Here is a 49,932-nt window from a genome sequence, read left to right as displayed (position 1 = left end):
GCCGCTCGCGGATCTCCTGGCGAGCGAACTTCATGTGCCGGGACTCCTCGACGACGTGGATCCGCGAGGTGCCGCGCACGATCTCCAGCACGTTCTCGCCGCGCATCCAGTCGCGCTGCATCACGTCGAGGACCTCCTCGGCGACGAGGATGCCGCCGTAGGCGAGCTCGGCGCGGGCCAGCGCCTTGAAGCCGCGCCCGGCCTCCGCCCACGCCCGGAGCGGCTTGTACTGCGGCACGCCCATCTTCTCGCAGGCCCGCGCGAACATGATGGAGTGCCGGCACTCGTCGGCGATCTCGGTGAGCGCGAAGCGGAACTCGGAGTTGGCCGGGTCCTTCAGGTACTGATCGCGCAGCACCATCTGCTGCAGGATCATCTCGAACCAGATGCCCGTCATCATGATCGAGCCGACCTCGTGCCGGGTGAGCGTGACCCGTTGCTGCTCGGTCATCTCGTCCCACAGCCGGGTGCCGTAGAGGGTGCTCCACTCCGGGTTGAGCCCGTAGTGGTCCTCGGGGAGCGGCGCGTCCCAGTCGATCTCGACGGACGGGTCGTAGGAGAGGGTCGCGGCCGAGTCGAGCAGTCGCTTCGAGACGTCGTCGTCCGCGGACGTGTGCGCTCTGCCGTGGACGTGCGCTGCGGTGGTGAGCTGTGCCATCGATGCCTCCGGGTGACGCTCGGCGCGGGCCCCGCTGCCCTTGTTGACAGAAATTACAACAAGAGTGGGATCGGAGGAAGACCCCCGGCGAAGGCTTCCGAGCCACGGGTTCCGGCACGCGTCTTCGGAAAGTGAACGCAACGGCTCGTCAACAAGCTTCACGCGCACAAGTCTTGACGCCGAGGCCGGGGCGGCGGGAACATGCCAACGGCCGCCGGGAGAACGCTCTCCGGCCGCTCCGCCCGCCCCCCACCCGGAGGAGCCGCATGCAGTCCGACCCCGCCCGTTCCCGCCGCCCCACCCTGATCAGGCGCGTCCTCGCGACGCTCGCGACGATCGCCACCGTCGTGGCCGTGCTGATCACCGCGCCCGTCGGCGCCGCCCGCGCCGACACCGTCCCCGGCCCGCCCTCCGGCTGGCAGACCGCCTTCAGCGACAACTTCGCCGGCGCCTCGGGATCCGCCCCCTCGGGCAACTGGATGTACGACACCGGCCCGGGCTCCAACTTCGGCACCGGCGAGATCGAGACGATGACCAACTCGGCCGCCAACGTCCACCTGGACGGCAACGGCCACCTCGACATCACCGCCCTGAGGGACGGCAACGGCAACTGGACCTCCGGCCGGATCCAGACCACCAGCGCCAACGTCGGCGCGCCCGCCGGCGGCAAGCTGGAGGTCACCGCCGAGATCCAGCAGCCCAACCCCGGCTCCGGGCTCGGCTACTGGCCCGCCTTCTGGATGCTCGGCCCCGGCCAGTGGCCCGAGAACGGCGAGATCGACATCATGGAGGACGTCAACGCCCGCTCCCAGGTGGCCGGGACGATCCACTGCGGCACCTACCCCGGCGGCCCGTGCAACGAGGGCAACGGCATCGGCAGTGGTCTCACCGCCTGCAACGGCTGCCAGAGCGGCTACCACACGTACTCGATGATCCTCGACCGCACCAACACCGCCGCCGAGAACATCACCTTCTACCTCGACGGCAACCAGTACTTCCAGGTGACCGAGGCCCAGGTCGGCACCAGCACCTGGCAGGCGGCCTTCGACCACAACCTATCGATCATCTTCGACCTCGCCATGGGCGGCGGCTTCCCCAACGGCGTCTGCGGCTGCACCACGCCGACGTCGGCCACCAGCTCCGGCGCGACGATGAGCGTCGGCTACGTCGCCGCGTACACCACGACCGGAAGCGGCGGCGGCGGTGGCGGCACGGGCGGCGGTGGCCCGGTCACCGGCTACCAGGGGCTCTGCCTCGACGACCGGTCCGCCAGCACCGCCAACTTCAACCCGATCCAGGTCTACACCTGCAACGGCACCCCCGCCCAGCAGTGGACCTTCGTCCAGGCCGGCACCACCCTGCACGTGCTGGGCAAGTGCCTCGACATCAACGGCGGCGGCAGCGCCGACGGGACGACGGTCGACCTGTACGACTGCAACAACACCGGAGCCCAGGTGTGGATCCCGCAGTCCAACGGCGAGCTGTACAACCCCCAGTCCAACAAGTGCCTGGACGACACGGGCTACGGCGGCTCCGGCACCCAGGTCCAGATCTGGGACTGCGCCGACACCGCCAACCAGCAGTGGAGCATCCCGTGAGCCGGATGCGCCGCTAGCGACGGCCGAGGCGCTCAGGGCCCGATCATCAGGCCCTGAGCGCCACGTCCGGTCGTGAGGACCTCACGCCCGTCCGGGGCGTTCCGCGGCCCGACGGGCGGCGCGGCGCCACAGGCGCCGCTGTCCCCGGAGGGCGAGGACGCCCACGATCACGAGCGTCACGACATTGAGCAGCAGTTGGAGAAACGAGCCCCACGCCTCGTGCCATGAGCCGTAGGCGATCGACACGGCGACGTCCGAGGCGGCGGGAATCGTGGTCACCGAGATGAACACGCCCAGCAGGGCGCTGGCGCGCGCCTCGGTCAGGGAGACGATCCCGACGATGCCCGCGAGGACCGCGACGACGAACGAGAAGAAGTTCGGTGTGTCGATGAGGTTGGAGACCGGTCGCAGACCGAGTTCGAAGGCCCTGGACTGGAAGCCGCCCGCGCGGGACAGCAGGGAGAAGGCCAGGCTCGCGACGATGGCCAGGGAGAATCCGAGCGTCAGCGCGCGCAGACCGTCCAGGACGCGCAGCCGGTTGTGCCGGTCCAGGGCGAGGGCGACGCTGGTGATCGCGCTGTACTCGGGGCCGACGACCATGGCCGCCACGATCAGGATCTGCGAGTTCGACATGATGCCGACGGCGCCGATGAGCCCGGCGATGACCAGGAAGAGGTAGAAGCTGGGCTGGTAGGTGCCCTCGTTCCGGATGTGCGCCTCGACCGAGACCCACAGGGGCGAGTGCAGGAACGCACCCGGCTCCTCGGCTTCGATCCGCTCCATGCGCTGAGAGAACGTCATGTCGACTTCGTCGATCGCGATCGAACCGGCGTCCTCGACGCCGAGCTCCCGCAGCGCGCCCAGCACGCTGTTCGCTCCGCCCTTCATGATGTCGCATTCGAGAGCGTCGCCTGCCGGATCGCGTGCGGCGGCGGGCGCGACCACGACGTTGAAGACATGCCGGTCGGCGCTGAGCAACTCGACCACCGGCTCGGTCAGCGTGGGAGGCACCACGATGCGGACGTGAATCAGTTCCACCGGAGTCTCCTGCGGCCTGATGGCGGGTGCAGCCGCGCGTCTCTCCTGGTCATGTCGTCCCCTCCACAGGCACGGGCATCGCCGTCACGCCCGTGCCGAGAACCACCTCGGTGTCCCCTTCCTCGCGGGCCGGGGCACGGGACCGGGTGACGGGGGCCAGGGCCCCGTCGGCTCGGATGCGGAAGAGGAGGTCGTAGTCCGCCGACGGGACGGTTCCCGCCGGGTGGGCGGCGATCGTGGCACCACCTCGGTGGCGCTGCTCGATCTCCGTCCGGGTGAGCTGGGGTGCGAACAGCGTCTCGCTGTCGGCCTGGGGGCCGCGGACGCGCTGCTCGACCGCCGGCGCGAGGCGGTACACCCGGCCTCCCTGGGAGCCGAGCAGGGTCGAGACCAGGGCGTTGAAGTCGTCCTCGCGGCTGAGCAGCAGGATCGTGGTGATTCCCTCGATGCCGCCCCCGTCGCCGATTCCGGTGGCCATGAGCCCGCCGGGGAGCAGTTCCAGCCCGGTCTGCCGAAGCCGCTGCCGCTGCTCCTCCAGACCGGCCCACATCAGCACGTCGACGCCCGCCGCCCGGAGGACCGTCGCCAGGTCGACCACCCAGTCCTCGCCGCCCACCAGCAGGGGCCGCGAAGCTGCGGGCCGGCGCACCCGCAGCCAGGAGGCCACCGGCTCCGCCGTGAACGCGTACAGCGTGACGGTGGCGACGATGACCAGGTAGGTGACGGGGAGGATGTCCGCGGCCTTGGGAACGCCCTGCGAGGCCAGGGACGCGGAGAACGTCGACGCGGTGCCCGCCGCCACGATCCCGCGGGGAGCCATCCAGCCGACGAAGCTTCGCTCGCCCCGGCCGAGGTCCGTCCGCAGTGTCGCGACGAGCGCGACGACAGGACGCACCAGCAGCACCAGGGCCGCGATCAGGCCGAGGGCCGGCCACCCCAGGTGCCGCAGGCTCGCGGGCGTGATGGTCGCGCTGATGGAGATGAAGAGGATGCCCAGAATCTGCTGCACCAGGGTTTCGAAGAACGGATTGCGGGCCTGGATCCTCAGGGAGGACAGGTTGGTCACCGCGAGCCCGATGACCACCGCGGCGATGAGGCCGGAATCGTCGCGAACCGCGTCGCAGGCGGCGGCGATCCCCACCACCACCGCGAGTTGGGCGGAGGTGGCCAGCCTCTCGCTCAGGCGCATCCGGGCCAGCAGGAGCCACATGGCCACCGTGCCCACGGCGCCGCCGGCCAGGCCGACGCCCAGGCTGCCGAAGAACCGGAGCACCTGGGCGCCGGGATGGCCGACCGTGCTCGCGCTGACCGCGTGGAAGGTGATCGCGCCGAGGATGCCGCCGACCGGGTCGATCAGGGACCCTTCCCACGCCAGGATGTGCTGGAGCCTCTCCTTCGGCCGCACGAAACCGAGCAGCGGGCCGACCACGGTCGGACCGGACACCACCAGGATCACCCCGAGCATGGCCGCCGTGGTCGCCGGCATGTCGAACAGAAGCATGCTGAATCCCATGGCGGCCCCACCGGTGATGGGCACACCCAGCGCGATCAGACGCAGGACGACGCGGCGGGTATGGCCGTGCAACCGGCCCAGGTCCAAGGCCCTGCCCGCGTCGTAGAGGATCACGGCCACCGCGAGCGAGACCAGCGGTGAGAAGGCGGGGCCCAGCAGGCGCTGCGGATTGACCACGTCGGTCAGCGCTCCTGCGGCGAACCCGACGGGCAGGAGCGCGACCAGCGCCGGGAACCGGAAGCGCTCGGCGAGGATCTGACAGCCCACCGCGAGGACCAGCGTCAGCCCGACGCCCGCGAGGATCTGGTCGGTCGTCACGATGCTGTCGATGCCTTTCGTCCCACGTCCGGTCCTGCCGGGCAGCCCGCGTAGCCCGTCGCCTTACGGTGTGGCGCCGATGGGGACGGCCATGGCTGCCGCCTCGGTGGCGTCGACGGGCACGGCGGGCTCGGGACGACGCCAGTCGAGCACGGCCAGGACGGCACCGGCGGCGACCAGGTAGATGAGCAGGTTGGTCAGTGCCTGGCTGGTTCCGTGTCCGCTGAAGTAGATCGTGTGGTGCAGCAGGATGTATCCGTTGCGGGGCGGCAGGTAGGGGCCGAGGTCGCGCCAGAACGCGGGCAGGTACGGCACTCCACTGGCACCGCCGGAGGACGGGTTGCCGAGCAGGATCATCACGACGACCGTCACCAGTGTGCCGATCGGCCCGAGCAGTTTCTGCAGGACCGCGGCGACGAAGGCGACCACGGCGATGATCAGCGAACAGATGGGCCAGACGATCCAGAACTTGTGACTGGGGAACCCGCGCAGCCAGTAGCAGACGACCACGTCGACGAGCAGGCCGCCCACGACGGCGAAGCCGAGGAGCTGCGCCGCCCGCCAGCGGCCGGCGGCTCTGCCGGTCGCGGTCATCAGCAGGGTCGAGGACATGTACCCGCCGATGAGCAGGGGGACCAGCATGAGCGCCTGGACCAGGCCGAACGGGTCCTTGGCCGCGAGCGGGACCGGCGCGTACGGCTGGACGGCGAGCTTCTGTCCGGTGGCCTTGGCGGCGTCCTCGAAGCGGACCGCGAGGTCGAGCGGCGCCAGGTCGCTCATGGACGGCACCACGATCAGGGTGGTCGAGCCGCCGGAGGACACCAGCGCGCCGAAGAGATGGGCCTGGTCGATCGCGGACTTGACCGCGGCTTCGTTGGGATACGAGGTGACCTGGAGGGAGATGCTCTTCTGAGCCGCGGTCAGGACGGGGGAGGACCCGACGACGCCGAACGGGAGGTTCGAGGCCTTGGGAGCGTGCTCGGCGTCCATGTAGGTGGTCGCGAACAGGCACTGCATGACGGCGCAGACGCCGAGCGCCGTGACCATGGCGATCACCGCCCGCCTGCGTGCGGGCGGGACACCGCCCGCACGCCCCGGGCCGTCCGCCGGGGCCGTGGCCCTGGCCGGGCGGATGCGCCCGTACCAGCCGATGACGGCCACCCCGGCGGCGACGTACAGGAGCAGCACGACCAGCGGGGTGGAGATGTCGTTGCCGCCGAAGTAGAGCACGTGGTTGATCAGGGTGATCGCGTTCTGCGGCGGGAGGACCACGCCGATGTTGCGCCAGTACACGGGGAGCAGGTAGGTGCCCAGACCGCCGGCGGGCGGACCGCCGACGACGATGAACAGCACCGCCACCAGCAGGGTGCCCATCCTGCCCACCACCGCCTGGACGGCGGCGGACGCCAGGGCCACGGCGGAGGTGACCAGCCAGAAGCACGGCAGCAACGGCCAGAAGCGGCTGTTGGGGTAGGCCCCGAGGCCCGGACCGGCGATCAGGTCGGTCAGCAGCGCGCCCACCAGGGCGTACCCGATCAGGATGGCGGCGCGCCAAGGGGCGGCCGCGACGCCGTGAGCCGCCTTGAAGACCAGCACGGCCGCGAGGTATCCGCCGATCAGCAGCGGCAGCAGCAGGAGCGAGGGCACCGCGCCGACCGGGTCGTCGGCGGTGAGCGGCGCGATCGACTGCACCGTGACCGGGCGGCCCAGCTTGTGGGCCGCGTCCAGGAACGCCGGTTCCAGCTCGGTCTGGGCGAAGAAGCTCTTCGACGGAACAACGACCAGCGTGTCGGACGAGCCGCCGGTGAGGTACGCCCCGTAGATCTCGCCCCGGTTCGCCGCGCTGGTCACCGCCGACTGGTTCGGATACGAGGTCAGGCTCAGCCCCGCCTTCGACGCCACCGCGGCGACGACGGGCGACGGGGCCCCGGACACACCGAACGGCATGTCCCGCGGGACGAGCAATTGCTGGGCGCTCACCAGGCACAGCGCGAAAAGGGCCTGCGCGACGAGCACCAGGCCCAGCGCGATGAGGACCTTCATCACCGTGCGACGTTCGCTCGCCGCCGGAGAAGCGGAGGTCGATCGACTCGCCATCTCGTCTCTCCCTGTCGCGCCGCCGGAGCTCTCACTCTCGTGCGGCGGCTCTCCCGGTCGGGCGAAGGCTCCGGCTGAGCCTCCATCAGGTCCGTGTGCGTCCGTAACCATCTCGGCACGGACCCGCTCGACCGGCAACCAGAGGGACCCTCACGAGTGGGCAGGGCCCGGATCGCCCGGGCGACAGGGCTCCAGGGGTTTCGGATGCGGGCGGCACGTCACCGCACCTGCGTCGCGCGCACGAGAACGACGAGGGCGGACGCTCAGAGGGCGGTCATGACGTGCTTGATGCGGGTGTAGTCCTCGAAGCCGTAGGCGGAGAGGTCCTTGCCGTAGCCGGACTGCTTGAATCCGCCGTGCGGCATCTCGGCGAGGAGCGGCGCGTGGGTGTTGATCCAGACGCAGCCGAAGTCCAGGCGCCGGGACATGCGCATGGCGCGGGCATGGTCCTTGGTCCAGACGGAGGAGGCCAGGGCGAACCTCACGTCGTTGGCGTACTCGACGGCCTGGTCCTCGTCGGAGAACCTCTGCACGGTGATGACCGGGCCGAAGACCTCGTTCTGGATGATCTCGTCGTGCTGACGGAGGCCGGTCACGACGGTGGCCGCGTAGAAGTAGCCCGCCTCGCCGACCCGGTGGCCGCCGGTCTCCACCGTGGCGTGAGCGGGCAGCCGCTCGATGTAGCCGGACACCTGGGCTAGCTGGTCGGCGTTGTTCAGCGGGCCGTAGCAGACGTCCGCCTCGTCGACGCCGCCGGTCCTGGCGCCGGCGGCGGCCTTGGTCAGGGCCTCGACGAAGGGGGCGTGGATCGACTCGTGCACCAGGACACGGGTCGCGGCCGTACAGTCCTGGCCCGCGTTGAAGAAGCCCGCCGTCGAGATCACCCGGGCGGCCTCGGCGATGTCGGCGTCCTCGAAGACCAGGACCGGCGCCTTGCCGCCGAGTTCCAGATGGACGCGCTTGACGTCCCCGGCCGCCGACTGGGCGACCTGGATCCCGGCCCGTACAGAGCCGGTGATGGCGGCCATCGCCGGGGTCGGGTGTTCGACCATCAGGCGGCCGGTCTCGCGGTCGCCGCAGATCACGTTGAGGACGCCGGCCGGCAGTCCCATGTCCGCGAGGACGCCGCCGACGATGTCGGCGAGGAGCACCGTGGAGGCCGGAGTGGTGTCCGAGGGCTTGAGGACGACCGTGTTCCCTGCGGCCAGGGCGGGGGCGAACTTCCACACCGCCGTCATCATGGGGTAGTTCCACGGTGCGACCTGGGCGCAGACGCCGATCGGCTCCCGGCGGATGATGGAGGTCATCCCGTCCGCGTACTCGCCCGCGGACCTGCCCTCCAGCAGGCGGGCGGCGCCGGCGAAGAAGCGGACCTGGTCGGCCATGGGGCCGATCTCCTCCGAGAGGGTCAGCCCGCGCGGCTTGCCGGTGTCACGGCACTCCGCGTCCACGAGTTCGTCCGCTCGGGCCTCGATCGCGTCGGCGATCCTGAGCAGCAGCTTCTGCCGGGTGCTGGGGGTGGCGTCGCGCCAGTGCGGGAAGGCGTCGGCGGCGGCTGCCATGGCGGCGTCCACATCCGCCGCGCCGGACAGCGGAGAGGTCGCGTACACCTGACCGGTGGTGGGGTCGACGATGTCCAGGGTGCGTCCGTCGACGGCGTCGACGAACGCACCGTTGACGTGGTTGTGCAGTGTGCGAAGGTCGCGCAAGGCGTTCTCCTCGGTTCTGGGGCAGGCGTTCAGTTCGGCCCGATGTGGGTGGGCTCGAACATCCGCAGGAAGGCGGGGAGGACGACCACGTTCGGGCCCGGTGCGGCCAGCGCCGCCGCGAGGTCGTGGGCCAGGTCGGCGACCGTGGTCAGGGTGGCGGGAACGCCGAACGACTCGGCGAGCTTGACGAAGTCCGGCCGGGCCAGTTCGGTCGCGGTGGCCTCGCCGAAGGTGTCGTTCATGTACTCGCGCAGGATGCCGTAGCCGCCGTCGTCGACGATCAGCCAGGTGACGTCGAGGTCGAGTTGGCGGGCGGTGGCGAGTTCGGCGATGGAGTACATCGCGCCGCCGTCGCCGGAGACCGCCAGGACGGGGCTGTCCGGGCGGGCCGCGGCGGCGCCGAGGGCCGCCGGGTAGCCGTAGCCCAGGCCGCCGGCGCCCTGGCCCGAGTGCATGGTGTTGGGCTCGCGCGCGTCGAAGGCCGACCAGGCCCAGTAGCCGAGGATGGTCATGTCGAAGAAGACCGGGGCCCCCTCGGGCAGCGCCCCGCGTACAGAAGCGAGGACGCCCTGCTCCAGATCGAGACCCTGGGCGTCGAGCCGGGCCCGGACGCGCTTCAGCAGGTCGGCCGCGGTGGCCTCGGCGGCGCCGTCGGGCGTCCTGGCCGGTACGGCGTCGGCGAGGGCGGTCAGAGCGAGGCGGGCGTCGGCGTGGATGCCCAGCGCCGGGTGGTTGGACTCCAGCTTCCCCAGGTCCGCTTCGATCTGGATGATCCGGCCACGTGGCGCGAGGGTGTGGTAGTTGCTGGTCAGCTCGCCCAGACCGGAGCCGACCACCAGGAGGACGTCGGCGTCCTCGAGGAGCTCGGTGGTGTACCGGTCCTCCAGCCAGGACTGAAGGGAGAGCGGGTGCTCCCACGGGAAGGCGCCCTTGCCGCCGAAGGTGCACGCGACGGGTGCGCGCACCTGCTCGGCGAGGCGCAGCAGTTCGTCGGTCGCACCGGAGCGGACGACGCCGCCGCCGGCCAGGACCACCGGTCGCCGGGCCTCGGCCACCAGGGCTGCGGCCTCGGCGATCAGCTCGGAGCGCGGGGTGAGCGGGCGCGGCTCGGCGTGCAGGTCGCGTACCGGCGGAACGGTGGTCGGCGCGAGGAGCACGTCCTGGGGGATCTCCACCCATACCGGGCCGCTGGGCGCGGCGAGCGCGGACTCCCAGGCGGCGGCCAGAGCCGAGGGGATCTGTGAGGCGGTGCGCGCGGTGTGGACCGACTTGACGACGTCCCGGAAACTGGCCTGCTGGTCGACGAGTTCGTGCAGATAGCCGCGGCGGCGGCCGCCGAGGCCCGCCGAGGGGATCTGGCTGGACACCGCGAGCACGGGCACGGAGGCGGCGGCGGCCTCCTGGAGGGCGGCGAGGGAGGTCAGCGCGCCCGGACCGGTGGACAGGAAGAGCGGGGCGACGGTACGCGCGGTGCGGGCGTATCCGTCGGCGGCGAAGCCGGCGTTGTTCTCCACGCGCAGACCGACATACCGCAGTTCGGAGCGGCGCAGGGCGTCGAAGAGACCGAGGGCGTGCTGGCCCGGGAGGCCGAAGACGCACCGCGCGCCGAGCGCGGTGAGGGATTCGACGACCAGGTCACCGCCGTTGCGGACGTGGTTCACTGGGCGGTCTCCTGCCGGGACGCGGCGATCTGGCGTGCCATCAGCGTCGTGAGCTCGTAGGCCGTGTGGGAGGCGGCGACTGCGGTGATCTCGGCGTGGTCGTACGCCGGGGCGACCTCGACGACGTCCGCGGAGACCAGGTGGCAGCCGGCCAGGCCGCGCAGGATCTCCAGCAGTTCACGGGAGGTGAGGCCGCCGGCCTCGGGTGTGCCGGTGCCGGGGGCGTGGGCGGGGTCCAGCACGTCGATGTCGACGGAGACGTAGAGGGGCCGGTCGCCGATCCGTTCACGCAGTTGCTGGGCGACCTCGTCGACGCCGCGCCGCATGACGTCCGCCGAGGTGACGATGCCGAAGCCGAGCTTCTCGTCGTCGGTGAGGTCCTGCTTTCCGTACAGCGGGCCGCGGGTGCCCACGTGGGACAGCGCCTCGGTGTCGAGGATGCCCTCCTCGACGGCGCGGCGGAACGGGGTGCCGTGCGTGTACTCGGCGCCGAAGTAGGTGTCCCAGGTGTCCAGGTGGGCGTCGAAGTGCAGCAGCGCGACGGGTCCGTGCTTCTTGGCGACCGAGCGCAGCAGCGGCAGGGCGATGGTGTGGTCGCCGCCGAGCGTCATCAGCCTGGCTCCGGTGGCCAGGAGTGCGTCGGCGGCTGCCTCGACCGTCTCCACCGCCTCGTTGATGTTGAAGGGGTTGGCGGCGACGTCCCCCGCGTCGGCGACCTGGACCAGCGCGAACGGTGCGGCGTCCTGGCCCGGGTTGTAGGGACGCAGCAGGCGGCTGGCCTCGCGGACGGCGTTGCCGCCGAAGCGGGCCCCGGGACGGTAGGAGACGCCGCTGTCGAAGGGGACGCCGACCACGGCGACGTCGGCCTGCGCGACCTCGTCGAGGCGGGGGAGGCGGGCGAAGGTGGCGGGACCGGCGTAGCGGGGGACGCGGGAGGAGTCGACGGGTCCGCGTGGTTCGGTGGAGCTCATGGAGGGTGTGTTCCTTGTCAGTCGGTGTAGTCGGGGGCGACGCGGTCCAGCAGCCGCAGCAGCGCCGCCCAGGCCAGGTCGTAGGCGTGATCGTCCTGCAGGTCGGACCCGTGTTCCTCACCGGAGAGCTGACGCGCGGTCAGGTCGCAGATCGCGGCGTCGGGGACGGTGAGCTTCGCGCCGCCCGCTGCCGCGGCGGTCTGGATCTCGCAGGCCTTGTCCAGGTAGTACATGCGCAGGAACGCCTGGGCGGGGGTTTCGCCGACGGTCAGCAGACCGTGGTGGCGGAGGATCATCGCGGGGTGAGGGCCGAGGTCGGCGACCAGACGGCCCTGTTCGGCGAGGTTGAGCGCGACGCCTTCGTAGTCGTGGTAGCCGAGTCGGCCGTGGAACTCCATGGAGATCTGGTTCAGGGGCAGCAGCCCGTCCTGCTGGGCGGCGACGGCGCAGCCGGCCCTGGTATGGGTGTGCAGGACGCAGTGGGCGTCCGCGCGCGCCGCGTGGATCGCGCTGTGGATCACGAACCCGGCCGGGTTCACGGGGTGCGGCGTCTCCTCGACCGCCTGCCCTGCCAGGTCGATCTTCACGAGGTTGGAGGCGGTGACCTCCTCGAAGAGGAGGCCGTAGGGGTTGATCAGGAAGTGCTGCCCGGGGCCGGGAAGACGGACGGAGATGTGCGTGAAGATCAGATCCGTCATCCGGAAGTGGGCCACCAGGCGGTAGACCGCCGCGAGTTCGCGCCGCAGACGCAGTTCCTCGGCGGCTCGGTGCCCGGCTTGGAGCGTGGTGCTCGGGGACATCGTGCTGCTCCTCGGTCGGGGGCGGCTCAGAGCGCGGCCGGGGCGATCGCGGACTCGCCGGGTGTCGCCTGCGTCTGCTCGGGGCTGCGCCCCGCCAGGCGGTCGCGCCACTGCTCCAGCACCCGGGCGTCCGTGGGCCGGGTGGCCAGGCTGGCGGCGGTGTAGGCCACCAGGCTGACGGCCAGGCCGTAGTAGATCGGCTCGTTGGCGAGGACGCCCTTGGCGACCATGAACCCGATGACGGTGGCGCCGCCCGCGACCATCGAGGCGCGCGCTCCGGCCAGGTTGCCGCGCTTCCACACCAGGCCGCCCAGGATCGGCACGAGCAGGCCGCCGACGAGCAGGTTGTAGGCCACGGTGAGGGCGGAGACGACATCGCTGAGCAGACAGGCGATCACGATGGCCGCGACGCCGAGGACGACGATCGCCACCCGGTTGCCGCGCACCTCGTCGCCCTCCCGGCCGCCGCCGTCCTCGGTGCGGCCGCTGCGCAGGACCCGCAGGCGGCCGAGGATGTCGTTGTTCGCGACGGTGGCCGACGCGATCAGGGCCCCGCTGGCGGTGGACATCATCGCCGACAGCGCAGCGGCCAGGACCAGGCCCTTGATCCCGGTGGGCAGGACGTGCTTGACGATCGTCGCGAACGCGCTGTCCGCGCCCGGCAGGGTCGGGTAGAGCGTCTTGGCGGCCATGCCGATGACGGCTCCGGCCACGGCGTAGACCAGGCAGTAGACGCCGGCGACGGTCCCGCCGTAGGCGGCGACCTTGTCGCTGCGCGCGGTGAAGACCCGCTGCCAGATGTCCTGGCCGATGAGCATGCCGAAGGTGTAGATCAGCACGTAGGTGAAGATGGTCTGGCCGCCGATCGAGGTCGGCGAGAGGTAGCCGTGCGGCAGCCTGTCCGCCATCGCGCCGAAGCCGCCGGCCTTGACCACGGCGATGGGCAGCAGCAGGAGCAGCACGCCGATGCTCTTGACCACGAACTGCACCATGTCGGTCAGGGTGATCGACCACATCCCGCCGAGCGCCGAGTAGCCGACGACGATCGCGCCGCCGATGCACACCGCGGCCCAGCGCGGCACGTCGAACAGGACGTCGAAGACGCTGGCGTAGGCGATGGTGGAGGTGACGGCCAGCATGAGCGTGTAGATCCACATCACCACGCCGGAGATCAGGGCCGCCCCGTCGCCGTAGCGCAGCGAGAGCATCTCCGCGACGGTGTAGACCCGCAGCCGCGCGATCCGCGCGGAGAAGAAGATGCTGAGGGCCAGCAGACCGAGGCCGATGGCGAAGACCATCGCGGCTCCCGACAGGCCGTACGTGTAGCCAAGTCGGACACCGCCGATGGTCGAGGCGCCGCCGAGGACGACCGCGGCCATGGTGCCGGTGTACATCAGGGGGCCGAGCCGTCGGCCGGCGACGAGGAAGTCGCTCTTGGAGCGGGCGCGTCGCTTGCCCCACCAGCCCACGCCGATGATGCCGGACAGGTAGACGATCATCACAAGGTAGTCGACGGCCATGGAGGCACTCCCAAGGGGCAGGGGGAAGCTCCCGAGCCCCTGGAACAGGGGCTCGGAGCAGCTGTGGGGGAGGGGCGGTGCGTCACGCTGAGAGGAGCGCCGGGCCCGGCGTACCGCCTTGGAGCAAGAAGTTAGTTCGCCGGGAACCCCCCACGGAAGCGCAGGATTCGTCCATTATGCTGTGCCGGAATGGATGAATCCGCACCCTCGCCCGCGACGCACCCGGTCGGCCACGCACCCGCACCCGGTGCCCCCGCCGTTCCGCTCAGCGTCCTGCTGGCCGACCCCTCCCTGGGCCTTCGCCACATCGCCGGCCCCACGGAGGACCGCCTCGTGGGGACCGTCGGCACCACCGAGGTCGAGGAGCCGGCCCCCTACCTGCTGAGCGGGCACATGCTGCTGACCGCAGGCGTCCGGCTCCCGCAGACCCCCGAAGGCGTCGACTCCTACGTCCGCAGCGTCGTCGGAGCCGGTGCGGCGGCCATCGGCTTCGGTATCGCCCCCGTCTACGACGAGGTGCCCCCCGAACTGGTCGCGGCCTGCGACCGGCACGGTCTGCCGCTGCTGCGGGTCCCGCGTGAGACGCCCTTCGTCGCCGTCGGCCGCGCGGCCTACTCGGCCATGGCTGAGGCACGCAACCGTGACCTGCGACAGATCTCCGACGCCCAGTCCGCGCTCGCCGCCGCGGCCGGACGCCCGGACGCGCTGCGGGCCGTCCTCCACCAGCTCTCGGTCCACCTCGACGCCTGGACGGCGCTGGCGGACGCCACCGGCCGTGAGCTCTTCGCCGACGGACCCCGGCCCGCAGCCGCCACCGTCCAGCGGCTACGCGAACTGACGACGCATCTGGTCGCGCAGCCGCAGGCAGCAGACGCGAGCGGCGCGGACCGGCCCCGCCCGCCGTCCTCAGCCGCGGAACACCACACCGGGTTCCACCTGACCGTGCACACCCTTCCGGGGACCGACCGCAGTACCGCGCCCCTGGTCCTGGCGGTGGCGGCCACCAAGCCACCGACGGCCGTGCACCGTTCGGTGACCGGGGTGGCCATCGTGCTGCTGTCCCTGCTCACGAGCCCCCGGCACGCGCTGGGAGGCGACGCGCGCAGCGCAGGCGCGCTGGTGCGACTGATGCTCGGCGAGGCGCCGCGCGCGGTCGCGTCGGCACTCCTGCCTCCCGACGCGCCCCCCGGCAGCAGCTGGGTGGTCGTCCACGGCCGTTACACGGAGTCAACTCCCAGCGCCATGGGTCGACCCGAGAGCGATCCCGTGCAGCTGGCCGCCCTGGGAACCACGCTCGGCACCGCCTACCTCCAACTGGACGGCGCGTCACTGCGCGCCCTCGTCCCCGAGCACGGCGACTCCCGCCCGACCGAGGCCACCACCCTCGGGAGGCTCGGCTGGACCTTCGGCTTCAGCGCGCCGGCGTCGGCGACGGACCTGGCGGTCGCCGACAACCAGGCCGCCCGCGCACTGCGCCGCGCGCTGGCTGTCGGCCTGCCGGTCGTGCGCCACCGGGTCCAGGACCAGAGCGTCCACGGCCTGGTCGCCCCTGCCGACGCGGAAGCGCTGGCCAGGGCCCGATTCGCCCCCCTTGCCCAGGCGAGGACGCCGGGAGCCGACGTGCTGCTGGAGACGCTGCGCACCTGGCTCAGCCTGCACGGCAGTTGGGACCGCACTGCCGCGGCCCTGCAACTGCACCGCAACACGGCCCGCCAACGCATCGGCCGGGTCGCCGAGTTGCTCGATGTCGACCTGCAGGACCAGGACGTGCGGATGGAGCTGTGGTTCGCGCTGCGGTGGCTGCCCGGAGAGCGCACCTAGGCACGTCCTCAATTCCATCGGCGGCGGCTGAGCACGAACACGGTGATCAGGACGCAGGCCACGTTCAGTCCCACGCTCAGGATCAGGAAGGCCGCCCATCCCTTCTCGAAGGTTCCGGTGAGGACGTTGAAGTTCTCGCCCCAGAATCCCGCGAGGAACGAGATGGGCAGGAAGATGGTGGCGACGGCGGCGAGCCGGCGGCTCACCGTGGCCAGGTGATTGCCCGCCAGCGACGCCTGGAGGCCGAGCAGCGTGATGCACCGCTCCTCGATCGCCGTGAGGTCGGCCACGACCCGCTGGAGCTCGTCGCTGAAGTCCTCGACGTACAGCTGGGTGTCCCGGTCGGCGCCGGGGAGCGACATCACCAGCGGCATCCGAGCCGCCAGCTCCCGGCCGGGCCGCAGCGTGTGGCGCATCGACGCGGCCTGGTGCCGGATGGCGGTGATCTCGCTCAGGTCGTCGTCGTCCGCCTCGCGGAGCACCCGCTGCTCCAGCGCGTCCAGCCGTTCGTCCATCCCCAGGACGAACGCCGGAAACGGGGCGTGCAGCGCGCTCAACAGGCGGTGCAGCGCCCGGATGGGCTCGGCCTGCAGCAGCGGCTGGAGGGACGGCCCCCGGCGCAGCGCCTCCAGGGCCGGGCTCGGGGCTCGGTGCAGCGTGATGAGGAAGCCGGTGGTGTAGTAGCAGTGCACCTCCACCGGCTCGCGCATCCGCTCGTCGAGCCCAAAACCGGCGATCATGGCCACGTTGCCGTAGATCTGCAGTTTCCCCTGCTGGCCGAACTGTTTGGAGTCCTCCACGGCCAGCGGATGCAGGTGCAGGCGGGCAGCGAGGCGGTCGATGACCTCGTCGGTCGGGTTCTCGATGTCGAGCCAGAAGGCCCGGCCCGCCTCGACGATCTGCTCGACCAGAGGCAGCGAGGGCTCCTCGACGATCTCGACGCCTTGATCGATCCAGCTCCGCACGCAGGAAGACTACGTCGCCGTCCTCGCGACCAGCGGGATTGGAGCGCAGGAGGCGGTGTTGACCCTTCGGGCGGCGCACGCGTGCAGCCGGCGCGCGCGTGGCGCCGCGTCCCCGGTCGGCGGTGTGGCGCGACCGGGGACGCGGCGTCGGGGTTCAGGCGGCGGGGTCGTGCCAGGCGTCGCCTTCGGGGAGGAGGGCGTCCGATTCCTTGGGGCCCCAGGTGCCGCGGGCGTAGGGGTGGACCGGGGCGGCGTCGCCGAGGATCGGGTCGACGACGCGCCAGGCGGCCTCGACGGTGTCCTCGCGGGCGAACAGCCAGCGGTCCCCGTCGAGGGCGGCGCCGATCAGGCGGTCGTAGGGACGCATGTCGGAGCCGGGGGTCTCGCTGAAGGAGAGCTCCTCGTGCTTGGCCTCCCAGCTGCCGCCGGGAGCCTTGCCGGCCAGGGTGAGGCCGACCTGGGTCTCGGGCCAGATCCGGAACCGCAGGCTGTTGGTGGCGGGGGTGGGCCGCAGGCCGAAGACGTCGTGCGGGGCGGGGCGGAAGTGGATCGTCACCTCGGTGGCGGTGACGGGCATGCACTTGCCGGCGCGGATGAGGATCGGCACGTCGGCCCAGCGCCAGGAGTCGGAGGCGAGCCGTACGGTGGCGAAGGTCTCGGTGGTCGAGCCCGGGGCGACGCCGTCGACGTCGAGGTAGCCCTCGTACTGGCCGCGCACGATGTGCTCGGGGTCCAGCGGGCGCAGCGAGGCGACGATGTTGGCCTTGGCGTCGCGCCAGGACTCCAGCCCCTGCCCGGCGGGCGGTTCGGCGAGGACGGTGGCCAGCACCTGGAGCATGTGGTTCTGCACGACGTCGCGGACGGCGCCGGTGCGGTCGTAGAAGCGGCCGCGGTCGGAGACGTCGAACGCCTCGGCCATGGTGATCTGGATGCTGCGGACGTGTGTGCGGTTCAGCAGCGGCTCGATGACGGAGTTGGCGAACCGGGCGAACAGCACGTTCTCCACGGGGTCGAGGCCGAGCCAGTGGTCGACCCGGTAGATGGCGTCCTCGGGGAAGTACTCGTGCATGGTGTCGTTGAGCTTGCGGGCACTGAGCAGGTCGGTGCCGAACGGCTTCTCGACCATGACGCGGGCGCCCTGCGCGCGGCCGGCGCCGGCGATGCCCTTGGCGATCCGCCCGAACAGGGGCGGCGGCACCTCCAGGTAGTACAGGGCCTGCCGGCCGTCGCCCATCGCCTCGGCCATGGCGGTGTAGGTGGCGTCGTCGTCGAGGTCGCCGTCGACATAGCGCAGCAGCCCCAGCATCTTGGTCGCGGCGGGCGTCCCGGGGTCCATGCCGTTCAGCTTCAGCGACGCCTCGGCGTAGTCGCGGAACTGCGGAAGGCCCCAGCCGCTCTTGGCCACGCCGACGATCGGCTTGTCGAGCACGCCGCGTTCCACGAGGCCGACCAGGGCGGGGAAGGTCTCCAGTTTGGCGAGGTCGCCGGTGGCGCCGAAGATGACCAGCGCGTCCATCTGGTTGGTTGCCATGTGCTGACCCTCCTGCTCAGCGGATGCGTTCGGCGATGTGGTCGCCGACGCGCAGGGCGTTGGCGATGGCCGTCAGCGACGGGTTCACCGCGCCGATGCTCGGGAAGAAGCTGGTGTCCACGACGTAGAGGTTGTCCACGTCGTGGGCCTTGCAGTGGACGTCCAGGGCGGAGGAGGCCGGGTCGGTTCCGAAGCGCACCGTTCCGGCCTGGTGGGCGGTGGCCCCGATGGGCATCCCCTTGTGCAGGTAGAGGCTGTGCGACAGCAGGTGGTGCTCGTGCATGCCCAGGCGCCCGAGCATGCCCTGAAGCTGGTGGCGCAGCCGGTTCAGCCCGGCGATGTTGTTCTTCTCGTCCAGGGCGAGGTGGATCTGGTCGTCCTTGTCGAGCGTCACCCGGTTGGTGTTCACGGGCAGGTCCTCGCCGCACAGCCAGAAGTCGACGGCGTGGTGGGCCAGTACCTCGAACGGCATGTCCGGGGAGACCGCGCCGGCCCAGCGCGGGGCCTCGCCGTGGATCTGGTCGGCGTCGGACTTGCCGAGCATCTGGATGCCGCCCATGGGGAACTCCCAGTCGTCCCCGGCCAGGTACCAGTCGTGCAGGGCCAGGGTCTTCTGGAAGGCGGTCGGGTTGGGCTCCTTCGAGACCGCCATCAGCGCCATGTTGTTGTGCCGCATGTAGTGGCGGCCCACGACGTCGGAGCTGTTCGCGAGCCCCGCGGGGTGCCGGTCGTTGGCGGAGCGCAGCAGCAGCACCGCGGAGTTCACCGCGCCGCAGGCCACGACGACGATGTCGCCGCTGAACGTGCGCGTGCCGCCCTCGTCGAGTTCCGCGACCACGCCGGTGACCGTGCGCCCGGAGGGGTCGGTCTCCAGACGGCGTACGTCGGCGCCGGTGACCAGGGTGACGTTGTCGTGCCGCAGGGCGGGGTCGACGCAGATCACCTGGGCGTCGGACTTCGCGCCGACCAGGCAGGGGAAGCCGTCCACGCGGTCGCAGCGGATGCAGACGCTGTCGTGCCGCGCCCTGCCGTCGGCGTCCTGGGTCAGGTTCACGCCGATGGGCAGGTGGAACGGGTGCAGGCCCTGCTTCTCCAGGTCGTCGCTGAGCTGCTGGATCCGCGGCTCGTGCTCGACCGGGGGGTAGGCGTACTGGGCGCTGGCCGGGCCCTCGGTGGGGTCCTCGCCGTGGCGGCCGTGGACGAGGTAGAGGTGCTCGGCCTGGGTGTAGTAGGGCTCCAGGTCCTCGTACCGGATCGGCCAGGCGGGGGACAGCCCGTCGTGGTGGCGCAGTTCGCCGAAGTCCTCGGGGCGCAGCCGGAACAGCGCCGCGCCGTAGAACTTGGTGTTCCCGCCGACGTAGTAGTTGACCTCGGGCGGGAAGCTGTTGCCGTCCTTGTCGTACCAGTACTCCGGGGCCCGGTACTTTCCCTTGACGAACACGGCGGTCGAGTCCCAGTTGTCCCGCTCGCGGGGCAGGTAGCCGCCGCGTTCGAGGATCAGGATCCGTTTGCCGGTCCCGGCGAGCCGGTGGGCGAGCGTGCCGCCGCCCGCGCCGGTCCCGATCACGATGACGTCGTAGTGTTCGCTGTCAGCCATGGGCACTCCGTTTCAGGGCCGGCGCCGGTCGGGCTGGAGTTCCGCTGAAGCTCCCGGGCCGCTGCGCGTCCTCCCGGGCGTCCTCCCGGGCGTCCTCCCGGCCGGTCCAGGGCATACTGCGCGTCCGGATGCCCGATTTCTGAGGGACCCGGGGAGACCTGTCCGGATTGTCTCCTTCGACGTTAGAGCGAGGAGCGCGCGAGGGCGAGCGGACACGGGCGCCCGGGTCAGGTCCCGCTCTCAGTCGGCCCCGCGCGGCAGCACGGTGTCGACCGCGGCCATGACCTCGTCCACGGTGCCGGCGGCGCTGACGGTGGCACCCCACTCGTCCGGCTCCAAGGGCTCCAGGATCTCGAACTGGGATTCGAGCAGCCCGGGCGGCATGAAGTGTCCGGTCCGCCGGGCGATCCTGCGGGCGGCGAGTTCCGGGGTGAGCGCGAGGTAGAGGAACCAGACCCGCCCGGCGCTGCGGAGCCGGGCGCGATAGGAGCGTTTGAGCGCGGAGCAGGAGACGACCCCGCCGCGGCCGCTCCGCTCGTTCCTGCGGATCCATGCCGCCAGGGCGTCCAGCCACGGTTCCCGGTCCAGGTCGGTCAGGGCCGTGCCGGAGCTCATCTTCTCGAGGTTCTCGGGGCTGTGCAGTCGGTCGCCCTCCAGGAACGGGACGCCCAGCCGGGAGGCGAGCCTGGCCGCGACGGTGCTCTTCCCGGACGAGGACACCCCCATGACCACCAGGATCGGCGGGGCTGGGGCTTCCATGGATCCTCCTGGCGGTCGGGACGGTCCAGGACCCGGACGCGTGGATGAAGGCGCCTCGGCCGATCGGCTGATCCCTGGCATGTTGCGGATTCCCCTCACGCCGCGGCGTGATTCACTCGCGATGGATAAGTAGTCCTTTATACGGACATCGAGCCCGATGCGTCGCGGCGCTTGGCGTGGGCCCTTGGGCGAGGGGAGAACGGTGAGTCAACTCGACTTGGCGCGGCTGCAGTTTGCCATGACGTCGATCTACCACTTCCTGTTCGTCCCGGTCACCATCGGCCTCGGCTTCCTCACCGCGCTGCTCCAGACCGCCTGGCACCGTACCGGCCTGGCCGACTACCTCAGGCTCACGAAGTTCTTCGGCACCCTGCTGCTGATCAATGTCGCGGTCGGCGTCGTGACCGGTCTGGTCCAGGAGTTCCAGTTCGGGATGGACTGGTCCGTCTACTCCCGCACCGTGGGAGACGTCTTCGGCGCGCCGCTCGCGATGGAGGGGCTGGCCGCGTTCTTCCTGGAGTCGACCTTCCTCGGGCTGTGGGTGTTCGGGTGGGACCGGCTGCCGAAGCGTGTCCACCTCGCCACCATCTGGGCCGTCGCCCTGGGCGGGGCGCTGTCGGCGGCGTTCATCATGGCGGCCAACTCCTGGATGCAGCATCCGGTCGGATACACCGTCAATCCCAGCACGGGGCGTCCGCAGCTCAACGACGTGTGGAAGCTGTTCACCAACCCCGTCTTCCTGCGGGGCTACCTGCACGTGCTGCTGGCCTCGGTGGTCACCGGGGCGGTCGTGATGCTGGCGGTCTCGGCCTGGCAGCTGCGCAAGGGGCGATCGCCGCTGGTGTTCCACGCCTCGGCGCGCCTGTCCCTGGTGGTGCTCGTGCCCGCGATCCTGGTGGCGATGCTGGTCGGCAGCGAACTGGGCGTCACCGAGGGCAAGTACCAGCCGATGAAGATCGCGGGCGCCGAGGCCCAGTGGACCACCTGCCAGCCGTGCTCGTTCTCCATCTTCCAGGTCGGCGGCGGGAAGAACGACGAGACCCCGACGAAGATCATCCAGGTGCCGCACCTGCTCTCGCTGCTGGCCACCAACCACTGGAACGGCAAGGTGCTCGGGCTGAACACGGTGCAGAGCCAGTACGAGTCCCAGTTCGGCCCGGGGAGCTACGTCCCGAACATCTTCATCCAGTACTGGTCGATGCGGGTGATGGCCTACCTCGCCACGATCGTGCTGCTGGTGGGTCTGTGGGGGCTGTGGCTGCTCCTGCGCAAGAAGCTGTCGACGGCACGCGTGTTCCTGGGGGTCGCCACCTGGGTCGTGATCCTGCCGTTCCTGATGAACACCGCCGGATGGCTGCTCACCGAGAGCGGCCGCCAGCCCTGGATCGTCCAGGGCATCCAGCTCACCCGCAACGGCGTGTCGCCGTCGATCACCACCACCACGGTGGCGATCAGCATCCTCGTCTTCTTCCTGCTCTACCTGGCGCTCGCCGTCGTGGAGATCGTCCTGATGACCCGCTACGCCCGCCGGGATCCCGCCGTACCGCCGAGCAGCGAGGTACCGCAGCCGGTCCCCGCCTACTGACACCCGCCTACTGACACCTGCCTACTGACCACCGCCGGACCCACCGACACCGCACCAACGAGGTCGCACGATGGCGCTCGCCACCTTCTGGTTCATCCTCACGGCCGTGCTGTGGACCGGCTTCTTCGTCCTGGAGGGCTTCGACCTCGGCGTGGGCCTGCTGCACACCGTGGTGGCCAGGGACGATGCCGGCAGACGCGCCGCGATCGGCACGATCGGGCCGCTGTGGGACGGCAACGAGGTGTGGCTGATCGTCGCCGCCGCGGCGATGTTCGCCGCCTTCCCCGGCTGGTACGCCACCCTGTTCTCCGGCTACTACCTCGTGCTGGTCCTCGTGCTGGTCGGCCTCATCCTGCGCGGGGTCTCCTTCGAGTTCCGCGACAAGGCCGAGCGCTCCAGTTGGCGGACGGTTTGGGACACCACGCTCACCGTCGGCAGTCTGCTGGTCCCCTTCTTCCTCGGCGTCATGCTGGGCGGCATGCTGCACGGCATCCCGATCGGGCAGGACCAGGAGTTCTCCGGCAACTTCGGCGACCTGTTCTCCGGGTACGCCGTCTTCACCGGCCTCACGTTGGTGCTGCTCTGCCTCCTGCACGGCGCGGTCTTCCTCACCCTGCGGACCACCGGCACCGTCCGCGGCCGGGCCCGGCTGCTGGCCCGGCGCATCGCCCCGTTCACCGCCCTGGCGGTGCTCGCGTTCCTCCCGTGGACCCACTCCACCGCGGGCAAGGGCGTCCTGCCCAGCATCATGCAGCTGATCGCGGTCCTGCTCGTGATCTCCGCCGCCTGGCTGGTGACGTCCGGTCACGAGGGCTGGGCCTTCACGGCCACCACCCTGACCATCGCCACCTGCGTGCTGTCGGTCTTCGTCGACCTCTACCCCCACCTCATCGTGTCCAGCACGAACCAGGCGTACGACATCACCGTCAGCAACGCCGCCTCGGGGAACTACGCGCTCAAGGTCATGTCCGTGGTCGCCATCGTCCTGCTCCCGGTCGTGCTGGTCTACCAGGGCTGGACCTACCACGTCTTCTGGCGCCGCGTCTCACCCGGGCAGCCCGACACCGGCGCGGCCCAGCCCGCGGAGTGACCTGACGCATCAGCGCACGCGCCGGACCGCTCGTCCGTCCGCGCAGCTCCTCGACCTGGTGCCCGGCCGGGGGCTCAGCGCCCGAGCTCCCGGTCCAGCGCCTCGTCGAGGGAGCAGGCCGCCATGATCAGCGAGAGGTGGGTGAACGCCTGCGGGAAGTTGCCCAACTGCTCCCCGGCGGGACCGATCTCCTCCGCGAACAGGCCGACGTGGTTGGCGTAGGTGAGCATCTTCTCGAAGGCGTACCGCGCCTGACGCAGCCGCCCGGCGCGGGCGAGAGCGTCGACGTACAGGAAGGAGCAGAGGCTGAAGGTGCCCTCCGAGCCGCGCAGGCCGTCCGGTGACGCGGCCGGGTCGTAGCGGTAGACGAGGCTGTCCGAGACGAGCTTGCGGTCCATCGCGTCGAGGGTCGACAACCAGCGCGGGTCCTGCGGCCCCAGCATGCCGACCCGGGGGATCAGCAGCAGCGACGCGTCCAGGACGTCCCCGTCGTAGTGCTGGACGAGAGCCTGCTCCTTCTCGCTCCAGCCGCGCGTCATGATCTGCTCCAGCACCGCGTCCCGCGCCTCGCGCCAGCGGTCCACGTCACCGGGACGGCTGAACTGCTCGGCCAGCCGCAGCCCCTGGTCGAAGGCGGTCCAGGTCATGACGCGGCTGTAGGTGAAGTCCTTGCGTCCGCCCCGGGTCTCCCAGATGCCCTCGTCGGGTCGGTCCCAGTTGTCACACAGCCAGTCGAGGGTGCGCGCGGCGCCCTTCCAGCCGTCGTAGCCCGGCTGGACCCCGGCCTCCCTGGCCTGCGCCAGGGCGTAGAACGCCTCTCCGTAGATGTCGAGTTGGAGCTGGTCCATGGCCGCGTTCCCGGCTCGCACCGGAGCGGAGCCCCGGTAGCCCTCGAGGTGTTCGAGGTTCTCCTCGGACAACTGCGGGTCGCCGTCGATGCGGTACATGATCTGAAGCCGCTCGCCCGGGTGGTCCAGCCGCTCGTGCAGGCGCGCGACGAGCCAGGACGTGAACGCCCGGGCCTCGTCGGTGAACCCGATGTCGAGCAGGGCGCGCACCGACAGTGACGCGTCGCGGACCCAGGTGAACCGGTAGTCCCAGTTGCGCTCGCCGCCGACCTGCTCCGGCAGCCCCATCGTGGGCGCCGCGACCAGGGCGCCCGTCGGGGCGTACGTCAGCAGCTTGAGGGTGATCGCGGAGCGGCGCACCATGTCGGGCCAGCGCCCCTTGTACGTGGACTTGCGCACCCAGCCCTGCCAGAAGTCCACCGTCCGCCACAGCTCCTCGGTGAGCCCGTCGACCGTGGGCGCCGGCGGAGCCTCGGCATCGCCGTCGCCGGCGCAGAACGTGAGCACCGCGCCGGAGGTCTCGCCGGCCTGGAGCGTGACGGTGCCGTGGACGTCGTTCTCCTTGCGGTGGAGCGGGAACATGGCGCGCAGATGCAGGGTCGCCCCGGGTGCGCGGAAGACGGCGTCCTGGCCGTCGACGCTCACCTCGTGCTCGGCGCGCCCGTAGTCGAAGCGCGGGCAGCAGTCCAGGGTGAACCGGACCGTGCCGCGCACCGCGCGGATCGCGCGGACCACGGTGTGCCGGTCGGACACCTCGGCGCCGGTGTGCGGGGGCATCCAGTCGATCACCTCGCCGACCCCGTCCTCCGACATGAACCGGGTGACCAGGACGGCGGAGTCCGGGTAGTAGAGCTGCCGGTCGGTGGGGTGGTGCTCGACGGGCGCCAGACGGAAGTACCCGCCGCGGTCGTGGTCGAGAAGGGCGGCGAAGACGCTCGGGGAGTCGAAACGCGGGGCCGCGAACCAGTCCAGCACGCCTTGCGACGAGATCAGGGCGGCGGTCTGCAGGTTCCCGACGAGCCCGTGGTCGGCGATGGGCGGGTAGCGATCCATGAGTGCTCCGAATGCTGCAGGATTCCCTTGGCGGGAACCGGTCCGATGTGCGCGGGATCAGCGCTGCTTGCGACCCCCGGGGTTCCCGGTCCGGTCCGGCCCGGCCACGATGTTGGCCAGCGGCATGCCGGCCACGAAGGCGGCGAGCTGCTGCTGGACGAGCGCCCGGGCCCGTGGCAGGAAGGCCGAACTGCTGCCGCCCGCATGAGGGCTGATCAGGGTGTTGGGGGCCGACCAGAGGGCGTGGTCCGGGGGCAGAGGCTCGGGGTCGGTCACGTCCAGGGCCGCGCACAGACGGCCGCTGTGCAGTTCCGTCAGCAGGGCCCGGGTGTCCACGATCGGTCCGCGGGCCACGTTGACCAGAAGGGCCGCGTCCCGCATGCGCGCCAGGAAGGCGGCGTCGACCATGCCGCGGGAGTCCGCGGTCAGCGGCAGCGTCAGCACCACCACGTCCGCCTCGGGCAGCAGCGCCGGCAGTCGTTCCAGGGCGTGGACGGGTCCGCGTGCCGTGTCGCGGGCGGAGCGGGCCACGCGCAGGACCCGGCACTCGAACGGGGCCAGCCGTTCGTCCACGGCCGCTCCGATCGACCCGTAGCCGACCAGCAGCACGGTCCGTCCGGCCAGCGCCGGTCGGAAGCCCTCGCACCACAGTCGGGCCCGCTGGTCGCGCACGAAGCCCGGGATGCCGCGGAGGGCGGCGAGCACGAGTGCGACGGCGAGTTCCGCCGTGCTGGCGTCGTGCACCCCGCGCGCATTGCACAGGGTGACCCCCTCCGGCAGCTCGGCCAGCAGATCGTCGACTCCCGCGCTCAGCGACTGGACCACGCGCAGGCGGGGGAGCCGCGACAGCATCGGGAGGGCCGCGGCGTGGAAGCCGTACGGGAACACGAAGAACTCGACGGCCCGCAGTGCCGCCGCGTCAGGAGGGTCGTCGCGGCCGTCCCAGTAGAGGGCGTCCCACGTCGCCGGCAGGCCGCCGACCTCCGCCGGAGCGAAGGGCATCAGCACGCGTGGGAGCTGATGCGCCGGGGCTTCGCCGGGGTCTACCGATGCCACGGGGTGATCCCCCAGCGCATGGTGTGCCGCTCGCCGGGGGCCAGGCTCACGAGCCCTTCGCCGCTGTTGAAGGCGCCCGGGGGGCAGGACATGGGCTCCACGGCGACGGCGCGGCGTCGCTCGGGCGCGGGGAGGGTGTCGCCGGTGTAGATCTGGAGGTACTCGGTGCCCTCGCCGAGCCAGAGGTCGGTTCCGTGGTCGCCGGACGGATGCGCGAGGCGCACCACCGCCCGTCCTCGCCCGTCCCGCCGGAGTGCGCCGAACGGGGTGTCGAGCCGCTGTTCGCGGACGGCGCGCGGCTCGCGGAAGTCGTACGGCGTCCCGGAGACGTCCGCCTCCCCTACGGGCAGTCCGTTCTCGTCGGTGCTGAACCAGGTTCCGGCGGGAACGGTGAGCAGGGCCTCGTCGACGGTCGGCGTGCCGACGGTCAGGTAGGGGTGCTGGCCGACGCCGTACGGCGCCGCGGTCCCGCCGCGGTTCCACGCGGTCACCGTGACCTCCAGCCCGTCGTCGTCCAGCCGGTAGTCGGCGCGCGCGTCGAGGTGGAAGGGGTACCCGGGCTGGGGCCACAGCGTCGCCTCGAGCGCGGCGTGCCGGTCGTCCGACTCCACCGCCCGCCAGGAGACCCAGCGCAGCAGTCCGTGGATGGCGTTGCCGTGCTCCGGTTCGGACAGCGGCAGCTGGAGGTCCTGCCCGTTCCACCGGTACCGGCCGCCGCGGACCCGGTTCGGCCAGGGCACGAGGAGCTGGCCCCGCCCGCCGGTGATAGGCCCCTCGGCGTCGAACCCGTCGAGCAGCTGACGGCCGGCGACGGCGTACGAGCGCAGGGCCGCACCGAGCTCCACGACGACCACGACGTGGTCACGGTGACGCAGGGTGAACTGACGGCCGGTCTGGTGCTGGTCCACATGTCGAGCGTGGGGTCGCTGTCGGCTCGCCGCAACCGCGACGCCGTGCAGGTCGACGGCCCGCCGCGGCCGTCTCAGCCGATCGGCCGACACGGCTTGCGCGAGCGCGTGGCTGCGGCGCGTAATCGGACCATGAGTGTCGACCTCGGCGTCCCGGCGTGACGACCAGCGACGCCCCGACCCAGCCCGCGGTCGATCCCGGGAGCCTGCTCAGGTCGAAGAAGTATCTGGCGCTTCTGGTCCTGGGCGCGGTGATCGGCGTTCCCATCGCCACGGCGTCGTACTTCTTCCTCAAAGGGGTGGACGCCACCCAGACCCTCGTCTTCTCCACGCTCCCCAAGGACCTGGGTTTCGACCGGACACCCCTGTGGTGGCCGCTGCCCCCGCTGGTGCTGAGCGGATTTCTCGTCGCCCTGTGCATCAGGTTCCTGCCCGGTACCTCCGGCCACAAGCCGGCCGAGGGCTTCAAGACGGGTAAGCCGGTGCGACCCGTCGACCTGTACGGCATTGTGCTCGCCGCCTTCGCCACGCTGTCACTGGGCGCGGTACTCGGACCGGAGGCGCCCCTGATCGCGATCGGCGCCGGCCTCGGTGCGCTCGCCATGCACTTGCTGCGCCGCGACGCCCCGGCCCAGGCGGTCGCCGTCATCGGCGCGGCCGGCAGCTTCGCCGCCATCGCCACCCTGCTCGGCTCCCCGCTCTCCGGAGCGTTCCTGCTGATGGAGACCGCCGGGATCGGCGGTTCCCTGCTCGGCGTCATCCTCGTGCCCGGCCTGCTCGCCGCCGGGGTCGGCACGCTGATCTTCGTCGGCCTGGACCGGTGGACCGGTTACGGCACTTTCACTCTGGCCGTCCCTCACATCCCGGCGTTCACCAGCCCGGACGTGGTGGAGTTCCTCTGGGCGCTGGTCATCGGCGTGGCGGCGGCCGTCCTCGGCGTCGGAGTCACCAGGCTTGGCCAATGGCTTCAGCCGATCGTCGAACCGCGCCTGCTCTGGGCGACGTCGATCGTCGGGCTCGCGGTAGGCGGGTGCGCCATCGCGTTCGAGGGCGCGACCGGCAAGGGGACCGACGAGGTCCTGTTCTCGGGCCAGGCCGCATTGCCGGTGCTGGTGCAGAACGCCGCGTCGTGGACGGCGGGCCCGCTGGTCCTGCTCGTGCTGTTCAAGTCGGTCGCCTACGGCGCGTCACTCAGCTGCTTCCGCGGCGGTCCGGTCTTTCCCAGCCTGTTCATCGGCGCGGCCGGCGGCATCGCGATGTCCCACCTGCCCGGCCTGCCGATGATCGCCGGCGCCGGGATGGGCATGGGCGCCCTGTGCGTGGCCATGCTGAACCTCCCGCTGACCTCCGTCCTGATCCCGAGCATCCTGCTCGCGTCCGACGCCCTGGCGCTGATGCCACTGGTGATCGTCGCGGTGGTCGTGTCCTATGTCGTGCGCGCCCGGCTCATGCCCTCCGCACCGCCGCGACCGTCAGGAACCGAGGCGAGCACGGCCGAAGGAGGCTGAGACGACGGTCTCCGAGGGTGCGACCGCGCGGACGGTGAGTTCGACCAGGTCGTCGACGAAGCGCGCGTCGGGCAGTCGGCGCTCCGCCAGCAGGCGGTAGATGAGCGGCGCCGCCACGAGCGTGGCGGCGGACCGGATGTCGACGTCGGACCTGACCTCGCCGCGGGCGAGCGCGCGCTCGAGTATGACCCGGGTCTCGCTTGTCACGCGTTCGGCGTACGCCGCGTACGCCTCCCGCTCGGTGCTGTCCCTGGTGGCTGCGCCGATCAACTCGGCCAGCAGCCGGTCCGTCCCGGGCAGCCGGTAGGACTCCAGGCGCGCGGTGAACACCTCACGCAGTTCGGCTCGCAGATCGCCCTGGTCCGCAACCACGAGCGGTCCGACGCGGGTCTCGGCGGCTGCGACGATGAGCGCCTGTTTGGACGGCCAGCGGCGGTAGAGCGCGGGCTTGCTCACCCCGGCGCGAGCCGCCACCGCGTCCATCGTGACGGCGGCGACGCCCTGCTCCGTGATCAACTCGACGACGGCCTGGAGGGCGGCGCTCGTGACACGGGCCTCCCGCGGACGCCCCGGCCCCCGCTCGACCCCCGACGACTCTGTGCCGACCATGGTCCGAGCATACGGGGCGCCCTGTACGCCGCCGCGAGGCCGGGCTCGTCCCGGGATCCCAGCCCGCGCCGGGCTGCCAGGAACAGGTTCCTCACGGCCACGCTTCTCGCCCTGCGTCGCTCAAGGGGCTGGTCGACAATTGGTGTAGCGACCGAAACCCGCCGGTGTTCTTGCGCCGTGGAACTTCCGGCCGTCACGTCCAAGGAGGTCGACCATGTGCCGTTGGCTCGCCTACTGGGGCTCGCCTGTCCGGCTGACGGATGTGCTCTACACACCGGTCCACTCACTCATCGACCAGAGCCTGCACTCCAAGCTCGGGGCCGAGACGACCAACGGCGACGGCTTCGGAATCGGCTGGTACGACGACACCGAGACGCCAGGGGTGTTCCACGGCACCGAGCCGGCCTGGAACGACACCAACCTGCGCGAGTTGTCGGCGCACACCACCTCACCGCTGTTCTTCGCGCACATCCGCGCCGCCATCGGGTCGTCCGTCCAGCAGACCAACTGCCACCCGTTCCGGTACAAGCGGTGGCTGTGGATGCACAACGGATTCATCGACGGCTTCGCCGACATCAAACGCGATCTCGCCTTCGCGGTCGACCCCTCGCTCTACCTGGACATCGGCGGCACGACGGACAGCGAGCTGATGTTCTTCCTGGCGCTCACCTTCGGGCTCGAGGAGGACCCTCCGGGCGCCGTCGCGCGCACGATCGGGTTCGTCGAGGCGCGCGGACGCGAGCACGGGCACCAGTTCCCCTTCCAGGGGACCATCGCGACCAGCGACGGCGACTCCCTGTGGGCGTTCCGGTACTCGAGCGCGGGCCAGAGCCGATCGCTCTACTTCAACCGGAGCGTCCCGCAGCTCAGGGAGATGTATCCCGATCTGGCCATGCTCCGCGGGGTGGCCGACCACGCGCGCCTGGTGGTCTCCGAACCCCTCGGAGACCTGCCCGGCGCCTGGCTCGAGGTGCCGGAAGCCACCTACGGCGTCGTCAGCAAGGAGCGGGAGGAAATGCTTCCCTTCGTTCCCCAGGCCGCCTGACCGGCGGACGTCTGACCGGCGAAACCCCGGCCTACTCCGGCGGCCGCAGGTACACCACCTCGAAGGCGGAGCCGTAGCGGACCCCGAGCCGGGACCCCGTCATGCGGCCGAAGCCCTCCAGGAACTCCTCCGGGTCGGCCATGGCCCCGTCCCCGAGCCCGGCCAGGTACGCCTTGTGCTCGGCCAACGACGCCACGCCGAGCGCGAAGGTCTCGGTGACGTCCACGCCGTGGCCGGACTCGGGGGAGCCCGCCGCGAGGAGCATCCGCACACCGTTCCACGGCTCCAGCCCCTCGCCCAGCAGCTCCCGGAACACCCAGCGGTTCCCGGCGTCGCGGGCGGCGTCGAGCGCCGCCCGCCCGGCGGCGATGTGGTCGGCCTGGTTGGGGAAGACGCCGCCGTAGGTGTCGCGGTAGTTGGTGGTGATCACGACGTCCGGGCGGTGGCGGCGCACCAGCCGGGCGATGTCGCGCCGCAGCGGCAGGCCGTACTCCAGCACGCCGTCCGGGTGGTGCAGGAACTCCACGGTGTCCACGCCGACCACGGCCGCCGACGCGATCTGCTCCGCCTCGCGCAGCGGCCCGCACTGCTCGGGGTCCAGCCCGTCGATGCCGGCCTCGCCGCTGGTGACCATCGCGTACACCACGCGCTTGCCCCGCCTTGTCCAGCGGGCCACGGCCGCCGCCGCGCCGTACTCCATGTCGTCGGGGTGCGCCACGACGGCGAGCGCGGTCTGCCAGTCCTCGTCCACCGGGGCCAGCGGCGGGGGTGCCTGTTCGCTCATGACTGCCTCCACGGATCACAGGGCGCTCCTCCCGACGCTACCGAGAGCGCGCCGATCCCGCCGCGCGAACGGTCACCCCGCGCGCCCGTGCTCACCAGCGCGGCTGGACCAGCCGGTAGGACGGGTCGACCCGCCGCATGTAGCCGGTGTCGTCGCGGTCGCGCAGGCCGCAGTCGAGGTACTGCCGGTGCAGGCGGGCCAGGGCGTCGCGGTCGAGTTCGACGCCGAGACCGGGGGCGCGGGGGACGGCGACGGAGCCGCCCTCGAAGGCGAGGGCGCCGGGGCGGACGACGTCCTCGTCCTCGCGCTTCCAGGGCCAGTGGGTGTCGCAGGCGTAGCCGAGGTTCGGGGTGGTGGCCGCGAGGTGGACCATGGCGGCGAGGCTCACGCCCAGGTGGGAGTTGGAGTGCATGGACAGGCCCAGCCCGAAGGTCTCGCAGATCCCGGCGAGCAGCCGGGAGCGCTGAAGTCCGCCCCAGTAGTGGTGGTCGGAGAGGACCACAGCGACCGATCCCGCGCGCACGGCGGCCGGCACCTCGTCGAAGCCGACCACGCACATGTTGGTCGCCAGCGGCATGGGGACGCGCGAGGCGACCTCCGCCATGCCGGGGATGCCGGGGGTCGGGTCCTCCAGGTACTCGAGCACGCCCGCGAGCTCCTTGCCGACCTCGACCGAGGTCTCGACGCTCCAGGCGGCGTTGGGGTCCAGACGCAGCGGCAGCTCCGGGAACTCCTCGCGCAGCGCGCGGATCGCCGCGATCTCCTGCTCGGGCGGGAACACGCCGCCCTTGAGCTTGACGGCGGTGAAGCCGTAGCGGTCGACCATCGTGCGGGCCTGGGCGACGATGCCGGCCGGGTCCAGTGCCTCGCCCCAGGCGTCGGGCGCGCCGCCGGGGTGGGCGGCCCACTTGTAGAAGAGGTAGGCGCTGAAGGGGACGCGCGGGCGGACCGCCCCGCCGAGCAGGTCGCTGACGGGGCGTCCGAGCAGCTTGCCCTGGATGTCGAGGCAGGCGACCTCGACGGGGGAGAAGACGCGGTCGACGGTGCCGGTGGTGGTGATCCGGCCGGTGAGCCCGTGTCCGTCGCTGCCGGTCGCCCCGGCGAGCGCCTGCGCGGCGCGTGCGTGGATCAGGTTGAGGGCGAAGACGTCCTGGCCGATGACCGCCTCGGCCACCTGCCGCAGCCGGAGCAGGTGCCCCTCGTCGGCGTAGGTCTCGCCGAGGCCGGTGACGCCGGAGTCGGTGGTGACCTCCACGATCGCGCGCAGCGCGTAGGGCTCGTGCACGCCCACGGCGTTGAGCAACGGCGGGTCCTGGAACGCGACGGGAGTGACGGTGACGGCGGCGATCCGGCTCATGCAGGCTGCTCCTGGTTCCTGTATGTGAACGCGGGACATCTATGCGAACACCCTCGGGAACCGTATGACCGTCTCCGCGAACGCGTCAATCCCGGCCGCCGTGACGGCGGCCGGGACGGGCGTGCGACGGAGGGGAGAGGTCAGGACTTGGTGGCCTGGATCCGGACCATGTTGCCGGAGGGGTCGCGGAACGCGCAGTCGCGCGGGCCCCACGGCTGGTCGATCGGCTCCTGGAGCACCTCCGCGCCCGAGGCCCGCACCCGCTCGAAGGTCGCGTCGACGTCGTCCGTGCTGAAGATGGTCGACGGCAGGACGCCCTTGGTGAGCAGCTCCTGGAGCACGTCGCCGTCGGCCTGCGACCGGCCGGCGTGCGGCTCGGAGAGCACGACGGCCACCTCCGGCTGGTCGGGGCTGCCGAGGGTGACCCAGCGGAAGCCGCCGGAGGCGACGTCGTTCTTGAGGTCCAGCCCGAGCGCGTCACGGTAGAACGCGACCGACTCGTCGACGTCGTTGACGGTGATGTGGCAGTACTGGAGAGCGATGGTCATGCCGCTCACGTTAGGCGGCGGTGTCGCCGCCTGCTTCTCGAATCCTGCTCGATGCCGGACGCGCCGAGCCGGAGGCCGGCTCGCGGGTGGGACGGGTGCGCACCTTGGCCTCGCAGGCGGGCATGGCGACCACCGCGCTGTGGTCGCGGTCGCGGTAGGCGCTCGGCGTCTCGCCGACGATCTCGGTGAACTTCGAGCTGAACGAACCCAGCGAGGTACAGCCCACCGCCATGCACGCGTCCGTCACGCTCATGCCCCCGCGCAGCAGCGTCATCGCCCGCTCGATGCGGCGGGTCATGAGATAGCTGTACGGGGTCTCGCCGTACGCCGCGCGGAAGCGCCGCGAGAAGTGCGCGGGCGACATCAGCGCGCGGGCGGCCATCGTCGGCACGTCGAGTGGTCGGGCGTACTCGCGGTCGATCAGATCCCGGGCCCGGCGCAGGTGAGCGAGGTTGGCGAGCTCCTCCGGCGTCATGCCTTCGAAGCTACCACCGCCCACCGACAAGGCGGCCGGACCGACAACCACCCGGCCCGGCGCGGGTCAGTTCGCCGGATTGCCGGTGGCGCCCGGACCGAACGGCGTCACCTCGAAGGTGCCCAGGCAGACCGTCACCTGACCGGGGAAGACCAGCGACGCGCGGCTGCCCGGCGGGTAGATCCGCAGGGACGTCGAGGCCGGCTGGCACTCCGAGGGGTTGTTCGTCTGGCGGTTCACCGTGTGGATGGTGTCGCTCGCCGACGCGCCCGGGGCCAGCACCACCGGCGCGTACGCCAGGTGGTCGTAGGTCGCCGGCACGCCGATCTGACGGCCCGAGGCGTCCAGCAGCGACAGCCCGGGGAAGCCCGTCACATGGCACGGCGTGGAGCTGCGGTTGGTGACGACCAGGTAGGTGTAGATCTGGCCCGCGCCCGCGTTGCCCCCGCCCAGGTGCGGGGCCAGTTGGGCGGCGGTGCACAGCGGGGTGCCGCCGGTCCCGCCGGTCCCCGCCGTCGGGGTGCCGCCGGCGCTCGCGGGAGCGCTCGCGCTCGCCGAGCCGCCCGTGCCGCCGGTCGGGGTGCTCGTCGTGGGAGCCGCCGAAGGCGTCGGGGACGGGGAGTGGGCGCTGCCCGGTCCGGTCGAGGGCGGCACGGTCACCGGGTTGGACACGCCGTGTCCGGCGCTCGCGGGCGGGGTGACGACCTCGCCGGGGCCTTGCGGGGAGAACGCCCCGGTCAGGTAGACCGCCACCGCGAGCACGCCGACGCCCGCCGTGGCGCTCAGCGTCGCACGCCGGCGTCTGCGCCGGGCCGCGCGCCGCCGCAGCTCGCCGAAGGCGCCCTCCGGGATGGGCAGCGACTCGAAGGGACCGCGCGCCAGCTCCGCGAGCGGATCGGTTCCGGCGTCCGGCCCGCCCGGGTCGTCCGCGTGGCGGTCCGCGTCGCCGTCCGGGCCGAAGCGGTCAGCGGATCGGGTCATGGAAGCCCCCAAGGGTCGCACGGAGCAGTTCGCGGGCGGTGCGCAGGTCGGACTTGACGGTGCCTTCGGGACGGCCGAGGCGCGCCGCGACCTCACGCACCGGCAGGTCCGCGAAGTAGTACAGCAGCACCGGGTCGCGCAGGCGCTCGGGGAGCGACTGGACCAGCAGCCGCACCGAAGGCTCGTCCCCCTCGACGGTCTGGCGCACCGACTCCTCCTGCCCCGCCCGGCGCAGCGCGCGCCGTTCGCGCTCCATTCTGCGCCAGTGGTCGCGCACCAGGTTGGCGGAGGTGACGTAGAGGAACCCGGTCGGTTCGTCGACCGTGGTCCAGCGCGCCCACAGCCGGGTGAAGGCCTCGGAGGCGATCTCGTGGGCGGTGCCGTCGTCGTCGACCAGACGACGGCACCAGCCCGCCAGGCGCGGGTAGAGGCTGCGGAACAGTTCGGCCGCGTCCTCCTCCGACGCCTTGCGGCGTTCTCTTCGCTCCCTGCGCCCCGCGCGTTCCGTGCCGTGCGCGCGCTCGGTCCCGTGCGCGTGTTCCGTGTGCTCCGTGCGATCCGCGGTGACCGCCCCCCTCATGACCTCGGGCCCGGTTTCCGCGGCCCACTCCCGGCTGCGCACCCCGACGTTCAGGACGCGGTCCCGGTGAGAGAGGCGTAGACGATCACGTTGTCCGGATAGCCGCCGCCGCTCAGATGCGGGCCGCCGCACGTGATGAGACGCAGCGCGGGGTGGTCGACGTTCCCGTAGACGGCCGAGGTCGGGAAGGCGGACTTGCCGACGGTCTGCACCCGGTCGACGGTGAACACCGCCGTCGAGCCGTCCTGCCGCTTCACCTCGATCCGGTCGCCCGGCCGCATCCGCGACAGGTGCAGGAAGACCCCGTCGCCGAACTGCCCGACGGTGACGTGCCCGAGGATCACCGACGGGCCGGTCTGGCCCGGCGTCGGCGTCCCGTCGTACCAGGCGGCGGGCGCGTTCGCCTCGATCGGCGGCACGCCGACCGTGCCGTCGGGGTTCAGCCCGACGGACATCACGGACGCGTGCACGCCGATCGACGCGATGGTCAGCCCCACCGGAAGCGACCGGCCCAGCGGCGCGACCGGAACGCCGGACGGCGCGGAGGCCGACGCCGACCCGCCCGCCGACACCGGGGCCGCCGGCGGGGAGCTGTCGGCGTGCGCGGCGCAGCCCGCGAGCAGCAGCCCGCAGGCCGCGAGCGCGACACCGGTCCGTGCGGTCCGCCCCGGCCGCCCCGACCGCCCCGAGCGTGCCGACCGTGCCGCCTCCGGGCGACGCGGCATCAGCCCCGCGCCCGGGAGCGCCGGGCACGGGCGACCGCGACGCCCGTGCCGCCGACCACCAGCAGCGCGCCGCCGCCGACCGCCAGCGCGCCCCCGGATCCGTCGGAGGAGGTCGGCGCCTCACCGGTCGCGGGAGCGCCGCTCGGCACCGCGCTGACCTGCGAGGTCGGCGCGGCCGAGGGGATCGCCGAGGAGCCGGAGCTCGGTGTGGCCGTCGGCGTGCCGGAGCCGCTGCCGCCGCCGGCCGGCGGGGTGGGCAGGGTGCTGCCGCCCGCGACCATCGGGATGAGGGTGAAGATGTCGCAGACCGTCACCTTGGCGGGGACGACCAGCGAGGCGCGGTTGCCCGGCGGGTAGACGCGCAGCGAGGTGGAGGTGGGCCGGCACTCGCCGGGGTTGTTCGTCATCCGGTTGCCGGTGTGGATGGTGGTGGTGGCCGAGGCGTGCGGGGCCAGCTCGACGGTGTCGTAGGCCCGCGGGTCGTGGGTGGCGGGCGCGCCGATCTGGTTGCCGTGCGAGTCGAGCACCGACACCCCGGGGTAGCCGGTGAGGTGGCAGGTGGTGGAGCCGTGGTTGGTGAGCACCACGTCGTAGTAGAGCTGTCCGGCGCCCGCGTCCTCGCCGCCGAGCGCGCCGGTCAGCTGGGCGGTGGTGCACATGGGGGTGGTCGCCGGCGTGGCCGCGCCGGCGAACGGCGCGAACGCGAGGGCCGAGGCCCCGAGCGCCACCGAGGCGGCGCCGGTGGCGGCGGCCCGCAGGGCCTTACTGCTGCTGCGCATGGTCGTGCGTCTCCCTTGTCGATCCGAACGCATCGAGCGGTGAGCGTCGAGCGGCAGGAGAGACGACGCACCCCGGGGCCGGGGTTGTAAAGGAATGTCAAAATCGGGTGCCCCGGCCTCCGAGGCGGAGACCGGGGCACCCGGGGTGGAGCGGGAGGGCCTAGCCCGCGACCGTCTGACGCGGCGCCGGAGCGGCCGGCCGGCGGCCGTCGGTGCTGAGCGCCTGGAGGATCGCGTCGACGCTCGCCTTGGCGTCGCCGAAGAGCATGCTGCTGTTCTCGCGGAAGAACAGCGGGTTCTGCACGCCCGCGTAGCCGGAGGCCATCGAGCGCTTGAAGACGATGACGCTCTCCGCCTCCCAGACCCGCAGCACCGGCATGCCGGCGATCGGGCTGCCCGGGTCCTCGGCCGCGGCCGGGTTGACGGTGTCGTTGGCGCCGATGACCAGCACGACCGAGGTGGCGGCGAAGTCCTCGTTGATCTCGTCCATCTCCAGGACGATGTCGTAGGGGACCTTCGCCTCGGCCAGCAGCACGTTCATGTGGCCGGGCAGGCGGCCGGCGACGGGGTGGACGCCGAAGCGGACCTCGACGCCACGCTCGCGCAGCTGACGCGTCAGCTCCGCGACGGGGTGCTGCGCCTGGGCGACGGCCATGCCGTAGCCGGGGGTGATGATCACCGAACGGGCGGTGGCCAGCAGCTCCGCCGCCTCCTCGGCGCGCACCTCGCGGTGCTCGCCCTGCTCCTCCTCCTGGCTGGACGGCGCCTCGATGCCGAAGCCGCCCGCGATGACGGAGATGAAGGACCGGTTCATCGCCCTGCACATGATGTAGGAGAGGTAGGCGCCGGAGGAGCCCACCAGCGCGCCGGTGACGATGAGCAGGTTGTTGTCGAGCAGGAAGCCGGCCGCGGCCGCCGCCCAGCCCGAGTAGCTGTTCAGCATCGACACGACGACGGGCATGTCGCCGCCGCCGATCGAGGCGACCAGGTGCCAGCCCAGCGCCAGCGCCAGCACCGTCACCACGATCATCAGCGGCAGGCTCGGACTGACGGTGAACCACGCCGTGAGCGCCACGAACGCGCCCAGCGCGCCCAGGTTCAGGAAGTTCTTGCCCGGCAGCATCAGCGGACGCGAGTTGATGCGCGCCGACAGCTTCAGGAACGCCACGATCGAGCCGGTGAAGGTGACCGCGCCGATGAAGATGCCGATGAACACCTCGGCGTGGTGGATGCTCAGCAGGTCCGCGGCGATCCGGGTCTGCGCCGTGCCGTGCCGCTCCACCTCGAGGTAGCTGTTCCAGCCCACCAGCACGGCGGCCAGGCCGACGAAGCTGTGCAGGACGGCGATCAGCTCGGGCATCTGCGTCATCTCGACGCTGCGGGCCCGCCACAGGCCGACGACGGCGCCGATCGCCATCGCGACCAGGATCAGCGCGACGGCGCCGGCGGTGATGCTCTGCGCGGCGACCACGATGGTGGCGACCAGCGCGAGCGCCATCCCGGCGATGCCGTAGACGACGCCGGCGCGGGAGGTGCGGTGCTGGGACAGGCCCGCCAGGCTGAGGATGAACAGCAGCGCGGCGACCAGGTCGGCGGCGTGGGAGGCCGTCATGGAGGTCATCTCGGCTCAGCCTTTCGAGAACATGGACAGCATGCGGCGGGTGACGGCGAAACCTCCGAAGATGTTGACGCTCGTCAGCAGGATCGCCACGCAGGACAGCGCGGTGACGACCCAGCTCTCGTGCCCGATCTGCAGCAGGGCGCCGATCACGACGATGCCGGAGATCGCGTTGGTCACCGACATCAGCGGGGTGTGCAGCGCGTGGTGCACCTTGCCGATGACGTAGTAGCCGATGACCACCGCGAGTGCGAACACCGTGAAGTTCTCCGCGAGCTGCGCGGGCGCGAAGGCCACCAGCAGGAACATCGCGAGCATTCCGGCGCCGATGAGGGAGAAGCGGCCCGCGGGGGTCAGCTTCGGCTGCTTGGGCTCGGGCTTGGCCGGGGCGGCGGCCGGCTGCGCGGCGGGCGCGGCGGAGACCGAGACGGGCGGCGGCGGCCAGGTGACGTCGCCGCTCTGCGCGACGGTGACGGCCCGCTGGACGACGTCCTCGAAGTCGATCGTCAGCTGCCCGTCCTTGCCGGGCGTCAGCAGCTTGATCAGGTTCACCAGGTTGGTGCCGAACAGCTGCGACGCCTGGGCGGGCAGCCGGGAGGCGAGGTCGGTGTAGCCGATGATGGTGACGCCGTTGTCGGTCACCACGGCCCGGCCCGCGACCGTGCCCTCGACGTTGCCGCCCATCGCGGCGGCCATGTCGACGACGACGCTGCCCGGCTTCATCGCCGCCACGTCGTCGGCCGTCAGCAGGCGCGGGGCGGGGCGGCCGGGGATGAGCGCGGTGGTGACGACGATGTCCACGTCCTTGGCCTGCTCGTGGTAGAGCTCGGCCGCGGCGCGGTCGTAGTCGGCGGAGGTGGCCTTGGCGTAGCCGTCGGTGCTCTGCTCCTGCACGACGTTGACCGGCAGGTACTCGCCGCCCAGCGACTTCACCTGGTCGGCGACCTCGGGGCGCGGGTCGGTGGCGCGCACGATCGCGCCGAGCGAGGACGCGGCGCCGATCGCCGCGAGACCGGCCACGCCCGCCCCGGCGACGAGGACCTTCGCCGGGGGGACCTTGCCGGCCGCGGTGACCTGGCCGGTGAAGAACCGGCCGAAGACGTGCGCGGCCTCGATGACGGCCCGGTACCCGGCGATGTTCGCCATGGAGGAGAGCACGTCCATCGACTGGGCGCGCGAGATGCGGGGCACGGCGTCCAGGGAGAGGGCGGTCACCCCGGCGGCGGCGAGCGCCTGGAGGAGTTCGGGCTTCTGCGCGGGGGCGAGCAGGCCGACGAGCGTCGCGCCCTCGCGCAGCCGGGCGATCTCCGCGTCGGTGGGGGCGTTGACCTTCAGGACCACGTCCGCTTCCCAGGGCTCGCCGCTGCCCGCGATTCCCGCGCCGGCGTCGAGATAGGCCTCGTCGGTGAAGCCGGAGGCCGATCCGGCCCCGGACTCGACGACGACCTCGTAGCCGAGGCCCAGCAGCTGGCGTACGGTCGCCGGGGTGGCGGCGACGCGCGTCTCCCCGGAGGCGGACTCGGCGACGACGCCGATGCGCTGTGGTGGGTGGTGCGCGGGTTCTTGAGCAGACATGTCTCGTGTTCTCTCGTCAGGGGAGGGTGTGACGGGGGATCCGCGATCGGGGGAAGCGGAGTGTTGTAGGGACTCCTTCCCCCTTGGTCGCAGGAACCTACCCGTCGGGCGCGGGCATACCGACCGGTCAGGACCGTGACATGTTTCACTTTCGCCTCACTTGAGGAACCGGTGGCCCGTCTCCCGTTTTCCCGGCAGCCCCTGCGGCCGGTCGAGCGTGCACGACCCGTCGGGATCGGGTCACATCCGCGCGAGGCCGGAGGGCCGCTCCGCTGCCGCCGAACGGCGGCGGCGCCCGGCGGCGGCGGGCGTCCACCCTGCTCAGGGCAGTGTTGCGCCATTGGCCTGAACATGACTTTGAGGCCGGGCAATGATTGCGCTCTGCATCCAAACTACTTAGCGTGATCATGTCGGCGGGCCGCAGCGGACCGGCCACGCCCCGCCCACCCGGGGCGCCGCGCCGACCCTCGCAGAAAGGCACCACGCCGTATGTGCGGGATCACCGGATGGGTCTCCTACGACCGGGACCTGACCACCGAGCACGCCACCCTCGCCGCGATGAACGCCACCATGACCGACCGCGGCCCCGACGCCGGCGGGCTCTGGCTCGACACCCACGCCGCCCTCGGCCACCGCCGCCTCGCCGTCATCGACCTCGAGGGCGGCGCCCAGCCGATGACCGTCACCCACGACGGCCGCACCCTGCTCGCCACCACCTACAGCGGCGAGATCTACAACTACCGCGAGCTGCGCGCCGAGCTCGCCGCCCGCGGCCACGCGTTCACCACCGCCAGCGACACCGAGGTCGCCCTGCACGCCTACCTCGAGTGGGGCGAGGACTTCACCCACCGCCTCAACGGCATGTACGCCTTCGCGCTGTGGGACCCGCGCAGCGAGGAGCTGCTGCTGGTGCGCGACCGGATGGGCATCAAGCCGCTCTACTACTACCCGACCGCCGACGGCGTCCTGTTCGGCTCCGAACCCAAGGCGATCCTGGCCCACCCCCTCGCCCGCGCCGTCGTCGACCGCGAGGGCCTGGCCGAGCTGCTGGCCTTCGTGAAGACCCCCGGCCACGCCGTATACCGCGGCATGCACGAACTGCGCCCCGGCCACACCCTGCGGGTCCGCCGCGGCGGCCTGACCGAGCGCCGCTACTGGGCGCTTGCGGCCAAGGAGCACACCGACGACCTCGACACCACGATCCGGCACGTGCGCGAGCTGCTCGACGACATCGTCGAGCGCCAGCTCATCGCCGACGTGCCGCTGTGCACGCTGCTCTCCGGCGGCCTGGACTCCTCCGCCGTCACCGCCCTGGCCGCCAAGGCCCTGCGCGAGAGCGGACACGGCCCGGTGCGCTCCTTCGCCGTCGACTTCGTCGGCCAGACCGAGAACTTCCGCCCCGACGCGCTGCGCGCCACGCCCGACGGCCCCTACGCCCACGCGCTCGCCGAGCACGTCGCCGCCGACCACCGCGACATCGTGCTGGAAACCGCCGACCTCACCCAGCGCGGGCACCGCGACGCCGTCCTGCTCGCCCGCGACCTGCCCATCGGGCTGGGGGAGGGCGACACCTCCCTCTACCTGCTGTTCAAGGCCATCCGCGAGCAGACCACGGTCGCCCTGTCGGGCGAGTCCGCGGACGAGATCTTCGGCGGCTACTCCTGGTTCCACGACCCCGAGGCCGTCGCCGCCGGCTCCTTCCCGTGGCTGTGGGTCATCGAGCGGGGCTTCGCCGCCGAGAGCACCGTCCGCGGCCGCGACGCCCTGCTCGCCCCCGGCCTGCTCGGCAAGATCGACGTCGCCGGCTACCAGCAGGCCCGCTACCACGAGGCGATCGCCGAGGTACCGCGCCTCGCGGGCGAGAGCGGACTGGAGCGCCGGATGCGGGAGATCAGCCACCTCCACCTGACCCGCTTCGTGCAGAGCCTGCTCGACCGCAAGGACCGCGCCTCCATGGCGACCGGCCTGGAGGTCCGCGTCCCGTTCTGCGACCACCGGCTGGTCGAGTACGTCTTCAACGCCCCCTGGGCGATGAAGACCTTCGACGGCCGGGAGAAGTCCCTGCTGCGGGCCGCGACCCGCGACGTCCTGCCGGACGTGGTCGCCGAGCGCGTCAAGAGCCCCTACCCGTCCACCCAGGACCCCGGCTACGCCGAGGTCCTGCGCGCGGACCTGCGCGCCCTGCTCGCGGACCGCGACGCACCCGTCCGCGACCTGCTGGACCTCGGCGCCACCTCCGACGCCGTCGCGAGCGCCCCGGGCGCGGACCTGCGCAACTCCGCGGAGATCGTGCTGGCGCTCGACACCTGGCTGCGCAACTACGACGTCACGCTCGACATCTGACCGCCCGCCGGCTCCTCGGTCTACCGACTCACCTGCCGTAGACCGAGGAGCCGAGCAGCACCTGATGGCCGACCAGGTGGACGTCCACGCCGGTCCCGGTCGAGGTCGCCGTGTCGAAGCCCACGCCGAACGGCAGGGTGACCGGGTAGTCGTAGGAGCCCTGGCCGACGCCGGGCACCCGGATCTCGATCTCGTTCCCCTGCGCCAGCAGGGTGCCGACGGCGTCCACCTGCCGCCCGTTCCACGCGCCGGTCACCCGGATCCGCGCCTCCTGCCCGTTCGACCCCGGCGCGGGACCCACGGTCAGCGCGCCGCGGCTCGCCATCAGCCGTGTCACCACGCCCGACAGGTCCTGGTAGGAGAGCGTCAGATCGCCCGTGACCAGCTGGGCCTGCGCGCTGCGGGCGGTCAGCGAGGTCACCTTCAGGTCGTGCAGGTCGAGCGTGAGCCGCCGCACGTTCAGGTAGCCGCCCTGCGGGTGCTCGGAGGTGTCGAGGGTGAAGTTGCCCGCGTCCACCGTCACATGGTCCAGCTGTCCGCTCAGCGCCTGCGTCAGGAACGGGAAGCCGTCGATCGCGACATGCGTGTAGCCGTCCGTCGTCCCCTGGCCGTAGCCGTACTTCTGCTGCGCGAGCTGCGCCGCCTTCTGCTCGGCGTAGTCGTCCGCCAATCGGTCCGCGACCGTGCCCAGCACCGCGAGCACCACCACCACGACCGCCAGCACCTTGACCCAGCGCCGCCTCATCGCCCCGCCCCCCGTTCCGCCTCCGTCCGCCGGCCCCCGCCGACGGTCGGGGAGCAGGCTAGCGGCAGCGGTGGGTCGTGTGCGCACCGGGGTGCCCGCGAGGCTTCGCGTCGTGCGGCGACGCGCGCTGACGTGCGGCGGCGTGCCGCGTCGAGGGCCTCGCCCACGTGAACCGGGCCGGGGAGCGTGGGATGTCAGGGACGGTGCGGGTCCTCGGGCCCGGCCGCCAGGCGGGCGGCGCGGAGGGTGAGGTGGTGGCGTTCGGGGAGGCTCGCGGTGCGGTGCGCCGCGGCACGGTAGTCCGCGACGGCGGCCTCGCGGTCACCGGCCAGCTCGTGCAGATGGGCGCGGACCGCGTACAGCCGGTGGTGCCCGGCGAGCGCGGCCGGGGGAGGGTCGCCGAGCAGCGCGAGCCCGGCGGCCGGACCCTCGACCATCGCGACGGCGACCGCGCGGTTCAGCGTGATCAGCGGGTTGTCGGAGATGCGGGCGAGCACCCCGTAGAGGGCGAGGATCTGCGGCCAGTCCGTCTCGGCCGCCGTCCGCGCCTCGTCGTGGACGGCCGCGATGGCCGCCTGGACCTGGTACGGGCCGACCGGGCCGCGCGGCAGCGCGGCGGTGACCAGCGCGACCCCCTCGGCGATCGCGTCGGCCTCCCAACGCGTCCGGTCCTGCTCGTCGAGCGGGACGAGCTCGCCGTCCGGGCCGGTCCGGGCGGGTCCGCGCGCCTCGGTCAGCAGCATCAGCGCGAGCAGCCCGGCAACCTCCGGGTCGCCCGGCAGCTGCGCGCGCACGGCCCGGGTGAGCCGGATCGCCTCGCGGGAGAGCTCGACGCGGCGCAGTCGCGCGCCGGTGCTGCTGGCGTAGCCCTCGTTGAAGATCAGGTAGAGCACGTGCAGCACCGCGTCCAGCCGGGCCGGCCACTCGGCCGCGTCGGGCATCCGCAACGGCACGCCGGAGGACTTGATCCGCTGCTTGGCCCGGCTGATCCGCTGTCCCATCGTCGCCTCGGGCACCAGGAACGCGCGGGCGATCTCACCGGTCGTCAGACCGCCGACGGAGCGCAGCGTGAGCGCGATCGCCGAGGCGGGCGTGAGCACCGGGTGGCAGCACAGGAACAGCAGCGTCAGCGTGTCGTCCTGCCCGCTGCCGTCCTCCGCCTCCGCGTCCGCGCCGGGTGCGGAGCGCCGGTCGGCCGGGACCTGCCCGGCCACCAGCTCCTCGCGTCGACGACGGGCCTGCTCGCTGCGCACCTGCTCGGTCATCCGGCGTCCCGCGACCTGGACGAGCCAGCCGCGCGGACTGCGCGGAACCCCCTCGACGGGCCACTGCGAAGCGGCGTCGAGCAGCGCCTCCTGCACCGCGTCCTCGGCGGCGGAGAAGTCGCCCCAGCGGCGCGTGAGCACGCCGACGACCTGCGGCGCGAGCGTGCGCAGCAGGTCCTCGACGTCGGGTTCGAGCGCCGTCACCGGGAGCCGGTCACCGCCGCCCGGTCGCGGGCGCCGGTCACAGCTCGGCGGGCGGGCCGGCCATGACCTGGCGCACCTCGATCGGCATGTTCAGCGGCAGGCCGCCGGGGCCGGGGGCCGCGGAGACCTCCGCGGCGATCCCGATCGCCCGCTCCTCGCTCTCGCAGTCCACGATCCACCAGCCGGCCACCCACTCCTTCGACTCCGCGAACGGACCCTCGGTCACCACCGGCGCGCCGCCGCTGTGCGAGCGGACGATCTTCGCGGTCTCCGGCATCGCCAGTCCCTGGGCGTCGACCAGCTCCCCGGAGGCGGACAGGGCGGTGTTGGTCTCCATCATGAAGCGGATGTGGGCCTGGATCTCCTCCGGCTTCCACTCGTCGAGCTTGGGGAAGTCGACGTTCTTCTCGCTGAACTGCATCAGCAGCATGTACTTCATCGCTTTGCTCCTCGTTCGTCGTACCCGCCCCCGGCGGGGCTCTCACGGGTAGGTAGAAGCACGCCCGGCCATTTCGACATCCTCGACGAGATCTGCGGGAATTTCCCGGACCTCAGCCCGCGGCGCGGGGAACGTGCGGGATGCTGCCCTCCAGATGCAGCAGCAGCTCCGCCAGCCGCTCGGCCAGTTCCGCTCGGTGCTCGGGCGGCAGGCCGGACAGCAGCGCGTGCTCGCGGTCCAGCTGCTCGGGCAGCGTCCGGTCGGCCAGCTCGCGGCCCGCGTCGGTGAGGGTCAGCCGCGCGACGCGGCGGTCGCGCTCGTCGGTGCGCCGCTCCACCAGGCCCTGCTGCTCCAGCTGCCGCAGCCGCTTGGTGACGGCCGCGCCGGAGGCGAAGGTCTCCCGGGCCAGCTCCCCGGCCGTGAGCGGCCGGGCGGAGCGGCGCAGCGTGCCGAGGAGGTCGAACTCCGCGCGGGTGAGCTGCTGGGGTCGCAGCTGCGCGTCGGCGGCCTGCTGGAGCAGCGCCGCGCAGCGGTTGATCCGTCCGATGACGCCGATCGGCTCCACGTCGAGATCCGGGTGGACCTGCTGCCACTGGCGCATGATGCCGGTGACGATGTCCTCGCGTCCTTCGCGTCCTTCGCCTGCCTCCCGTGCCTCGCGGGGCCGCTGGTCAGACATGCGCGGCCTGCCGCTCCGTCAGCAGGGCCAGCATCCGGTGCCCCTCCTGCTCCACCTGTGCCACTTCCTGCAGCGGAACCGGTCGCTGCCACCACTCTCCCGCATGGCCGTCGGCGGATTCTCGCAGCTCGTGGAGGGTGTCGGCGAGCCGGGCGTGCGCGTCGGCGCCGACCGGCTCCCTCAGTGCGACCCGCTGGGCGGTCCGCGCCTGGTGCAGCGCGGCCGTCAGGCGCTCCCCGGCTCGGCGGTTGGTCACCAGGAACGCGCCGGCCATCCCGAGCGCCGCCCCGAACAGCGTGTCCAGCCAGCGGTCGCCGACGAGCGTGCCGACGGGCTCGGTGCTGCCGAGGCTCACCAGCAGCAGCGCCATCGGGGTCACGAAGACCTGCCCGAGCCAGTAGTTGCGGGTGATCGTCGCCTCCGCGCCCACCTGGCAGGCCCCGATGAACAGCAGCGCGAGCAGCGCGCCCGCCTCCGGGACGTGGGTGAGCGGCACGGCGACGGTGAAGACCAGCAGGCCGAGCAGGCTTCCCACGGTGCGCTGCAACGCGCGCTGGAAGGAGACGCTGGTGTTGGCGCGGTGCACCGCGGCGGCCGTCACGACCGCCCAGTACGGGTGCCCGACCCCGGCCGCCAGCGACGCCCACCCGGCCAGCGCGCAGCCCAGCGCCACGCGTGAGGCGAGAGGCAGGTGCATCCGCAGCGGCCGCGGCCTTCGCGGTCGGGCGAGGGTGAGCGCCGGGCCGTGGTCCCGTACCAGCGCGGGCGCCAGGCAGACCAGCCACGCCACCAGCCCGCCCACGGCGACCAGCGCCAGGTGCGGGGGCACCTCGCCCAGCCGTTGGTGCGGCAGGAAGAACGCCGAGGCGGTCACGAATGTGAAGATCACGTTCCCGGGCGGCCCGAGCCGCGTCGCGTCGCACAGCAGCTTCTGCAGCCCGGCCATGAGCGCTGCCAGTGCCACCAGCACCACTGCCGAGCGCGTCAGCGAGGCGGCCGTCAGCGCCACCCCGACGCTCGCCGCCATCCCCGCGACCACCCACGCCAGCGTCCGCGCCCGCTCCCGGTAGGGCAGCGCGTGCGCGAACAGCGCGCACATGGTCCCGGCGGAGGTGTACGGCACGAGGTCCAGCCGCCCGAGCGCCCACAGCATCAGGTTCGGCAGGCCCGTGGCGACGGCGACGCTGAACGCGGGCCGGTGCCACGGCCCGACGGCGGGCCGCAGCCGCAGCGAGCCGCGCAGCGGGAGGGCGGGGTTCTGGCGCATGCAGATAGTTTAGCAAGTATTTCACTCGTGAAATAAATCCACCGGACGCCGTCCTGGTCGACCGCCGTCCGTCCTCGCGGCAGGGAATGAGCGTGTCAGTCCTTGTGCTCCCCATCGGGCGCTCGCGGAGGCGCCCACCAAACCGGTGGCGGGGCCGGTGGTCTCCTCTTGTTGACGACCGCCCCGATGACCGCCGCCGCGATCACGATGGCCGCAGGGATCGCAAAGAACAGGACCGAGACGAGCAGCATGCCCGGACCGTCGTTGAACTGCTGCTGATGCACCGCCGCCCCCCGGATCAGGTGTGTCGGGGGCAGCGTAGAGCGGTGGGGGTCGGGCTGCCAGGCATCTGGATCTCCGCCGCGCCACAACACGGTGTCGGAGTCGTCAAGCTCGAGGTCGTCGGTCCCGGCGCGGTGCGGCGTGCAGGCTCGGCCACGTCACTGCGAGGACGCCAGGGCGCTGACCGTGTTCGCGGCGACGATCGCCGCGATGGCGAGCCAGTCGGCCGGCGGCAGCCGCTGGCCCAGGACGACCCAGCCGACCACGACAGCCATCACGGGGTGCACGCTCATGAAGACCCCGAAGAACCGCGTCGGGACCTTGCGCAGCGTCAGCATGTCGACCAGGAACGGAACCCCCGACGACAGCACCCCGGCCGCGGCCGCGCACGCCAGGGCGTGGGCGGTCAGCGGGTGACGGGCGAAGACGAGCACCCCGACGGGCACGTAGAGCAGTCCTGAGATCGCGGCCGCCGCGCCGGGGCCCTCGGCGCCGGGGATGCGCGCGCCGATCACGCGGTTGAGGAGGATGTACGCGGCCCAGCAGGCCGCCGCGGCGAGGCCCAGGCCGAGGCCGAGGTAGTCGGTGGTCGGCTTGGGTCGCAGCAGGCAGACCACGCCCGCGCCCGCGGCCAGCGCGCAGGCCAGATCGGTGCGGCGGCGGGAGACGGCCAGGGCGAGCGTGAGCGGGCCCAGGAACTCCAGGGTGACCGCGAGGCCGAGGCCGACGCGGTCGACGGCCGTGTAGAGCGTCAGGTTCATGGTCGCGAAGACCAGCGCCAGCAGCAGCACCGGCCACCACTGCCGCCAGGTGAACCGCCGTACACGGGGCCGCCCCGCCGCCAGCAGCACGACCGCGGCCACCCACTGCCGTACCGCGACCACCCCGGCGGGCCCGATGGCCGGGAACGCGAGCGCGCCGGTGGCCGCGCCGAGCTGGTTGGACAGGGCGCTGCCGACCATCATGACGATGCCGGAGGCCGGAGCCGCGCCCGCCGGTCGGCCCCCGGCGGCGAGGTCGGAGGACGCCTGGGCGTCGGACACGGAAGCGTCGGACGCTGGAGAGGTCGTCATACCCGCAGCATGGCGCGGCTTCGTGGATGCGCAAAATGCATGCAGCGGCCGACCTATACGCTGAGCGTATGGATGTGGAGCTGAAGCAACTGCGCTGCCTGGTGGCCATCGTCGACACCGGGAGCTTCACCGACGCCGCGCTGGAGCTCGGCGTCTCGCAGGCCGCCGTCTCCCGCACCCTGGCCGGGCTGGAGGCCGCCTTCGGCGTGCGGCTGCTCCACCGCACCAGCCGCAGCATCGCGCTCACGCCCTCCGGCACCCACGTGCTGGGCCGAGCCCGCCACCTGCTCGCCGAGGTCGACACCCTGATGCGCGAGGTCGCCACCGGCCACACCAGGCTGCGCATCGGCCACGCCTGGTCCGCGATGGGCCATCACACCGCCGCGTTCCAGCGCCGCTGGGCCGCCGCCCACCCGGAGGTCGAGCTCCAGCTGATCCGCACCAACACCTCGACCGGCGGGCTGGCCGAGGGAGTGTGCGATCTCGCGATCGTGCGCGGGCCCGTCGACGCGCAGCGCTTCGCCAGCACGGTCGTCGGGCTGGAACGGCGGGTGGTGGCCGTCGCCTCGGACGACCCGTGGGCCAGACGACGGTCCGTCGGCCTGGAGGAGACCCGCGAGCGCACCGTCGTCATCGACCGCCGCACCGGCACCACCACGCCCGAGCTCTGGCCCACCGGCGAGCGGCCGACCCTGAGCTACACCAAGGACATCGACGACTGGCTCGCCGCGATCACCACCGGCCGCTGCATCGGCATCACCCCGGAGAGCACAGCGACGCAGTACCGCCGCGAGGGGATCGCCTTCCGGCCGCTGCGCGGCACCGCGCCGGTCGCGGTGCACGTGGTCTGGCCGCGCCGCGACCCCCACCCGGCGACGGCGGAGGCCGTGGCGCTGATCTCCGAGCTGTACGCGGAGGGCGCCGCGACGAGCCCCCGCCCCCGGCCGGGCCGCTCGTCCTAGGCGCTCACCCGTCGGCTGGCAGCTCCCCGGCCTCGGGACCGCCGGGGTGAATCGACGGTGTGTCCGATTGCGGGCGAGGCGTGGTTGCCGATGGCTGATCCACAGTGGCGGAAGGCAGACCCGCTGCCGAGATCCCTCGACCAGAGCGGAGGACCGTCATGGACGACGGCCAGTCAACCTTGCGACGCCCGCGGGCCGACCGCTTTGGTCGTGGACGGCGGAGGTCGGTGTTCGCCGCGGTCACGGCCCTGACCCTGGCGCCCGCCGGGCTGATCGCAGGCGCCACCCCGGCACCGGCCGCCGCCCCCTGCGGCAACGGCGTCCCGGTGGACGTCGGGACGTTCCGGTCCTGCCTGTACGAGCGCTCCGGCAGCGACACCTTCACCGTGCCCGCCGGGGTCACCTCGCTCACCCTCGCCGTCGAAGGCGCGCACGGCGGCAACGGCGCCGGTGTCGGCGGTGGCAGCGGCAACGTCGGCGGCTTCGGCGCGCGGGTGGTGACGACGGTCCCGGTCACCCCCGGGCAGGTCCTCCAGGTCAACGTCGGCGGTGCCGGCGGTCTCCTCACCGGCGGGTTCAACGGCGGCGCCGTCGGCAGCAGAGGCGCCGGCGGCCCCACCGACACCGGCGAGGCCGGAGGCGGCGGCGGGGCCTCGGACGTCCGCACCGGTGAGTTCGGGTTCAGCGTCCTCGGCCGGATCGTCGTCGCCGGTGGCGGCGGTGGTGGCGGCGGCAACGGCGCGGCCTTCAACAACTCCGTCTACCACCACCCGGGCGGCCGCGGCGGTGTCGGCGGAGGCGGCAACGGCGGAGCCGGCGCCAACGGCGACGGCGCGCCGCTGAACGGCGGCGGGGGTCCCGGAATCGCCGGCACAGGAGCGACCACTGACACCCCGGGGTCCGGTGGCCGCGGGGGCGTCGGCGGCAACACCGCCGGCGGCGACACCGGCGTCGCCAGCGGCCTGCCCGGGGGTGGAGGCGCCGGGGGCCGGC

42 protein-coding genes and 1 pseudogene are annotated in these 49,932 nt (G+C 72.2%); 9 read left to right on the top strand and 34 right to left on the bottom strand.

The window, feature by feature from the left end:
• Positions 1 to 658: AurF N-oxygenase family protein (locus TR50_RS32105; protein WP_236654675.1), on the bottom strand; the 658-nt coding region annotated here is incomplete at its 3' end.
• Between the two features lie 266 nt (positions 659 to 924).
• Between TR50_RS32105 and TR50_RS32100 the strand changes: the two genes are divergently transcribed.
• Positions 925 to 2,256, top strand: coding sequence for a ricin-type beta-trefoil lectin domain protein (locus TR50_RS32100; RefSeq protein ID WP_042430435.1), 1,332 nt, complete (start codon positions 925 to 927; stop codon positions 2,254 to 2,256).
• A gap of 81 nt (positions 2,257 to 2,337) precedes the next feature.
• Here the strand turns inward: TR50_RS32100 and TR50_RS32095 are convergent, their stop codons facing one another.
• From TR50_RS32095 to TR50_RS32060, 8 genes are all read right to left on the bottom strand, one after another.
• On the bottom strand, positions 2,338 to 3,294 hold the full coding sequence (locus TR50_RS32095; RefSeq protein ID WP_042430432.1) for a DUF389 domain-containing protein: 957 nt from the start codon (positions 3,292 to 3,294) through the stop codon (positions 2,338 to 2,340).
• Positions 3,295 to 3,343: 49 nt separating this feature from the next.
• Positions 3,344 to 5,125, bottom strand: coding sequence for a cation:proton antiporter (locus TR50_RS32090; RefSeq protein ID WP_042430429.1), 1,782 nt, complete (start codon positions 5,123 to 5,125; stop codon positions 3,344 to 3,346).
• A 63-nt stretch (positions 5,126 to 5,188) separates the two neighbouring features.
• Positions 5,189 to 7,222, bottom strand: a complete 2,034-nt coding sequence (locus tag TR50_RS32085; RefSeq protein ID WP_152648755.1) for a hypothetical protein — start codon at positions 7,220 to 7,222, stop codon at positions 5,189 to 5,191.
• A gap of 263 nt (positions 7,223 to 7,485) precedes the next feature.
• Positions 7,486 to 8,931 (bottom strand): gamma-aminobutyraldehyde dehydrogenase, encoded by a 1,446-nt coding sequence (locus TR50_RS32080; protein WP_042430418.1) that lies wholly within the window; start codon positions 8,929 to 8,931, stop codon positions 7,486 to 7,488.
• A gap of 29 nt (positions 8,932 to 8,960) precedes the next feature.
• Entirely contained in the window at positions 8,961 to 10,592 is a 1,632-nt protein-coding gene (locus tag TR50_RS32075; protein ID WP_042430417.1) for a thiamine pyrophosphate-binding protein, read from the bottom strand.
• On the bottom strand, positions 10,589 to 11,563 hold the full coding sequence (speB, locus tag TR50_RS32070; protein ID WP_042430415.1) for an agmatinase: 975 nt from the start codon (positions 11,561 to 11,563) through the stop codon (positions 10,589 to 10,591). The genes TR50_RS32075 and speB overlap by 4 nt, the downstream gene beginning before the upstream one ends.
• A 17-nt stretch (positions 11,564 to 11,580) precedes the next feature.
• Positions 11,581 to 12,363, bottom strand: a complete 783-nt coding sequence (locus tag TR50_RS32065; RefSeq protein ID WP_042430412.1) for a class II aldolase/adducin family protein — start codon at positions 12,361 to 12,363, stop codon at positions 11,581 to 11,583.
• Between the two features lie 26 nt (positions 12,364 to 12,389).
• Entirely contained in the window at positions 12,390 to 13,883 is a 1,494-nt protein-coding gene (locus tag TR50_RS32060; RefSeq protein ID WP_042430409.1) for a sodium:solute symporter family protein, read from the bottom strand.
• A 189-nt stretch (positions 13,884 to 14,072) separates the two neighbouring features.
• On the opposite strand from TR50_RS32060, the gene TR50_RS32055 reads away from it, so the two are divergent.
• On the top strand, positions 14,073 to 15,704 hold the full coding sequence (locus tag TR50_RS32055) for a PucR family transcriptional regulator (RefSeq protein WP_042430406.1): 1,632 nt from the start codon (positions 14,073 to 14,075) through the stop codon (positions 15,702 to 15,704).
• 8 nt (positions 15,705 to 15,712) lie between these two features.
• Here TR50_RS32055 and TR50_RS32050 read toward each other — a convergent pair whose 3' ends face one another.
• The 4 genes from TR50_RS32050 to TR50_RS32035 all read right to left on the bottom strand — a co-directional run bounded on the left by TR50_RS32050 (position 15,713) and on the right by TR50_RS32035 (position 20,556).
• Positions 15,713 to 16,669, bottom strand: a complete 957-nt coding sequence (locus TR50_RS32050) for a magnesium transporter CorA family protein (protein ID WP_042430403.1) — start codon at positions 16,667 to 16,669, stop codon at positions 15,713 to 15,715.
• Positions 16,670 to 16,823: 154 nt separating this feature from the next.
• The gene (zwf, locus tag TR50_RS32045) at positions 16,824 to 18,200 is read right to left on the bottom strand and encodes a glucose-6-phosphate dehydrogenase (protein WP_042430400.1); all 1,377 of its coding nucleotides are present in this window, start codon (positions 18,198 to 18,200) and stop codon (positions 16,824 to 16,826) included.
• 16 nt (positions 18,201 to 18,216) lie between these two features.
• A complete protein-coding gene (locus tag TR50_RS32040; protein ID WP_042430397.1) occupies positions 18,217 to 19,797 on the bottom strand; it encodes a GMC oxidoreductase in 1,581 nt (526 codons plus the stop codon).
• A 240-nt stretch (positions 19,798 to 20,037) separates the two neighbouring features.
• Positions 20,038 to 20,556 carry a gluconokinase gene (locus TR50_RS32035; protein WP_042430394.1) on the bottom strand — a complete coding sequence of 173 codons (519 nt, stop codon included), beginning with the start codon at positions 20,554 to 20,556 and terminating at the stop codon, positions 20,038 to 20,040.
• Positions 20,557 to 20,713: 157 nt separating this feature from the next.
• On the opposite strand from TR50_RS32035, the gene TR50_RS32030 reads away from it, so the two are divergent.
• Positions 20,714 to 22,141 carry a cytochrome ubiquinol oxidase subunit I gene (locus TR50_RS32030; RefSeq protein WP_162484984.1) on the top strand — a complete coding sequence of 476 codons (1,428 nt, stop codon included), beginning with the start codon at positions 20,714 to 20,716 and terminating at the stop codon, positions 22,139 to 22,141.
• Between the two features lie 70 nt (positions 22,142 to 22,211).
• Entirely contained in the window at positions 22,212 to 23,231 is a 1,020-nt protein-coding gene (gene cydB, locus TR50_RS32025; protein WP_042430387.1) for a cytochrome d ubiquinol oxidase subunit II, read from the top strand.
• Between the two features lie 74 nt (positions 23,232 to 23,305).
• Here cydB and TR50_RS32020 read toward each other — a convergent pair whose 3' ends face one another.
• From TR50_RS32020 to TR50_RS32010, 3 genes are read right to left on the bottom strand one after another with little or no spacing between them, the layout of a single operon-like run.
• Positions 23,306 to 25,132, bottom strand: coding sequence for a glycoside hydrolase family 15 protein (locus TR50_RS32020; protein ID WP_042430383.1), 1,827 nt, complete (start codon positions 25,130 to 25,132; stop codon positions 23,306 to 23,308).
• A 57-nt stretch (positions 25,133 to 25,189) separates the two neighbouring features.
• Positions 25,190 to 26,134, bottom strand: a complete 945-nt coding sequence (locus TR50_RS32015; protein ID WP_084701317.1) for a 2-hydroxyacid dehydrogenase — start codon at positions 26,132 to 26,134, stop codon at positions 25,190 to 25,192.
• 41 nt (positions 26,135 to 26,175) lie between these two features.
• The gene (locus TR50_RS32010; protein ID WP_042430376.1) at positions 26,176 to 27,096 is read right to left on the bottom strand and encodes an aldose 1-epimerase family protein; all 921 of its coding nucleotides are present in this window, start codon (positions 27,094 to 27,096) and stop codon (positions 26,176 to 26,178) included.
• 158 nt (positions 27,097 to 27,254) lie between these two features.
• Here TR50_RS32010 and TR50_RS32005 point away from each other — a divergent pair, with 158 nt between their 5' ends.
• On the top strand, positions 27,255 to 28,604 hold the full coding sequence (locus TR50_RS32005; RefSeq protein ID WP_042430373.1) for a chloride channel protein: 1,350 nt from the start codon (positions 27,255 to 27,257) through the stop codon (positions 28,602 to 28,604).
• Here the strand turns inward: TR50_RS32005 and TR50_RS32000 are convergent.
• Positions 28,569 to 29,213, bottom strand: coding sequence for a TetR/AcrR family transcriptional regulator (locus TR50_RS32000; RefSeq protein WP_042430370.1), 645 nt, complete (start codon positions 29,211 to 29,213; stop codon positions 28,569 to 28,571). The genes TR50_RS32005 and TR50_RS32000 overlap by 36 nt on opposite strands.
• Positions 29,214 to 29,427: 214 nt before the next feature.
• On the opposite strand from TR50_RS32000, the gene TR50_RS31995 reads away from it, so the two are divergent.
• On the top strand, positions 29,428 to 30,258 hold the full coding sequence (locus TR50_RS31995; RefSeq protein ID WP_042430365.1) for a class II glutamine amidotransferase: 831 nt from the start codon (positions 29,428 to 29,430) through the stop codon (positions 30,256 to 30,258).
• 31 nt (positions 30,259 to 30,289) lie between these two features.
• Here TR50_RS31995 and TR50_RS31990 read toward each other — a convergent pair whose 3' ends face one another.
• The 10 genes from TR50_RS31990 to TR50_RS31945 form a co-directional block, all read right to left on the bottom strand.
• Entirely contained in the window at positions 30,290 to 31,042 is a 753-nt protein-coding gene (locus TR50_RS31990; RefSeq protein WP_042430362.1) for a PIG-L deacetylase family protein, read from the bottom strand.
• Between the two features lie 91 nt (positions 31,043 to 31,133).
• Positions 31,134 to 32,399, bottom strand: a complete 1,266-nt coding sequence (locus TR50_RS31985; protein WP_042430359.1) for a glucarate dehydratase family protein — start codon at positions 32,397 to 32,399, stop codon at positions 31,134 to 31,136.
• A gap of 140 nt (positions 32,400 to 32,539) precedes the next feature.
• Positions 32,540 to 32,947, bottom strand: a complete 408-nt coding sequence (locus TR50_RS31980) for a VOC family protein (protein ID WP_042380898.1) — start codon at positions 32,945 to 32,947, stop codon at positions 32,540 to 32,542.
• Positions 32,948 to 32,957: 10 nt separating this feature from the next.
• Positions 32,958 to 33,422, bottom strand: a complete 465-nt coding sequence (locus tag TR50_RS31975; RefSeq protein WP_042430357.1) for a helix-turn-helix transcriptional regulator — start codon at positions 33,420 to 33,422, stop codon at positions 32,958 to 32,960.
• 66 nt (positions 33,423 to 33,488) lie between these two features.
• The gene (locus TR50_RS43140; protein WP_052441601.1) at positions 33,489 to 34,403 is read right to left on the bottom strand and encodes a DUF4232 domain-containing protein; all 915 of its coding nucleotides are present in this window, start codon (positions 34,401 to 34,403) and stop codon (positions 33,489 to 33,491) included.
• Positions 34,387 to 34,983, bottom strand: a complete 597-nt coding sequence (locus tag TR50_RS31965) for an RNA polymerase sigma factor (protein WP_084701313.1) — start codon at positions 34,981 to 34,983, stop codon at positions 34,387 to 34,389. The genes TR50_RS43140 and TR50_RS31965 overlap by 17 nt, the downstream gene beginning before the upstream one ends.
• A 50-nt stretch (positions 34,984 to 35,033) precedes the next feature.
• Positions 35,034 to 35,708: a class F sortase gene (locus tag TR50_RS31960; protein WP_084701311.1), complete on the bottom strand. Its 675-nt coding sequence runs from the start codon at positions 35,706 to 35,708 to the stop codon at positions 35,034 to 35,036.
• Complete coding sequence (locus tag TR50_RS50445; protein WP_052441600.1) at positions 35,708 to 36,487, bottom strand: DUF4232 domain-containing protein; 780 nt, start codon at positions 36,485 to 36,487, stop codon at positions 35,708 to 35,710. Before TR50_RS50445 ends, TR50_RS31960 begins: the two co-directional genes overlap by 1 nt.
• 160 nt (positions 36,488 to 36,647) lie before the next feature.
• Entirely contained in the window at positions 36,648 to 38,108 is a 1,461-nt protein-coding gene (pntB, locus tag TR50_RS31950) for a Re/Si-specific NAD(P)(+) transhydrogenase subunit beta (protein WP_042430355.1), read from the bottom strand.
• Positions 38,109 to 38,114: 6 nt separating this feature from the next.
• Positions 38,115 to 39,680 carry a Re/Si-specific NAD(P)(+) transhydrogenase subunit alpha gene (locus TR50_RS31945; protein ID WP_042430352.1) on the bottom strand — a complete coding sequence of 522 codons (1,566 nt, stop codon included), beginning with the start codon at positions 39,678 to 39,680 and terminating at the stop codon, positions 38,115 to 38,117.
• A gap of 489 nt (positions 39,681 to 40,169) precedes the next feature.
• Here TR50_RS31945 and asnB point away from each other — a divergent pair, with 489 nt between their 5' ends.
• Positions 40,170 to 42,023 carry an asparagine synthase (glutamine-hydrolyzing) gene (gene asnB / locus TR50_RS31940; RefSeq protein WP_042430348.1) on the top strand — a complete coding sequence of 618 codons (1,854 nt, stop codon included), beginning with the start codon at positions 40,170 to 40,172 and terminating at the stop codon, positions 42,021 to 42,023.
• A 28-nt stretch (positions 42,024 to 42,051) separates the two neighbouring features.
• On the opposite strand, the gene TR50_RS31935 is transcribed toward asnB, so the two are convergent.
• From TR50_RS31935 to TR50_RS31910, 7 genes are all read right to left on the bottom strand, one after another.
• Positions 42,052 to 42,768 carry an LmeA family phospholipid-binding protein gene (locus TR50_RS31935; protein WP_236654674.1) on the bottom strand — a complete coding sequence of 239 codons (717 nt, stop codon included), beginning with the start codon at positions 42,766 to 42,768 and terminating at the stop codon, positions 42,052 to 42,054.
• A gap of 194 nt (positions 42,769 to 42,962) precedes the next feature.
• Entirely contained in the window at positions 42,963 to 44,237 is a 1,275-nt protein-coding gene (locus tag TR50_RS31930; RefSeq protein ID WP_042430346.1) for an RNA polymerase sigma factor, read from the bottom strand.
• Positions 44,238 to 44,274: 37 nt separating this feature from the next.
• A complete protein-coding gene (locus tag TR50_RS31925; RefSeq protein WP_042430339.1) occupies positions 44,275 to 44,676 on the bottom strand; it encodes a YciI family protein in 402 nt (133 codons plus the stop codon).
• A gap of 112 nt (positions 44,677 to 44,788) precedes the next feature.
• Positions 44,789 to 45,355 (bottom strand): MarR family winged helix-turn-helix transcriptional regulator, encoded by a 567-nt coding sequence (locus TR50_RS31920; protein ID WP_042430336.1) that lies wholly within the window; start codon positions 45,353 to 45,355, stop codon positions 44,789 to 44,791.
• Entirely contained in the window at positions 45,348 to 46,622 is a 1,275-nt protein-coding gene (locus tag TR50_RS31915) for an FUSC family protein (RefSeq protein WP_042430333.1), read from the bottom strand. Before TR50_RS31915 ends, TR50_RS31920 begins: the two co-directional genes overlap by 8 nt.
• Before the next feature lie 95 nt (positions 46,623 to 46,717).
• Positions 46,718 to 46,906, bottom strand: coding sequence for a hypothetical protein (locus TR50_RS46035; RefSeq protein ID WP_152648754.1), 189 nt, complete (start codon positions 46,904 to 46,906; stop codon positions 46,718 to 46,720).
• A 156-nt stretch (positions 46,907 to 47,062) separates the two neighbouring features.
• A complete protein-coding gene (locus tag TR50_RS31910) occupies positions 47,063 to 47,869 on the bottom strand; it encodes an EamA family transporter (protein WP_439654262.1) in 807 nt (268 codons plus the stop codon).
• Between the two features lie 176 nt (positions 47,870 to 48,045).
• Between TR50_RS31910 and TR50_RS31905 the strand changes: the two genes are divergently transcribed.
• Together TR50_RS31905 and TR50_RS31900 are read left to right on the top strand one after the other, a co-directional pair.
• Entirely contained in the window at positions 48,046 to 48,939 is an 894-nt protein-coding gene (locus TR50_RS31905; protein ID WP_042430328.1) for a LysR family transcriptional regulator, read from the top strand.
• A gap of 227 nt (positions 48,940 to 49,166) precedes the next feature.
• Positions 49,167 to 49,932 (top strand): annotated as a pseudogene (locus TR50_RS31900) (hypothetical protein); the annotation flags it as partial.

This window comes from Streptacidiphilus anmyonensis, from assembly GCF_000787855.1.
Taxonomy (GTDB): domain Bacteria; phylum Actinomycetota; class Actinomycetes; order Streptomycetales; family Streptomycetaceae; genus Streptacidiphilus; species Streptacidiphilus anmyonensis.
The sequence above is the reverse complement of the archived record's forward strand: the minus strand, read 5'-3'. Positions and strand labels throughout refer to the sequence as shown.

Coding starts and splice junctions, on each gene's coding strand:
- TR50_RS31975 (WP_042430357.1), bottom strand. CDS start 33,422: ATGACGCCGGAGGAGCTCGCCAACCTCGCTCACCTGCGCCGGGCCCGG.
- TR50_RS32020 (WP_042430383.1), bottom strand. CDS start 25,132: ATGGATCGCTACCCGCCCATCGCCGACCACGGGCTCGTCGGGAACCTG.
- TR50_RS31915 (WP_042430333.1), bottom strand. CDS start 46,622: ATGCGCCAGAACCCCGCCCTCCCGCTGCGCGGCTCGCTGCGGCTGCGG.
- TR50_RS31945 (WP_042430352.1), bottom strand. CDS start 39,680: ATGTCTGCTCAAGAACCCGCGCACCACCCACCACAGCGCATCGGCGTC.
- TR50_RS31925 (WP_042430339.1), bottom strand. CDS start 44,676: ATGAAGTACATGCTGCTGATGCAGTTCAGCGAGAAGAACGTCGACTTC.
- TR50_RS50445 (WP_052441600.1), bottom strand. CDS start 36,487: ATGCGCAGCAGCAGTAAGGCCCTGCGGGCCGCCGCCACCGGCGCCGCC.
- TR50_RS31990 (WP_042430362.1), bottom strand. CDS start 31,042: ATGAGCGAACAGGCACCCCCGCCGCTGGCCCCGGTGGACGAGGACTGG.
- TR50_RS32085 (WP_152648755.1), bottom strand. CDS start 7,222: ATGGCGAGTCGATCGACCTCCGCTTCTCCGGCGGCGAGCGAACGTCGC.
- TR50_RS31910 (WP_439654262.1), bottom strand. CDS start 47,869: ATGATGGTCGGCAGCGCCCTGTCCAACCAGCTCGGCGCGGCCACCGGC.
- TR50_RS31995 (WP_042430365.1), top strand. CDS start 29,428: ATGTGCCGTTGGCTCGCCTACTGGGGCTCGCCTGTCCGGCTGACGGAT.
- TR50_RS31920 (WP_042430336.1), bottom strand. CDS start 45,355: ATGTCTGACCAGCGGCCCCGCGAGGCACGGGAGGCAGGCGAAGGACGC.
- TR50_RS32055 (WP_042430406.1), top strand. CDS start 14,073: ATGGATGAATCCGCACCCTCGCCCGCGACGCACCCGGTCGGCCACGCA.
- TR50_RS32065 (WP_042430412.1), bottom strand. CDS start 12,363: ATGTCCCCGAGCACCACGCTCCAAGCCGGGCACCGAGCCGCCGAGGAA.
- TR50_RS32040 (WP_042430397.1), bottom strand. CDS start 19,797: ATGGCTGACAGCGAACACTACGACGTCATCGTGATCGGGACCGGCGCG.
- TR50_RS32015 (WP_084701317.1), bottom strand. CDS start 26,134: ATGCCCTTCGCTCCGGCGGAGGTCGGCGGCCTGCCGGCGACGTGGGAC.
- TR50_RS32100 (WP_042430435.1), top strand. CDS start 925: ATGCAGTCCGACCCCGCCCGTTCCCGCCGCCCCACCCTGATCAGGCGC.
- TR50_RS31985 (WP_042430359.1), bottom strand. CDS start 32,399: ATGAGCCGGATCGCCGCCGTCACCGTCACTCCCGTCGCGTTCCAGGAC.
- TR50_RS32035 (WP_042430394.1), bottom strand. CDS start 20,556: ATGGAAGCCCCAGCCCCGCCGATCCTGGTGGTCATGGGGGTGTCCTCG.
- TR50_RS31960 (WP_084701311.1), bottom strand. CDS start 35,708: ATGCCGCGTCGCCCGGAGGCGGCACGGTCGGCACGCTCGGGGCGGTCG.
- zwf (WP_042430400.1), bottom strand. CDS start 18,200: ATGGCAACCAACCAGATGGACGCGCTGGTCATCTTCGGCGCCACCGGC.
- TR50_RS31905 (WP_042430328.1), top strand. CDS start 48,046: ATGGATGTGGAGCTGAAGCAACTGCGCTGCCTGGTGGCCATCGTCGAC.
- TR50_RS32060 (WP_042430409.1), bottom strand. CDS start 13,883: ATGGCCGTCGACTACCTTGTGATGATCGTCTACCTGTCCGGCATCATC.
- asnB (WP_042430348.1), top strand. CDS start 40,170: ATGTGCGGGATCACCGGATGGGTCTCCTACGACCGGGACCTGACCACC.
- speB (WP_042430415.1), bottom strand. CDS start 11,563: ATGAGCTCCACCGAACCACGCGGACCCGTCGACTCCTCCCGCGTCCCC.
- TR50_RS32000 (WP_042430370.1), bottom strand. CDS start 29,213: ATGGTCGGCACAGAGTCGTCGGGGGTCGAGCGGGGGCCGGGGCGTCCG.
- TR50_RS31935 (WP_236654674.1), bottom strand. CDS start 42,768: ATGAGGCGGCGCTGGGTCAAGGTGCTGGCGGTCGTGGTGGTGGTGCTC.
- cydB (WP_042430387.1), top strand. CDS start 22,212: ATGGCGCTCGCCACCTTCTGGTTCATCCTCACGGCCGTGCTGTGGACC.
- TR50_RS31980 (WP_042380898.1), bottom strand. CDS start 32,947: ATGACCATCGCTCTCCAGTACTGCCACATCACCGTCAACGACGTCGAC.
- TR50_RS31965 (WP_084701313.1), bottom strand. CDS start 34,983: ATGAGGGGGGCGGTCACCGCGGATCGCACGGAGCACACGGAACACGCG.
- TR50_RS32030 (WP_162484984.1), top strand. CDS start 20,714: ATGCGTCGCGGCGCTTGGCGTGGGCCCTTGGGCGAGGGGAGAACGGTG.
- pntB (WP_042430355.1), bottom strand. CDS start 38,108: ATGACCTCCATGACGGCCTCCCACGCCGCCGACCTGGTCGCCGCGCTG.
- TR50_RS43140 (WP_052441601.1), bottom strand. CDS start 34,403: ATGACCCGATCCGCTGACCGCTTCGGCCCGGACGGCGACGCGGACCGC.